The 57,671-nt window shown below is 43.2% G+C and carries 43 protein-coding genes (1 of these 43 only partly in view); 20 read left to right on the top strand and 23 right to left on the bottom strand.

The window, feature by feature from the left end:
* Positions 1-38 precede the first annotated feature (38 nt).
* The 4 genes from JMY02_RS07765 to JMY02_RS07750 form a co-directional block, all read right to left on the bottom strand.
* Positions 39-887, bottom strand: a complete 849-nt coding sequence (locus tag JMY02_RS07765) for a DUF2382 domain-containing protein (protein ID WP_201596900.1) — start codon at positions 885-887, stop codon at positions 39-41.
* A 447-nt stretch (positions 888-1,334) separates the two neighbouring features.
* Complete coding sequence (locus JMY02_RS07760; RefSeq protein WP_201596898.1) at positions 1,335-2,516, bottom strand: thiolase family protein; 1,182 nt, start codon at positions 2,514-2,516, stop codon at positions 1,335-1,337.
* A gap of 145 nt (positions 2,517-2,661) precedes the next feature.
* Positions 2,662-4,005 (bottom strand): homoserine dehydrogenase, encoded by a 1,344-nt coding sequence (locus JMY02_RS07755; protein ID WP_201596896.1) that lies wholly within the window; start codon positions 4,003-4,005, stop codon positions 2,662-2,664.
* A gap of 169 nt (positions 4,006-4,174) precedes the next feature.
* A complete protein-coding gene (locus JMY02_RS07750) occupies positions 4,175-5,014 on the bottom strand; it encodes a DsbC family protein (protein ID WP_201596894.1) in 840 nt (279 codons plus the stop codon).
* A 506-nt stretch (positions 5,015-5,520) separates the two neighbouring features.
* Here JMY02_RS07750 and JMY02_RS07745 point away from each other — a divergent pair.
* Positions 5,521-6,450 carry a DUF808 domain-containing protein gene (locus JMY02_RS07745; protein WP_201596892.1) on the top strand — a complete coding sequence of 310 codons (930 nt, stop codon included), beginning with the start codon at positions 5,521-5,523 and terminating at the stop codon, positions 6,448-6,450.
* Positions 6,451-6,692: 242 nt separating this feature from the next.
* Here the strand turns inward: JMY02_RS07745 and JMY02_RS07740 are convergent, their stop codons facing one another.
* Entirely contained in the window at positions 6,693-10,964 is a 4,272-nt protein-coding gene (locus JMY02_RS07740) for an Rne/Rng family ribonuclease (protein ID WP_201596890.1), read from the bottom strand.
* Between the two features lie 1,231 nt (positions 10,965-12,195).
* Between JMY02_RS07740 and JMY02_RS07735 the strand changes: the two genes are divergently transcribed.
* Both JMY02_RS07735 and JMY02_RS07730 read left to right on the top strand, forming a co-directional pair.
* Positions 12,196-13,206 (top strand): RluA family pseudouridine synthase, encoded by a 1,011-nt coding sequence (locus JMY02_RS07735; RefSeq protein ID WP_201596888.1) that lies wholly within the window; start codon positions 12,196-12,198, stop codon positions 13,204-13,206.
* Positions 13,207-13,331: 125 nt separating this feature from the next.
* Positions 13,332-14,045, top strand: coding sequence for an HAD-IA family hydrolase (locus JMY02_RS07730; protein ID WP_201596886.1), 714 nt, complete (start codon positions 13,332-13,334; stop codon positions 14,043-14,045).
* 145 nt (positions 14,046-14,190) lie between these two features.
* Here the strand turns inward: JMY02_RS07730 and yihA are convergent, their stop codons facing one another.
* Complete coding sequence (gene yihA, locus JMY02_RS07725; RefSeq protein ID WP_201596884.1) at positions 14,191-14,946, bottom strand: ribosome biogenesis GTP-binding protein YihA/YsxC; 756 nt, start codon at positions 14,944-14,946, stop codon at positions 14,191-14,193.
* A gap of 401 nt (positions 14,947-15,347) precedes the next feature.
* Between yihA and JMY02_RS07720 the strand changes: the two genes are divergently transcribed.
* The 4 genes from JMY02_RS07720 (at position 15,348) to JMY02_RS07705 (ending at position 18,520) form a co-directional block, all read left to right on the top strand.
* Complete coding sequence (locus tag JMY02_RS07720) at positions 15,348-15,683, top strand: c-type cytochrome (RefSeq protein ID WP_201596882.1); 336 nt, start codon at positions 15,348-15,350, stop codon at positions 15,681-15,683.
* A 318-nt stretch (positions 15,684-16,001) separates the two neighbouring features.
* Positions 16,002-16,670, top strand: coding sequence for a c-type cytochrome (locus JMY02_RS07715; protein ID WP_201596880.1), 669 nt, complete (start codon positions 16,002-16,004; stop codon positions 16,668-16,670).
* A 336-nt stretch (positions 16,671-17,006) separates the two neighbouring features.
* Complete coding sequence (locus tag JMY02_RS07710) at positions 17,007-18,149, top strand: hypothetical protein (RefSeq protein WP_201596878.1); 1,143 nt, start codon at positions 17,007-17,009, stop codon at positions 18,147-18,149.
* The gene (locus JMY02_RS07705; protein ID WP_201596876.1) at positions 18,068-18,520 is read left to right on the top strand and encodes an RnfH family protein; all 453 of its coding nucleotides are present in this window, start codon (positions 18,068-18,070) and stop codon (positions 18,518-18,520) included. Before JMY02_RS07710 ends, JMY02_RS07705 begins: the two co-directional genes overlap by 82 nt.
* Before the next feature lie 48 nt (positions 18,521-18,568).
* On the opposite strand, the gene JMY02_RS07700 is transcribed toward JMY02_RS07705, so the two are convergent.
* The gene (locus tag JMY02_RS07700; protein ID WP_201596874.1) at positions 18,569-18,988 is read right to left on the bottom strand and encodes an outer membrane protein assembly factor BamE; all 420 of its coding nucleotides are present in this window, start codon (positions 18,986-18,988) and stop codon (positions 18,569-18,571) included.
* 324 nt (positions 18,989-19,312) lie between these two features.
* Here JMY02_RS07700 and fur point away from each other — a divergent pair, with 324 nt between their 5' ends.
* The gene (gene fur / locus JMY02_RS07695) at positions 19,313-19,747 is read left to right on the top strand and encodes a ferric iron uptake transcriptional regulator (RefSeq protein ID WP_201596872.1); all 435 of its coding nucleotides are present in this window, start codon (positions 19,313-19,315) and stop codon (positions 19,745-19,747) included.
* Between the two features lie 197 nt (positions 19,748-19,944).
* Here the strand turns inward: fur and JMY02_RS07690 are convergent, their stop codons facing one another.
* Complete coding sequence (locus JMY02_RS07690) at positions 19,945-21,066, bottom strand: PilT/PilU family type 4a pilus ATPase (protein ID WP_201596870.1); 1,122 nt, start codon at positions 21,064-21,066, stop codon at positions 19,945-19,947.
* A 166-nt stretch (positions 21,067-21,232) separates the two neighbouring features.
* Positions 21,233-22,288 (bottom strand): type IV pilus twitching motility protein PilT, encoded by a 1,056-nt coding sequence (locus JMY02_RS07685; RefSeq protein ID WP_021814384.1) that lies wholly within the window; start codon positions 22,286-22,288, stop codon positions 21,233-21,235.
* Positions 22,289-22,809: 521 nt separating this feature from the next.
* Here JMY02_RS07685 and JMY02_RS07680 point away from each other — a divergent pair.
* Positions 22,810-23,532, top strand: a complete 723-nt coding sequence (locus tag JMY02_RS07680; protein WP_201596868.1) for a YggS family pyridoxal phosphate-dependent enzyme — start codon at positions 22,810-22,812, stop codon at positions 23,530-23,532.
* A 115-nt stretch (positions 23,533-23,647) separates the two neighbouring features.
* On the opposite strand, the gene JMY02_RS07675 is transcribed toward JMY02_RS07680, so the two are convergent.
* The 3 genes from JMY02_RS07675 to JMY02_RS07665 form a co-directional block, all read right to left on the bottom strand.
* On the bottom strand, positions 23,648-24,391 hold the full coding sequence (locus JMY02_RS07675; protein ID WP_201596866.1) for a phosphatase PAP2 family protein: 744 nt from the start codon (positions 24,389-24,391) through the stop codon (positions 23,648-23,650).
* 178 nt (positions 24,392-24,569) lie between these two features.
* Positions 24,570-25,844: a hemolysin family protein gene (locus tag JMY02_RS07670; RefSeq protein ID WP_201596864.1), complete on the bottom strand. Its 1,275-nt coding sequence runs from the start codon at positions 25,842-25,844 to the stop codon at positions 24,570-24,572.
* Positions 25,845-26,089: 245 nt separating this feature from the next.
* Entirely contained in the window at positions 26,090-27,787 is a 1,698-nt protein-coding gene (locus JMY02_RS07665) for an NAD+ synthase (protein ID WP_201596862.1), read from the bottom strand.
* Positions 27,788-28,602: 815 nt separating this feature from the next.
* On the opposite strand from JMY02_RS07665, the gene JMY02_RS07660 reads away from it, so the two are divergent.
* The 3 genes from JMY02_RS07660 to epmA all read left to right on the top strand — a co-directional run bounded on the left by JMY02_RS07660 (position 28,603) and on the right by epmA (position 32,078).
* Positions 28,603-29,739: an AI-2E family transporter gene (locus JMY02_RS07660; protein ID WP_201596860.1), complete on the top strand. Its 1,137-nt coding sequence runs from the start codon at positions 28,603-28,605 to the stop codon at positions 29,737-29,739.
* A gap of 138 nt (positions 29,740-29,877) precedes the next feature.
* Positions 29,878-30,984: a 4-phosphoerythronate dehydrogenase gene (locus JMY02_RS07655; protein WP_201596929.1), complete on the top strand. Its 1,107-nt coding sequence runs from the start codon at positions 29,878-29,880 to the stop codon at positions 30,982-30,984.
* 65 nt (positions 30,985-31,049) lie between these two features.
* Complete coding sequence (gene epmA, locus JMY02_RS07650; RefSeq protein WP_201596858.1) at positions 31,050-32,078, top strand: EF-P lysine aminoacylase EpmA; 1,029 nt, start codon at positions 31,050-31,052, stop codon at positions 32,076-32,078.
* A gap of 298 nt (positions 32,079-32,376) precedes the next feature.
* Here epmA and JMY02_RS07645 read toward each other — a convergent pair whose 3' ends face one another.
* From JMY02_RS07645 to JMY02_RS07620, 6 genes are all read right to left on the bottom strand, one after another.
* Positions 32,377-33,015, bottom strand: coding sequence for an NAD(P)H-binding protein (locus JMY02_RS07645; protein ID WP_201596856.1), 639 nt, complete (start codon positions 33,013-33,015; stop codon positions 32,377-32,379).
* A 224-nt stretch (positions 33,016-33,239) separates the two neighbouring features.
* Positions 33,240-33,689, bottom strand: coding sequence for a YaiI/YqxD family protein (locus tag JMY02_RS07640; protein WP_021814375.1), 450 nt, complete (start codon positions 33,687-33,689; stop codon positions 33,240-33,242).
* Positions 33,689-35,062 carry a 5-(carboxyamino)imidazole ribonucleotide synthase gene (locus JMY02_RS07635; protein WP_227678444.1) on the bottom strand — a complete coding sequence of 458 codons (1,374 nt, stop codon included), beginning with the start codon at positions 35,060-35,062 and terminating at the stop codon, positions 33,689-33,691. Before JMY02_RS07635 ends, JMY02_RS07640 begins: the two co-directional genes overlap by 1 nt.
* 119 nt (positions 35,063-35,181) lie before the next feature.
* Positions 35,182-35,742: a 5-(carboxyamino)imidazole ribonucleotide mutase gene (gene purE, locus JMY02_RS07630; RefSeq protein ID WP_201596854.1), complete on the bottom strand. Its 561-nt coding sequence runs from the start codon at positions 35,740-35,742 to the stop codon at positions 35,182-35,184.
* Between the two features lie 138 nt (positions 35,743-35,880).
* A complete protein-coding gene (locus JMY02_RS07625) occupies positions 35,881-36,840 on the bottom strand; it encodes a metallophosphoesterase (RefSeq protein WP_201596852.1) in 960 nt (319 codons plus the stop codon).
* A gap of 220 nt (positions 36,841-37,060) precedes the next feature.
* Positions 37,061-37,669, bottom strand: coding sequence for a rhomboid family intramembrane serine protease (locus JMY02_RS07620; protein WP_201596850.1), 609 nt, complete (start codon positions 37,667-37,669; stop codon positions 37,061-37,063).
* Between the two features lie 237 nt (positions 37,670-37,906).
* Here JMY02_RS07620 and JMY02_RS07615 point away from each other — a divergent pair, with 237 nt between their 5' ends.
* Both JMY02_RS07615 and JMY02_RS07610 read left to right on the top strand, forming a co-directional pair.
* Positions 37,907-39,526, top strand: a complete 1,620-nt coding sequence (locus tag JMY02_RS07615) for a hypothetical protein (protein WP_201596841.1) — start codon at positions 37,907-37,909, stop codon at positions 39,524-39,526.
* 323 nt (positions 39,527-39,849) lie between these two features.
* Positions 39,850-41,457, top strand: coding sequence for an OmpA family protein (locus tag JMY02_RS07610; RefSeq protein WP_201596839.1), 1,608 nt, complete (start codon positions 39,850-39,852; stop codon positions 41,455-41,457).
* An 89-nt stretch (positions 41,458-41,546) separates the two neighbouring features.
* Here the strand turns inward: JMY02_RS07610 and nagZ are convergent, their stop codons facing one another.
* Entirely contained in the window at positions 41,547-42,632 is a 1,086-nt protein-coding gene (gene nagZ, locus JMY02_RS07605) for a beta-N-acetylhexosaminidase (RefSeq protein ID WP_201596837.1), read from the bottom strand.
* A gap of 510 nt (positions 42,633-43,142) precedes the next feature.
* Between nagZ and JMY02_RS07600 the strand changes: the two genes are divergently transcribed.
* Positions 43,143-45,353: a carboxy terminal-processing peptidase gene (locus JMY02_RS07600; RefSeq protein ID WP_201596927.1), complete on the top strand. Its 2,211-nt coding sequence runs from the start codon at positions 43,143-43,145 to the stop codon at positions 45,351-45,353.
* 626 nt (positions 45,354-45,979) lie between these two features.
* On the opposite strand, the gene JMY02_RS07595 is transcribed toward JMY02_RS07600, so the two are convergent.
* Positions 45,980-46,465, bottom strand: a complete 486-nt coding sequence (locus JMY02_RS07595) for an FKBP-type peptidyl-prolyl cis-trans isomerase (protein WP_021814365.1) — start codon at positions 46,463-46,465, stop codon at positions 45,980-45,982.
* Positions 46,466-46,798: 333 nt separating this feature from the next.
* Here JMY02_RS07595 and JMY02_RS07590 point away from each other — a divergent pair, with 333 nt between their 5' ends.
* Entirely contained in the window at positions 46,799-48,835 is a 2,037-nt protein-coding gene (locus tag JMY02_RS07590) for a M61 family metallopeptidase (protein ID WP_201596835.1), read from the top strand.
* Positions 48,836-48,850: 15 nt separating this feature from the next.
* On the opposite strand, the gene copM is transcribed toward JMY02_RS07590, so the two are convergent.
* Together copM and JMY02_RS07580 are read right to left on the bottom strand one after the other, a co-directional pair.
* Positions 48,851-49,618 (bottom strand): CopM family metallochaperone, encoded by a 768-nt coding sequence (gene copM, locus JMY02_RS07585; protein ID WP_201596833.1) that lies wholly within the window; start codon positions 49,616-49,618, stop codon positions 48,851-48,853.
* Positions 49,619-49,807: 189 nt separating this feature from the next.
* Entirely contained in the window at positions 49,808-50,422 is a 615-nt protein-coding gene (locus JMY02_RS07580; protein WP_201596831.1) for a pseudouridine synthase, read from the bottom strand.
* Between the two features lie 585 nt (positions 50,423-51,007).
* Between JMY02_RS07580 and icd the strand changes: the two genes are divergently transcribed.
* Positions 51,008-52,267: an NADP-dependent isocitrate dehydrogenase gene (icd, locus tag JMY02_RS07575; protein WP_201596829.1), complete on the top strand. Its 1,260-nt coding sequence runs from the start codon at positions 51,008-51,010 to the stop codon at positions 52,265-52,267.
* Positions 52,268-52,535: 268 nt separating this feature from the next.
* Here the strand turns inward: icd and JMY02_RS07570 are convergent, their stop codons facing one another.
* Positions 52,536-54,755, bottom strand: a complete 2,220-nt coding sequence (locus tag JMY02_RS07570) for an NADP-dependent isocitrate dehydrogenase (RefSeq protein WP_201596827.1) — start codon at positions 54,753-54,755, stop codon at positions 52,536-52,538.
* Between the two features lie 824 nt (positions 54,756-55,579).
* Here JMY02_RS07570 and JMY02_RS07565 point away from each other — a divergent pair.
* The 3 genes from JMY02_RS07565 to JMY02_RS07555 form a co-directional block, all read left to right on the top strand.
* Complete coding sequence (locus JMY02_RS07565) at positions 55,580-56,920, top strand: GNAT family N-acetyltransferase (protein WP_201596825.1); 1,341 nt, start codon at positions 55,580-55,582, stop codon at positions 56,918-56,920.
* 60 nt (positions 56,921-56,980) lie between these two features.
* On the top strand, positions 56,981-57,523 hold the full coding sequence (locus JMY02_RS07560; RefSeq protein WP_201596823.1) for a chorismate--pyruvate lyase family protein: 543 nt from the start codon (positions 56,981-56,983) through the stop codon (positions 57,521-57,523).
* A gap of 119 nt (positions 57,524-57,642) precedes the next feature.
* On the top strand, positions 57,643-57,671 hold the 5' end (the start) of the coding sequence (locus JMY02_RS07555; protein WP_201596821.1) for an SH3 domain-containing protein. 439 nt of this gene lie beyond the right edge of the window; only the first 29 of its 468 coding nucleotides appear in the window; it begins with the start codon at positions 57,643-57,645; its stop codon lies beyond the right edge, outside the window.

The raw sequence follows: 57,671 nt of genomic DNA, 5'->3' as shown, positions 1-57,671 counted from the left end.
GTAGATATTTCCTACAAAATATATGACATATTAGCCAATTACATACCACGAGCGCGGCGTACGTCTTCCGCAGTGATACCATCACGATCTACGATGTTACCTTCGCGATCAACCACGTTACCATCACGGTCAATATCTAGCTCTTCGCGTTGAATAGTCTCAACGATCGTTTCAGTGTGACGTTCAGTGGTCTTACCAACATTGACTTCTTCAGAAACATAAGTCTCTTTGCCAACACGAGCGCGTTCCGCTTCTAATTCAACTTCAACTGTTTCGTTGACACCAACATCACCGATACGGCGATCTGTTGGGCGATCCACATTGGTACGCTGAATATTAGCATGTTCTTCTTCTAATTCGACATCAACATTGCGCTCTTCAGTAACCACATGCTTACCAACTTTCACTAGGCCAGCTACTATACGATCTTTATTGACCGTTAAGCGTTCTTCTAATAACTCTAGTGAGTTTGGGGCGTCGTAGGCATGATCTGCAATGTCCATACGTTCAGCTGCTGGGACAGTATCAGCGGTGAATGCTTGACGATCTTTTTCATATTGGTCTTTATAGCTATACTGATAGTCATGATCGTAAACTTCCATTGCTTCAACTTGTGACTTGGTCAAGCTATCAAAGAACACGTCATCACCAACAATACGTGCTAGACCTGCTGGTACCAATACTTCTTTTGAGCTGAACCAGCCGCCCGCATCAACGATTAGGTAGCGAATGCGACCAGTGGTATCTTCTACCAGCGCACCCTCAATCTTACCAATTTTTTCTTCATTGACGCCATAAGCGGTTTTGTGAGTTGGATCATAATAGTCGTCACCAATTAGGTCACGATGTGTGGCTTGGATATCTTTTAAACGAATAAGTTGACTCATTATTGTCTTCCTTTTTTATGAATTAGTAATTAATAGTTATTGTTCGAATATTAAATTTTTTATGATTAAATTCTTTCATCAGATAAATTTAGTTAAAAAACTTTATCTAACACAATGTCAGTAGCAAGCCATAGGTTTATTGCTTTGCCGCTACCTCAACTTGGAACTATCGTAACATCATGATTTTGGATGAGATATATGAGCAAGGTAGCAAAGTGTGGACTTGCAGTAATTGCGTGTAATAGGCTGTAAGTGCGATAACATAGCGATGGGTATAAATTAACGCAATTTAACATAGCGACATGTTTTGCATTATTATAAAGGGGCAAGTAGAAAAAACCGTAGTGCCATGAGCACTACGGTTTATTAAATAAAGAATAAAGAAATTGGTTAAAGGTGAAAAAAACGTTATATCTTTAGAGCATTAAGCTTTAGATGTCTTCATATTCAAGGCAATTCAATGGCTACTGCAACGGCTTCACCGCCACCAATACATAATGTGGCAATGCCTTTTTTGCCACCAGTACGCTTGAGTGAATTAATAAGCGTGATGAGAATACGCGCTCCTGAACATCCTACTGGATGACCAAGTGCACAAGCACCCCCTTCAACGTTGACTTTCGCGTGTTCGATGCTTAGCTCATCCATCGCGGCCATAGTGACCATCGCAAATGCTTCATTGATTTCCCATAGATCAACATCAGCCACTGACCAGCCTGCGCTAGCCAAGACTTTTTCAATCGCACCAATCGGGGCAATGGTAAATTCGCTTGGATGACGTGAGTTTGAGGCAGTCGCAATGATACGAGCTTGATAATCAAGACCTTCAGCTTTTGCTTGTGATTCTTTCATAACCACAACCGCAGCAGCTCCATCAGAGATTGAGCTGGCGTTTGCGGCGGTAATAGTACCGTCTTTCGCAAATGCTGGACGCAAAGTAGGAATCCGCTCAGCATTGGCAAGGGCAGGTTGTTCGTCGGTATCAACCGTTTGCTCGCCTTTACGGGTGGTAAATGTAACTGGCACGATCTCGTCTTTGAAGTGGTTTTCTTTGATAGCTGTCAGCGCACGATTTAGTGATTCGATGGCAAATGCATCCATCTGCTCGCGTGTGTAGCCTTTTTCATCGGCCATTTCTTGGGCGAATTTACCCATCAGCTTACCCGTTTCGGCATCTTCTAGACCATCTAAAAACATGTGGTCTTTGACTTCTTGATGTCCCATACGATAACCGCCACGCGACCCTGGCATGATGTAAGGCGCATTGGTCATAGATTCCATACCACCAGCAACCGCCACATTGAAGCTGCCTGCTTTGATACCGTCATGTGCTTGCATCACCGCTTTTAGACCTGAACCACAAAGCTTATTAATAGTCACGGCACCCGTTGCATCAGACAGACCTGCCTTTCGCATCGCTTGACGCGCAGGACCTTGACCCAAACCAGCAGTCAAGATACAGCCCATGATGACTTCATCAATATTATCAACACTAACACCTGCACGCTCGACAGCGGCTTTAATGGCAGCACCACCAAGCTCTGTAGCACTCATGTCCTTCAATGCGCCTTGAAAGCCGCCCATTGGTGTACGTGCGCCGTTTAAGATTACAATTGCATCATCTGACATCGTTATTATTCCTTATTTACGTATTTTAAATGAAAGTACCTTATATAGAAGGCAAGGGGCTGGTTCGCTGTTCCCCTTTATCGGTAAGCGTTTGCCTAGCTCACCAATAAAGGGGTTGATAAACGTGGCGTACTAAAGTTATGTTTTAAGCCAGCTCATCCAAGCGAATACGTACTACTTTATCAGTAATGGTGTCTAATTTTTCGATTTTTTCGATGGCCAGATTCATCTGACTCTCAACCACAGGCAGCGTCAAGATAATCACGGGTACTTGACCCACTTTATGGGCAGGCTTTTGTAAGATAGCATCGATATTGATACCAGCATCGCTTAGGATACGCGTAATATCAGCCAATACGCCAGGACTGTCGTATGCATGCACACGCAAATAGTAGCCAGTCGTCATTTGCTCGGCACGTAATATGGGTGTGTCTGATAATTGTTCAGGTATAAAGGCCAAATGTGGCACATGATGACCAGTATTGTGTTGATCGTCACGGTCTTTGCTGCCTAATACACGTACCAAATCCATGACATCCGCCATCACCGCAGAAGCCGTCGCGCCAGCACCAGCACCATCACCGCAGTAGAGCGTCTGCCCAAGTGGGTGCGAATTGACCAATACTGCGTTTTTTACACCATTGACATTGGCCAGTAACGCCTCTTGCGGAATCAGCGTTGGGTGTACCCGTAGCTCAATGCCAGCAGCGTCAGCATTACCTTGACCATCACGGCGTACCGCAAAACCTAAGTGCTTGATACGGTAGCCCAACTCTTCTGCATAGTCTACGTCTTGTAAGGTGATACCAGTGATGCCTTCACAGTACACTTTGTCAAATTGTAGCGGGATGCCAAACGCGATAGAAGCAAGCAATGCCAATTTGTGCGCAGCGTCAATGCCTTCAACATCAAAAGTTGGATCCGCTTCTGCGTAACCCAGCTCTTGTGCCTCGGACAACACGTCTGCAAACGGACGACCCTTATCCCGCATTTCGGTCATGATAAAATTGCCAGTACCGTTGATGATACCTGCAAGCCAATCAATCTTATTGGCAGCGAGCGCTTCACGCATCACTTTAATAATGGGAATGCCACCTGCGACTGCAGCTTCATAAGCGACATGAACATTATGTGCTTCGGCAAATGCAAAAATCTCATTGCCGTGTTCTGCCAATAGGGCTTTATTTGCAGTCACCACATGTTTACCGTGTTTGATGGCGTGCATAATGACGTCTTTTGCCAACGTAGTACCGCCAATGACTTCGATTACGATGTCGACATTATCGCTTGCAGCCGTTGCCATCAAATCACTGTTCTGAATGATAGTGGCATCAATATCATCACGCTGACGGCGCGTACCAACTTCGGTAATAATAATGTCGCGGCCACTACGGCGTTTTAGCTCATCTAAGTTGTCATTGATTAGATTGATCACGCCCGTTCCGACGGTGCCCAGACCAAGTATCGCTAGTTTGATGGAGTTGCTCACAGTATCCTCAAAAGGTTGAATATATCGATGAATAAAAAATGCTCAAATAAAAGGGTGCTGCTGATTTTTCATAGCGCTTTATCGTATCATACCGACAAGCAAGTGTGACGTCTATACAGTGTCGACAAGTTCATAAATATCAAAAACTGCTGAGTCATATCACCAATCGTTATTCAGCGCCAACAGCTTGGGCCAGCTCTGCTGCAGGCAGATAGCCGCCCACTTGTTGACCTGCTTCTGTAAAGATCGCTGGCGTACCACGCACACCCAGTCTTGCGCCTAAAGCCATATGCTCTTGTACAGGATTGGCACAGTTAGGTGCTTGTACATTGTCGCCTATTTTTGCCTGATTCATGGCAGCATTACGATCTTGGCTACACCAAACGGCTTCCATTTTTGGCACCGATTCTTGGCTGCGTGGCCATGCCAAATAACGTACCTCGATACCGCGTGCATTGATATCAGCCATCTCTTCATGCAATTTACGGCAATAGCCACAGTCTGCATCCGTAAAGGCATAAACCACAGACTTAGTTGCACCTGTTGCTGGATAGATAATCATGTCTTTTTTATCGACGGCTTTTAGCGCCTCTTGAGCCGTGCTGGCAACCAATGCAGCACTGATATCGATAGGTTCGGCTGCGCCAACTGCGATGATTTGACCTTGAATAATGTGCTTGCCAGACTGGTCAGTAAAAAAAGAAGGCAACCCTTCAGCTGTTACCCAATAAATGCCATCCATATCTGTGGGCACTGCTGAAACGATCTTTTCTTCGATACCAGAGGCGCTTAAATTAGCTTGTAAAGCTTGCACAACGGCAGCATCGCTATCGTTCGATGGTTTAGTGCTGCTAACATTGGACTTCGTACTATTGACCACACTGTTATTACTGATCGCATCTGCTGAATTGTTTGAGCAGCCAGCCGCCATCACAACGAGCAATGCGCCCATCATAAAACGAGACAAACGGTTTCGAGCAAAGATTTTTTCTACAATGGGGGATGACATATGGGTTGTCCTGTAGGCACTGTGCCTAAACATGAATGCGTTTTGAGAAAGGGGAAGATAGGTTTTTATATCGTAATGCGTGAAAATGAGGTTTTAAAGGGTTAATTTTGCAGCGCTTTTTATCATTTAGCAATAATCAACGCTCATCAGTCATGTCGACTATATTAGCATATTTCTAGTAAATAACCGTCAAAGGTGATGGGTCTATAGTCAGGTCAATATAAAAAAACGTCAGTGGGGCTGGGATAAGTTTTGTTAGCGTGCTGTTCGCCAGCATGGTGGAGACTGAAGATAAATTTTAGCCATCTTGTCATGCTTTAGAGCATGTTAATAATAATGGTATATATAAGTATACATCCAAAAAAAGATACATTTGCACTATGTAATATCGACGCTTGCCCTTGTAGGCTACTGCTAATAATACTGTTTTAAAAATTTATATAAAATTCTTTGTATAAGTCATTTCACCATTATTTATTTACATAAATTTGCGTTAAGGAGCATATATGGCAGGTGCCAGTTTATTAACCCTACTTGATGATATCAGTGTCATATTGGATGACGTTTCCGTCATGACCAAGGTTGCTGCCAAAAAAACCGCTGGCGTATTGGGCGATGATTTGGCGTTGAACGCTGAGCAAGTCTCTGGTGTCAAAGCCAATCGTGAGCTTCCAGTTATTTGGGCAGTGGCCAAAGGCTCATTCATTAATAAACTTATTTTAGTACCAGCGGCGCTATTGATTAGTGCCATTTATCCCCCTCTGGTCACTTTTTTGTTGATGTGTGGTGGTCTATATTTGGTTTATGAAGGTGCTGAAAAAGTCATTCATCGATTTTGGCCGCATGCCTTGCCGCATGATGAAGAACAAAACGCCCGCCGCAAAGCCAATGCTGATGAAACAGTAGATTTGGTGGCATTTGAAAAAGAAAAAATCAAAGGTGCGATACGTACCGATTTTATTCTGTCAGCTGAAATTATTGTGATTGCGCTGGGTTCAGCGGCTAGTGCCACATTGCTAGAACAAAGCTTGGTACTGTCGATTTTGGCCATTGGTATTACTATTGGTATTTATGGCTTGGTGGCTGGTATCGTCAAGATAGATGATGCAGGTCTGCATCTGATGGAACAAGAAGGAGCGTTCAAACAAAAGCTTGGTAAATTTATGTTTGCTGCTGCGCCAAAATTGATGAAGTTTTTGTCGATCGCTGGCACATTAGCAATGTTCTTAGTTGGTGGTGGTATCTTGGTACACGGCATTGGCTTTTTACATCACGGAGTAGAAGACATTGCCCATTTAACGGGTATTTTTGAGAGCGTGACTACCGCGATTCTGAATGGTGTTGTTGGCTTTATCATTGGAGCTGCGGTCGTGGCTATTCTGACTGTCATTGGCAAAATACGTGGTAAAGATGACAAAGCGTCTTCTGCACACTAACTGACCGATGGCTTTTGTTTATTCTACAGTTGAAATACTTTAAAGTCGCTATAGTACTGCTGGTGTAGATTTTTTGCAGCCTCTGTCTGCGAAGGCACAGCAAGCAAGAAAAATTTGCACCAGCAGTACGTGTTGTATCGATATTAATTTTAACAGACTATAGTTGATAATTGTTGTACCAAATCCAAAAAAAGCCCCAAAGTTGATGACAACTTTGGGGCTTTTGCTTTTTGGTTTATGGACTAGCTTTCACTATCAGTATCATCAGACTCAGGCTTTTCAGCTTGAGTCAGCTTTTTCTGATCCATTTTAGGCTTACGGCTGCGTGCTTTTGGCACTTTCGGTGTGGTTAAATTAAACATGCTTTTTTGTGGAAGCAATTGCTCAGCCACATTTTCAATCATGTTTTTATAACTGGCTATCGTGGTTTTTGATTTGGCAGCTTGAGTCTCTTCTTTAGTAGGTTGCGCTACTTCAGATTCAGTCGCTTGCGCACTCTCTTGCTCGTTAGTCTCTTGCGAGCCAGTGTTTTCAATGACTTTATTTTCGGTATCCAAATTTTTAATGCCGATATTTACATCATCTGACGACTCATCGGTTGCTTTTTCTAGCGCTTGATCTGCTTCTAGTAGCTGCTCGCTATCAGCGCTGACATGCTCTGTCTGCGCTTGACTGGCCAGTGCATTTGCCTCGATGTCATGGGCGTCCACTTCTTTAGCTGTTGGCGTAGAGTCAGTTGCTGGTGCGTCAGTCTCACCTGATTTTATCTCATCTGATGTTTCGGCAGGAATGCTCAAAACCGCTGATTCTTGATAATCAGGATGCTGACCACGAGGATCATTGCTGGCACGTTTACCAATGGCACGTGGTTCAACGTCCGTCTTACCTTGCTCGGCTGCAAACTGACTAACCGCTTGGGTCATCGTTTCAAAGCGCGCTAAGTAATCCACTGCCAATGGCTGATAACCATAGTTACTAAAATCAAAGCTTTGATTAGCAAGCTTGTTGTTACTATTATTCATAGTATTGTCAACGTCGGCATTTTTATCAGTATGTTGCGCTTGCTCGGTATACAAGGCAATTGTATCGATAAAACAGTGAATAACGCCCTTTTCTGCTAAGCGAGTTTGCGCCTCTGGCAGAGTAGCGCGAATGAATTCACCCACTGTACCGTGAATAACAGGCATACTCACAGTTTGCTCATTGGCTTGTGGTTGTTGAGCTGCCTGAGCTTGCTGATTGCGTACCACACGTGGGTCGTTGCTGGCTTGACCAAACTTTTCAGCAGTCACATAGCGGCTAGCAAACACTGCCTCATGCGTCAGCTGAAGCGCTGAGTCACTTGTTTTACTCGTCTCTGTCTCTATCGTGGTGTCATCGCTCTGAGTGTTTTTGGTATTCTGACTCTCATTGACGTCATCAGCACTATCTGCTTCTCGATTCGCGGCTTGGCTCTTTGACGCAGCTTGGGTACTTTCAACTTCAACCGCAGCAGATTTTGCACTATTGGCTTGACTATTTGTAGCGTCATTGTCGATAGTGTGCTTATCGGTAGCGTCCTTAGAGGTTGACGACTCATCTATGGCTGCTGCGGGCGACTGGTCTTCGGTGTCACTATCAGCTTTTGCTGCAGTATGTTGTCCCTTATCTTCAGTGGCGCTAACCTTAACCTCATCAGCTTTGGCATCATGGTTTTCTACAGCGCTTTTATCCGTTACCTTCTCAGTCGTGCTTTTGTCGTCAGAGTTTTGTACATCATGGCTCTTTTGATTGGCGCTCTGTTGAGTAGCAGGCTCTTTCGTTGCATCCTCTTTAGCTGAGTCGTCTTTCGACGCCTCATTTGCAGCGTTTTGTTTCTTAGCGGGCTGATGTTTTGTCTGTGTAGATTTGCTGTTATCTAACGATAGATGCACGACTTCTGATGATTTAAGCTCAACAGGTGCTTCATTGACCTGTAGCAAAACTTCGTTAGGGTTTTGATTACGACGCGTACCAGACTGATTTTTGTTGCCATTAGACGCATTATTTGCCTGCTGACTGTGTTGTTGAGCATTACTATCAGCTGTTAACGTCTCGCCGCGCTCTAGTTTTCCACGTGAGCCACGTTGACTGTGTGATTTGCGTTTCGCGCGAGTTTGCTCGTCGGTGGTGTTGCTGTTTTTATCCTCAGAATCATTACGCTCGTTCGAATTGCGACTGGTGTCTTGACGATTGTTGCGATTGCGATCACTAGGACGTCTGTTATCTTGCTGGCGTTTATCTTGGATATCAGCCGCTTTGTCATCAGTATTATTGGCGGTAGTATTTGCAGTGTTGTTATCTGTATTACTGTTTACTTCGTTGCTGCTCTCATCCGTCGGCTCTTTTCTCTGACGAGGCTTAGAGGATCTGGATTTGCGTGGTTTACGTCTTCTTCTGTCTTCATTATTGCTGTCATCAGTATCATTATCGGTACTACGACGCGCCTGCTGACGATTGGCATTATTATCTGCTGGTTGATCGTCATTTTTTTGATGATTGGTTTGTGCCGCCGTTTGCGTACTGTTTGCGGTACTGCTTAAAGCACTGCTATCGACTTGTCCAAACGAACCTAAGCTCTGTGCGCCATTATTGACGAGTGCTTCTATGGCTTCTGCTGCATCACTGCTACTGATGCTAGGCGTCGTTTGTGCTTGCGGTGCTTTAGCAAATAGATTAGACAGCCAAGCCACTGCTTGCGGTTGAGCATTTGTCTCGACGCTAGGCGTCACTGCTACTGGTGCAGCAGGTGCGGCAACACTTTGACTGTGGCTGGCTTGCGGTGCACGCGCCGATGCAACATCGTTGGTGTTTTTATGAGTGCGCTGGTCGTTGCTGGTATTGCCACTGCCACTGGTATCCACGGTGCTGCTTGGTTTATTGGCAGCTTTACTGTCCAATTCTTGGCGTGGCTGGCGGGTTGGTTGCTGTTCTGGGCGCTCTTTTTCAGCGGTTTGCCAATCAACATTGTAGCCAAGATCGCTATGTTCTTGCTGCTGAGTGTCTGTAATACGTTCATAGCTTGATGGGACAAAGCCGTCGCGGTTGAAATGCAATTTGAAGTTTGGTGATTCTAAATGCGCATGCGGCAAAATAGTAATGCGTGTGCCGCTGTCTTGTTCAAGATAGACCAAGCTGTCACGCTTTTCATTCAACAAGAATGCGGCGATGTCAGTGGGTACTTCTGCTTGCACTTCACCTTGACGTTCTTTAAGAGCGATTTGTTCAATTTGACGCATGATAGATAGCGACAATGAACGTAGGTCGCGAATCATACCATTACCATGGCAGCGCGGGCAGATATAACCCGTTGACTCTTCCAGTGATGGACGCAGGCGCTGACGGCTCATTTCCATCAAGCCAAACTTAGAGATATCGCCAAACTGGACACGGGCACGATCATATTTGGTGGCATCAATCAGTCGTTTTTCGACTTCTTTTTGATGCTTATTGTCATTCATATCGATGAAATCAATGACAATCAAACCACCCATATCACGCAGACGTAGCTGGCGTGCGATTTCATCTGCAGCTTCTAGATTGGTATGGTAGGCGGTCTCGGCGACGTCTGAGCCTTTGGTGGATTTGGCTGAGTTGATATCGATAGAGACTAAGGCTTCAGTTTGGTCAATAACGATTGAGCCGCCTGAGGGCAGACGAACTTCACGCTGATAAGCCGTTTCGATTTGTTTTTCGATATTAAAGCGTGAAAACATCGGCTCATAATCGGTATATTTGCGTAGTTTTTCTGCTTGTTTTGGCATCACTGCATCGATAAAGCCTGCCGCTTCAATATAAGCGTTTTCGTTGTCGATCCAAATCTCAGCAATATCATCGCGCAGATAGTCGCGGACAGCACGTGTGACAACGCCCGCTTCTTGGTGAACCAAGCGCGGTGATGGATATTTTTGGTTTTGTTCTTGAATGGCTTGCCAGATATTGAGCAGATGGTTGAGATCGTGCTGTAAGTCTTCTTGCGTTTTACCAATACCAGCGGTACGAATGATGACGCTCATACCTTTTGGCAAATCAAGATTGCCCAGCATACGCTTCATGTCTTCGCGCAGTTTGCCTGAGATTTGACGTGAGATACCACCGCCACGAGGGTTGTTTGGCATTAATACTAGATAGCGCCCTGCCAATGACACATAAGTCGATAGAGCCGCGCCTTTATTACCGCGTTCCTCTTTTTCGACTTGGACGATTAATTCGTCGCCTTCTTTAATCAGTTTTTTGATGTTTTCATCACGTGGATTGCCGCTCAAGTATTCAGCAGAGATTTCACGGATCGGTAAAAAACCTTGGCGCTGTGAGCCATATTCAACAAAAACGGCTTCAAGCGATGGCTCGACGCGGGTCACATGACCTTTATAAATGTTGGATTTTTTTTGCTCGCGAGTACGGTTTTCTAAATCGAAATCGTACAGATGGTTGCCTTTACATAAGGCGACACGAATTTCTTCGTTTTGAGTAGCGTTGATCAAAATGCGTTTCATATTTATATCCTATGAGTACGCATAACAACGATTTGAAGGTCTTTCGGGCGTGATGGCAAGTATCACTAATATATAAATTAGCGTTTGTAGACGTTAGTCAACGGTAGAACATAAATCATGGGTTTTATAAAGCACACGGGCTTTTTCAATGGCTTATTTTTCACCTAAGGTGCATTAGCAATGCTTGTGTAAATATAAGTTATACAGGGTGTAAGGCTATATAGTTATATCCTATTATTGATAGGTTTGGCTTAACTATTAATGTAATGCTTAAGCGTGCTATTTGCTTCTCGTTATCAGTAAGTTGTATTGGTAGCTAAGCGGCACACTTTGTAAGAGCGGGCAGATGATCAGTTACGGGTTTAAAATTACTGATACTAAAGCAGTATCGTGCTGTTGCCATTAATCTATCAAAGTCTAGCAATAATATCGCTGTGATCTGTACTGTTCTATAAAACAGTCGTACTCAGCAGCTATGTATTTAGGTAAAGCAATTGGTCACTTTTATTTATCGTTCTGTCGGATATAACGTCAATCATATTTGGGTGTTTTAAGGTTAGGTATCGCGGCTTTGGTTATCAGCGGGGCGTACTTGGCAAACAGAATAAATGACCAAATTATTGGCGCGGTGTCTATTCACATCTTACTTATCGTTATCTGTTTGACCACCAATACTTAGGCAGCTATCGATATACTTTTCGATCCTAACGTTAAATAACCCATACTTGCTCAACTGCGCTCACTAAAAGACCATCAGATAACCAGTCATTAAATAATGAATAATTATCAAGTAAAGTCGTTGTCATGCAGTGGTGAGTCAATGTCGTGTCATTACCGGTCAATAAACAGGCGCTTTGCCAAAATTATCAACGCTGATGTTATGAACACAAAGGTATTTAGTGTCACTATTTTTTATGTCACTGATTGTTTTATGGTACTGAGTAAAATCAGTACTGTTCTTTCATTTTACAATCTACAATTTATGGGGTCATATCTATCAATATCTATAAGTGATATCTTTAAATAGATAATCTGTCCTAAAATCAGATGAAACAGACAGTATCGGCAAGGTATACAGCTCATACCTTTTTATTAACCAGTAATAAAAATAGTAATGTGCTATTTGAAACAATAATGATTATTGCTGCAGCCTCTGCTTAATTGTCGCTCAACATGGTAAACTATAGCAAATCTTTGTGTAAATACCTAACTAAAAATGACGAACCCAAAAATGACTGACGACGCACCGACCCATGAAGCCCCTGCTATTTTTAATAGTAAAACCCGCCCACAAAGCGCTGACGACGAAATCAGCGACTTTGGCAAGGTAAACTACCTTGAAGTGACTCGTCATCAGCACGACCAGCGCTTGGATAATTTTTTGCTAAACCGCTTAAAAGGTTTACCAAAACCGCATATCTATAAAATGATTCGCTCCGATGAAGTACGCGTCAACAATAAACGCTGCAAAGCGCATGACAGAGTGCAGCGTGAAGACGTTGTACGTATTGCACCGGTACAGCTTGCGACTCGCGAAAAACCCATCATCAGCACAGAATTTGCCAAAAGTTTATTGGCGCGTGTGGTTTATGAAGACGAAGGGATGCTAGTGTTGAATAAGCCCTCAGGTATTGCTGTTCATGGTGGTAGTGGCTTGGACTTTGGCGTCATCGAAGCCATGCGTGAAGTGACGGGTAAAAAATACCTAGAGCTGGTACATCGTATCGATAAAGACACCTCAGGGCTGCTGATGATTTCAAAAAAACGCTCAACGCTAAAAGCCTTGCAGCAGCATCTCGTGGACAAAACCATTCAAAAGCATTATCTATGTCTGGCAAAAGGGCAGCCGGCGCTTAATGAGCAACGGATTGATGCATCATTGCTACGCTATACGCTTGCTAGCGGTGAACGCCGCGTCAAAGTAGATGCACAAGACCCACAAGCTAAAGAAAGCCAAACGGATATCGTGGTGCATGCGCGTTTTATACTCGCAGGTCAGCCAGTGAGTCTGATTGAAGCCAAGCCGCTGACAGGACGTACCCATCAAATCCGCGTACATTTGGCACATATTGGCCATGCTATCTTGGGTGACGATAAATATAATGTGCATGACAAATCAGGTGTTCATCGTTTGTGCCTACATGCGTGGCGCTTAGATATCCCAGGCTATGAGACGATTACTGCACCGCTACCAGAAGATATGGCAGATTGGTTACCAGAACAAACCAAGTTGCCTGAATAAGTAGCCAGATAGAATTTTTAAGTGTTAACTTTAAGCGTCACGATACCTTATTTTGTGAATAAGCGGCCGTGACGTTTTCTTATCCATCTCTACCATTTATTATCGCTATTCGCTAAGGTCTATCTATGAGTGAACAATCTGTCGCCAGTATCTCTACCACTGCCAAAAAAACTCAATTAGCAGCCAAGCACCACTTAGCAGATAAGACGCTGATTATTTTTGATTGGGATGGGACGTTAATGGACTCAATCGGTTTAATCGTTGAGTCGATGCATGTGGCTGGCGAAGCACATGGATTTGGGACGACTGATAAAGCCGTACAAGACATTATCGGGCTTAGTTTGCTAAATGGCATTGATATTTTATATCCTCAGGCAGATGCATTGCAAAAGCTGGCTATTCAGCAAAGCTATGCTGATTACTATATTCCTAACAGTCATCGCACGCCGTTCTTTGCCCCAATAGAAGATATGCTTCAAATTTTACAACATCAGGGTAAAAGTCTGGCGGTCGCCACTGGCAAAAAGAGAAAAGGGCTTGATCGGGTTTTAGATGCTTCTAAAAGTCACGACTATTTTGCCATGACGCGCTGCGCGGATGAATCAGGCTCAAAACCTGATCCACAAATGCTTAGCGATATTTTGATGCACACACAGCAGCAAATCTCCGATGCAGTGTTTATCGGTGATAGTATCTACGATATTCAAATGGCGACGAAACTGGGTATGACTAGCATAGCGGTAAACTATGGAACGGCCTCTAGTGCAGAGCTCGCGGCGCAGTGTCCTACTTATCAAGTGGATACGCCGCAGGCATTGATGGATCTATTATGTGCTTAGGATATGTCATCAACTAGCACATTGATACATTTTAATGCTCATAATCTAATTGATGACACGCCCTAGATAGCAATTTTTTTAAATGATGATAAAAAAAGGGTTTATCGATAATGATAAACCCTTTTTTCAGTTAAGACGATGATATTTATTTGCTTTCTTTTTGAGCGCTCTCTTTTTCAATAGCGTCTTCCAACTCAGCGCCTTCTAGTAACGCAAAAGACGACTCAATAATTTTGTCCGCATCGAGCTGATACTCATACCAGTTGCCCATTACGCCAGCCAACTCATCCAACCCTTCTTTTCTTAAGGCTGAAAACAGCTGAATAGTACAGTTTAAGCCCAGTTTTTTGAGCTTTTTGCGAGTATTCAGTAAGGCGTTTTTAGAAGCGCCATACTTGAGCTTATCTGCTTTGGTCAACAAGATATGTACTGGTAGATCACCATCATTTGCCCAACGTAACATTTGCTCATCAAAGAATTTCAATGGATGACGAATATCCGTCATCAGCACTAGGCCTGCAAGGCTAGAACGTGACACCAAGTATTCTTCTAGCTCAACCTGCCATTCTTTTTTCATCTCAAGCGGTACAGCCGCATAGCCATAACCGGGCAAATCAACCAAACGCCTTTCAGTATTACCAATACTAAAAAAGTTAATCATCTGCGTACGACCAGGCGTCTTAGACGATCGTGCCAGTTGGCGCTGGTTGGTCAAGGCATTGATCGCCGAGGATTTACCCGCGTTTGAGCGTCCAGCAAAGGCGACCTCTAATCCCATATCAGGCGGACAGAGACGAAAGGTAGGCGCTGATGTCATAAATTCAGTTTGCTGGATTTTCTGACGAGATTTGGTATTGAACAATGCATGTTCGGCGGCAACATCGGTAAACGGGGTACTCATAAATGGCTCATTAATCTTAAAAAAATTGGATACGGTCATAAAATTTTAAATAACGGTTTTAAAGCAATCTATTAAATCAAAAGCTGTAGATAAGAGAATGGAAAGCAGCCACTCTAAATTATCCACCATTCTATACTATATAGAGTCTGACTGATTGAAATAACGGTGATTAGCATCATATAAATAACAACACAACAGCAAGGTGAATCTGGTCATTAGCTTGAGTCATTGCTGCTATTAAATGAATTACCAAAGCCAAACGGTATTTATCTACATTTATATGAAATATATTGTTACAATGTTTAGTAAGATATATTCAGCAGAGTCACATTTACGTCTAGTAGAACGATGTTTAATAGAATGATTGATTAAACGACTGATACATCAAAAGGAGGTATTGTATGTTTCCAATCACCACACTTTTTAGCCAAACGTATCGTACGGTCATAGCGACCAGTGCGGCAGTATTATTAAGCGGTGTCATGATGACTGGCGCTAATGCCGCTGATATCGCCACCACCTATAATAACTCATGTGCTGCCTGTCACGATAGTGGCGCGCTCAATGCCATCAAAAAAGGTGACAGTGCTAAGTGGCAGCAGCTTATCAAACAAAAAAGCATGCCAACCCTGATTAAATCAGTCAAAAATGGTATGACGCAAATGCCTGCTGGTGGACTGTGTAGCGGCTGTAGTGATGCTGACTATCGCGAGCTGATTGAATACATGAGTAAATAGTTGGCTAAAGAATGAACGGAACCATGCAAAATCTCAGGCGCTGGGCTTTGTACCCTTTAGCGCCTTTTGTTTTTAGCGGGTATTTTAACGTGTTGTTAGAAAAACTGGTGGATGCGATGATTAAGTAGGCAAATACTACAAAGTCTTGCTATAATAATCGAAAATAAACCCTGATGTTAGTAAGTACTTTCAGACTGCTTGTGTCCAAGACCTTAAAATATATATCTGCTTTGTTAAGAAAAAGGCAGTTTATACGGGTGTCTTATCAGTGCAATCACTCTAAATAATGCTTACGCCGAGCTAGTAGGATTTGTATCAATGAAAAAGTTAATCGCTGCTGCCAGCTTATGCGTTGCAAGTTTCAGCGTACAAGCTGCTATTATTGTTCCTGAATACGACGTCAATGCTGGTAAGCAAATTGCAGAAACTGTTTGTGCTGCTTGTCATGGTGTTAATGGCGTCAGTATGGTTCCTGCACAGCCTAATTTAGGTGGCCAAAACGTAAAGTATCTTTACAAGCAGTTGGTCAATTTTAAAGCCGGCTATCGTAAAAATGGCATCATGCAGTCACAAGTTGCGAACTTGTCTCAGCAGGATTTGGCTGATGTATCAGGTTATTATGCTAGCCAAGCGCCTTGGGGTGTCGGTTTTGGTAATCCTGCAACCAACCAAGAAGCAACTAAGCTATTCTTAGGTGGTGATAAGTCACGCGGCGTCATCGGTTGTGCGGGTTGTCATGGTCCTGATGCTGTTGGTAACACTTGGGCAGCTTTTCCACGTTTAGGTGGTCAACATGCGCAATATATTTCGACCCAGTTAAAGCTATTCCGTGCCGCTGGCCGCGATGATGATATCGACAGTGATGAACAGAAGCGAGTCAATGACGCTGCAAAAGAAGGCGAAATGGGCATGATGCAGACAGTAGCATCGAAACTATCAGATCGTGACATTCGTATCTTGTCAGATTACATAAGCGCCGTACACTAAAACGTAACAGTCTGTTTGACGAGTACACAATGCGTGTTATGTAGCCAATATTACCGAGCGCTCGATTATACGTCTGTTACTGTTTAATGATAAAACCCCGATTTCGGGGTTTTTTTATAACTACTTGTCTCTCATATATAAACAATATAAAACTCACTGACAGATATTTATCATCGCTCTATATGATTATAATACCAATCCCAAAAAATACGATTAGCAGCGTTAAAGGCATTTAGTTTCATAAATGTGCTACTGATACTCGTTTTGCTAGCTATTTAAATTTTTGGCAATGATATAAATTATCGTTATTCACTTTAGATCGTTTGGATTTAGACTATGATGATCCGTTATGCTTCTTATTTTATCGCAGCTTTGCTACCGCTGTTACTGTTTCGCTGGTTTGTACCTGCATCAATTGGTGAGATTGATTTTTGGTTATTATGGTTATTAGCCATGATAGTGGTGTCACTGCCTGTTGTTTATGCTGAGATAGCCTTGGCTTATCGCAGTGTTGATGCGCCATTGGCAGGGATGCAAAAGCTCACTCGCGAAGCAGATGTTAGCCCAATGTGGCGTAGCTTTGGTTGGTTGGCAGCACTGGTTTCTATCATTATTGCCGCATTGGTTATATCGGTTGCCAGCACTGGTCTATTGGCCGGCCTCACTGAACTCAATAGCGACCCGACTGTACCAAGTTTTGCGATCGCAGCTGGCTTGACGGTTATTGCTATTTTGCTGAGTTTGCTTGGCGTTGCACCCTTACCAATTGGCTTAGGGCTGATGGTAATTGGGTTATTATTGGGCGTGGCAAATGGCTTGCCCCATATTGATTTTGCTATGACGGATATTAGCTTAACGGAGTGGGCACGTGCAGTGGCACTAGCGCTGGTCAGTGTTGGTGCAGGGACAGGCTTATACTGGTTCGGTCAAAATTTAGTGACCAAACAAGCAGGTACAGCAGTAGATACCGATAATCACAATGCGCAAAACTCTGCTCGAAGCCCTGTAACAAATGAGTTCCGCGCAACTAAGTTGGTACTACCGATTTGGATATTGCAGTTGTTCGTTGGGGGCGTTGCTCTATTGCTTAGCGGCATGTCATTACCACCGATTGGGCAACTTCTGTATTGGGTAGGGGTATTGTTTGTGGTCAGTTACTTGTTACACTATAGTACTCAGCAATTGGCGCATAAATTCGGACTAGTGGTTAGTCTGGTATCAACGTTTGTATTAACACTCGTGTTGGTCATCGCTATTCCAACCACGTGGCTGGTCGGTATCTTGGTCACTATTAGTAGCGTAGCAGTGTTGTCGCTATCGATTTTTGCAGGTTGGCAGATGAAAATAAGTCATTTGCGAAAGTCATTGAACTTTGGCAATGAAGCATTTTATAACCTATGGCGAATAGCGATACGTTTGGTCGTACCATTGGCGCTGCTGTTGGCTTTGATAGGTTGGGTGATGCAGTGGTTAAGCTAATAGATGATGACGGTAACATTGATCGTAAGAGTGTTACGCTAGAGTCTGAACAGCCTGCGCTAATAACTGTCTATTTAGCGTACGCCCAAGATGCACAGCGTCAACACTATGTAGCGCTACAAGTCAGCGAGGGTGCCATTCTGTACGAGGCGCTCGCGCAAGCAGGCTGGTTAGCAAAATTTTCAGAGTTAGAAAAATGGTGCACTGAGGTGGCAGATATTGCCACGCCAACTGCTAAGCGTTGGTATGTAGGCGTTTATGCCCAAAAGCAACCGCTTAGCTATCAGTTACAGCCTTTTGACCGTATCGAGGTATATCGCAGCTTAAGCGCTGATCCAATGTCTCAGCGCAAGAATAAATCTCGTGGTTAAGCGATCAGCTATTATGATCTTTTATGCGTCTTAATCTATGCGTATCAATTAAGAAGCTGGCAGGCTGTCTATACCTTCGATACGATTGACCAAGCCCTGATCATCAAAATAAATAATCAAATGTTGGCTGGCATTTTTGACATCCGCGATACCTTTGCGGCGGCCTTCTGTACCGGCTTGGTAATCATAGATATAGTCCCAGCGCTTAGGCTCAAGGGTGTCTTTAATGGCTGGACTACCAAGGATATAAAGCACTTGGTTTTGATTCATACCCAATTGCAATTTTTGTGCTTGCGTTTGAGTTATTGGCGTACCTTGTGGCAAATCAATCTTATAAACACTCAGTAATGAGCAGCCAGACATAGCGACAGCAGCGCTAAGCATACTGGTGATGACAATCTTGCGTAAGGCACTGGTACGGCTTAACGGACGAAAAGTTAATGTCTTTATCATGGTAAGATGACTCATAAGAAATGAATTAGGCGCAGCCAGAATGGTTTGGTGCTAGTTTGGCTGACAATCTTGGACAAATGATACGTCATTTACTTGCAATTTCCTACCACTTACGACATTATTTACCAAACACTACCTGAGCTATTGTGTGATTTGTATTTTAAATTCATAGACTTGCATTGATCATATATAAAAATAACAGCCTAGAAATTCACTTGGGTTTAGCCAGCTTACGGTTATTAAAATATTTTTTATGTAATAAGAAATACTCATTATCGATTGTTTCTCTCATATTTTGGTTTTTCATTTGCTAAGACTGTCACAGTCAGAAGGGATATTATGGCTTCTTTTACCAATCAAGATTTACGTAAAGCAGGATTGAAAGTTACGTTACCTCGTATCAAGATTTTAGAGCTACTTGAGAGCGCTAAAATGCATCACATGAGTGCAGAAGAGATTTATAAGGCCTTGATTGAGCAAGGCGAGGATGTGGGCTTGGCGACCGTTTATCGAGTGCTCACGCAGTTTGAGCAAGCAGGAATCGTCGAACGTCATAACTTTGAAAATAATCTGTCAGTGTTTGAGATTACTCAAGAAGGACATCATGATCATTTAGTCTGTGATGTTTGTGGAAAGATTGTAGAGTTTCATAACGAGGTGATCGAAGAAGAGCAACTCAAAGTCGCCGCACAGAACGGCTTTAAGTTATCAGGTCATTCACTGGTACTATACGGTATCTGTGATGATCAAGAATGTAAGGACAGCATCAAGTAAGCGTATTTGAATTTGTCATTCTGAGTTAAGTAGGAATGTTGTTCTTTTATAATACGCGTGTTCAAAAAAAGCCTTCATTATCAATAGTGAGGGCTTTTTTATGGCAATTTTTATAGTCAGGTCAATATAAAAACTAACAGCAGCGCTGAGAAGATAACCGTCTCTAAGTGATGTCCAACTCTAAGTGACATTCAACTCTAAGTGATATCCAATGATAAGCTATCGGCACCTTCATCCAGATTGGTTGCACCGTTTTTGCTGCTTAGCTTGATTTTGAGACGCAAATCGTTAGGAGAGTCAGCATGAAGAATGGCTTCTTTATACGTGATTTCTCCTTGTTCATATAAATCAAAAAGTGCTTGGTCAAAGGTCTGCATACCGCTATCCCGTGAGCGTGTCATGACATCTTTGATTTCATGAACCTCACCTTTACGGATATAATCACTAATCAGCTGAGAGTTTAATAAAATCTCGATAGCAGCACGGCGACCTTTGCCATCGGGAGTTGGGATAAGTTGCTGAGCGATAATGGCTTGTAAGTTAAGAGACAAATCCATGAATAGCTGGCTGTGGCGACTGGTTTCAAAAAAATGAATAATACGGTCAATTGCTTGGTTAGCATTGTTGGCGTGTAGGGTAGCAAAGACCAAATGCCCTGTTTCGGCATATTGAATGGCGTAGCTCATGACCTCGCGATTACGAATCTCACCAATTAAGATAACATCGGGTGCTTGGCGTAAGGTGTTTTTTAGACCGGCTTCAAATGAGTGAGTATCGATACCGACTTCACGCTGGGTAATGATACAACCGTGATGTTTATGAATAAATTCGATGGGGTCTTCGATGGTAATGATATGACCATGAGAGTTTTGATTGCGATGTCCTATCATAGCAGCTAGGGTGGTGGATTTACCTGTGCCTGTTGCGCCAACCAATAAAATAATGCCTCGTTTTTTCATGGCCAGCTCTTTTAGCGCTGGTGGCAGACGTAGCTCCTCAACGGTCGGGATTTTATTTTCGATTTTTCGTAAAATCATCCCTGCCATATCGCGCTGTATAAATGCGCTGACCCGAAAACGTGCTTGCTGTGCTTCATCAGTAATGGCAAATTGACACTCGTTTGTTTCTTCAAACTCTTTTTGCTGGTTGAATGTCATCACCCCTTTAACCAATTTCATGGTTTGCTCAGCACTCAACGGCGTTTTACCCACTGGTAAAATTTTGCCATTTATTTTCATGGAAGGTGCAACATCAGCAGTAATAAAAAGGTCGGAGCCGTTTTTACTGATCATTAATTGCAATAGTTTATCAATGTCCATATCGTACCTATACTCGACGTAAATCAATTAAAAAAGTAACTGAAATCATGTTTTAAAGACCGCTAATAATGACCAATAGAAATAAAACGTATCGTATGTCAACAACTCTTATATCAGTGACTAAGGGTGAGTGATACACGATTGTTAATACTCACGTTTGGTAATACTATAAAAATGCTTCAGGTTGTTTGGCATAAGGACGAGCAACGTCTTTACTGATGGTGCCTTTTGCAACTAGGTTCTTCAGCGTTTGATCAAGGGTAATCATGCCATCACCTGCGCCAGTTTGAATTGCAGAGTACATCTGGGCTATTTTGTTTTCACGTATCAAGTTTCGGATAGCGGGTGTGCCCAGCATAATTTCGTGGGCAGCGACACGTCCTCCTGTTTGCCGACGAAGCAGTGTTTGGGAGATAACGGCTTGTAGCGACTCAGAGAGCATGGCGCGAATCATGTCTTTTTCTGCGGCGGGAAACACATCGATCACACGGTCAATCGTTTTAGCGGCTGAGCTGGTGTGTAGAGTGCCGAATACCAAATGTCCCGTCTCGGCTGCCGTTAGTGCCAAGCGAATGGTCTCAAGATCACGTAGCTCGCCAACCAAGATCACATCAGGATCCTCACGTAATGCAGAACGCAGCGCTGGTTCAAAACCTAAAGTGTCACGGTGAACTTCACGCTGGTTAATGAGGCTTTTTTTGGATTCATGGACAAATTCAATCGGATCTTCAATGGTTAAAATATGCTCTTTACGGGTTTCATTGATATAATCAATCATGGCTGCCAGTGTGGTTGACTTGCCTGAACCTGTTGGGCCTGTGACCAATACCACGCCACGTTTGAAATTTGAGACACGTTTGAATACTTCGCCCATGCCCAAATCTTCCATTGTCAAAACTTTAGAAGGAATGGTACGAAATACAGCACCTGCGCCACGGTTTTGATTAAAAGCGTTGACCCGAAAGCGTGCTAAATTAGGAATCTCGAAAGAAAAATCCGTTTCAAAAAATTCTTCGAAATCGGCACGTTGCCTATCGTTCATAATGTCATAAATGAGCTGATGAACCACTTGATGGGTCATCGAAGGCATATTGATTCGCGTCATTTCGCCATCAGCACGAATCATGGCGGGCATACCAGCTGAAATATGTAAATCTGATGCTTTATGTTTAACGGTAAAGCGTAGCAAGTCTTCGATGCTTAAGATGTTTTTTTCAGCCATAATCGGATATTCCTATCACTCAATAAGGGGAAGGTAAAAAGGCATAAGATTGTATAATTGCCAATCGTTTGCTGTTTGTTTTTAGGCCAATTACTGTAGAAGATAAGCGACGGCTTCACCATTACTATTGGTCTGAGTAGCTTGTGTTAAACTCTGTAACAATATAATAACAAGACTCCCAGTATTTAGCCATCCACTGGGTCAATTAAATGTAGAATTGCTCAATCTAATTATTAATCCATAAAAAATTAAATATATAGTTTTTCTCAAAAAAGGTTTTTGGCTAAATCTTAACTGTTTTTAATAAAAGCCATTTGTATAGTCGATTCTAAATAAAACAGAACCATTGTATTTCAACGGGGAATTGGTATACATTTTTTTGGCTTGCTGTGCCTGCGCAGACAGAGGCTACGAAAAATTTATCCCAGTTCCGCTGTATCGTTATACTGAACTCACTATACAAAGATTATTTACTATAATCGATTGAAAATAAACGATTAAATTTGCATCGAGAGTGATATATGAAAGACATTGAAAATACTATTGATAGTCAGGAGCTTATAAATAATTGGGAGCAAGTCAGCAAACAAGTGACTCAGGCATGTGAGTCTGCCGAGCGACAGGCTGCTGGTGTTACCTTATTGGCAGTCTCTAAAACCAAGCCTGCCGATATGATTGCTACCTTAGCTCAGCAAGGACAGCAACACTTTGGTGAAAATTACCTGCAAGAAGCCATCGAAAAAATTGGTAATTTAAAACAGCGACCTGAAGGCAAAGGCATTATCTGGCATTATATCGGTAGTATTCAGCGCAATAAAACTCGCGATATTGCTGAAAATTTTGATTGGGTACAGACGGTTGAGCGCGATATCATTGCCAAGCGTCTAAATGATCAACGTCCAGCAGAGATGCTACCATTGAACGTACTGATTCAAGTAAATATCGATAATGAAGACAGCAAGTCAGGATGTTTGCCAGAGCAATTGTCTGAGTTGATCACTGACATCAAAGGGTATGAGCGCTTACAATTGCGCGGCTTGATGATTATTCCTGCTAAGGCGGATACCAATGCTTTTGCTCGAACCAAGCAGTTATTTGAAGAGATTCAGCATAGCCATCCGGAGCTGAATGGCTGGGATACATTAAGCATGGGTATGAGTGGCGATATGTCAGAAGCGATAGCCAATGGGTCTACTATGGTGCGTGTTGGCACAGCAATTTTTGGTGCACGTGATGGACATTAAACCTAAATCAGTGACGTCACTGTCAAGTCAAAGCATTACAGAAAACGAGAACATTTCAGTCAGTAAAATGGTTTGTCCGAGTTGATTTTTACTTTGAGCTGACTATAGCAATGGACTACCGGCGTTCGTGTTTTTGTTTGAGCGACTTGTAATTGGATATGAGAAGTTTTCGCAACGCACGGACAGGGGGGACTTGGTTATGGCTTTGCCACTGTATCCACTCAAGTGCCAACAAACACAGAATTAGCCAAACCGTTCCTGCCAAAAAACCAGCAATAACATCGCTTGGGAAATGAGCGCCTAAGTAAATTCGGCTCATGCCAATCAAGAGAATAAGAGTGCCTAAAAAGATGAATGCCATTATTTTCATGGACTTTTTTTGCGCGCTCCGTACTACCAAATAGAAGATAAACCCATAAAACACCAGTGACCCCATCGAATGACCACTTGGAAAACTAAAGCCAATCGCATCGATTGCTTCATTGATGGAAGGCCGCCCTCTCTCGTAAACTTGCTTTAGTATCCAGTTTAATGCTCCATTACCACCCATCGCGATGATAAAGAAAAAAACGCCCCATTTGTCTTTGACCTTAAACCAAAGCCATAAAACCACTAAAACTGACAAACTGGTCAAAAACCAGACAGATCCCATCTCAGTGATTAAGAAGTAAATACCATCAAGGGTAGGTGTTTTTATAGATTCGAAAAAATCAATGATACGGTTATCAAATTTTCTCAATTCATTTTCTAACACTTCTTCTGCCAGCTCAGAAAACAGCCAAATGAAAAGGCCCGCGATGCCCAAGCCGATTGTCAAAATTATGGCCAAAAAGCCCACCTTCTTATTTTCTACTTCCATAATGCACTTGCCTTTTGAATCAACTCATTATCATTAAAATGAGCGCGTAAAAAATCCCGCATTAATATTTTTTAAGTATTGATGCAGGACGGAGTCATTTTAATCGATCGGTATCAATATTTTGCAAAAGATTATCATAACTCTATAGGTTTAGGGGAGTGTTCATAAGTAGGGGTTTTTAGATAATGTCTTCAAACTTGGTCACCAACATCTGCGTGATTTTGAGATTGTCAGTGGCAATAATCTCAAATCGATAATTGGCATACTCGATAGTATCGGTTTTTTTGGGAATTTTGCGTAACATATACATCATAAAGCCGCTGATGGTTTCATAGTTTTGACTGCGTGGCAAGTTTACAATATCTAGAGCACGAACCACATCTTCGATTGGGGTCATGCCATCAATCAGCCAAGAGTTGTCGGTACGCTGGACAATAGGCTGCTCCTCTAATGTCACAAGCTCACCCATGACGATGCTCATCACATCTTTAAGCGTGATGATACCTACGACCATGCCATACTCATTAACGATGACCGCAAAGTCAGAGCCAGTAGACTTAAACATCTCTAGTACTTCAAACAAAGACAAGGTATCAGGAACGAAAAGCGCAGGTTTTAGTAGGGCTTTGTCGGTCAAGCTGACTTCTTGTTGATTCAGAACTAACGCCAAAAAGCTGCGTGACTCGACATAACCAATAATGTGCTCTAAATCATCGTCATGACAAACCAAAAACTTATTATGGGGCTGTTCAATCATGACTTCGACTACTTTTTCGTTACTGGTTTTGGTGTCGAAATAAACGATGTTTTCGCGTGGATTCATCACCGAGGTCACGGTACGCTCTTGCATATCGAAGATGTTTTCTATCAGATGGTGTTCTTGTTTTTTGAGCACGCCCGCTTCGGCACCCGCATCCATGACAGCATAAATATCTTCTGGTGTCATGTCGTCTTGGCGTATGGTTGAGATACCCAAAAATTTAAAGAGAATATTTGCCGCGCCATCAAACACCCAAATCACAGGCTTAAATATAAAAATCAGCAACATCATCGGCCGTACAAGACGCACAGCGATTATTTCAGCATTGGACATCGCAAAACGTCTGGGCATTAAATCGGCAAGTAGAGAAAATAAACTGGTGATCAAAATAAAGGATATGACAGATGCTACGGCTTCATTATTCAATAATTGCTGTAGATAGGGACTGATGGCTGATTCACCCACCGCACCTGCCGAAATAGCGACGGCGTTTAAGACCACTTGGACGACAGTGATAAAGCTGCCAGGGTGTTCTTGCATTTTAAGCACATCAAAGGCACGAACATCACCTTCTTTTGCCATGATTTGTAGTTTAATTTTGCGACCCGCGGCGATTGCAATTTCGGCAGCGGAGACAAAGGCGCTTAGCGCAAGTAATATGAGAAGAAAGACACTAGCGGTTAGCAAACTCATGACAGTCTCGAAAAAAATGTGAGGATAAAAAGTAATAGTAAGGAGATAAAGTGAATGGATTAGGATAAAACTCAAAGCGTTATTTATAATAGCTTGGCGTTAAAACTTGGTTTATAGAAACTAAAAAAGCTGGGAAAGCACCCAGCTAATAATAAAAGACTTTGATTTTTTAAAGAAATTAGGCTATCAGCGTTGCCCAACTTTTAGAGAGTAACAGTTGGGCAAGCCACACTATGTAACTTGGCTTAGCCTTTTATTGACCATTTATTCACCAACGGGTAGCGGCGCTCACGGCCAAAGGCTTTACGGCTAATTTTCGTACCAATGGGTGATTGCAAACGTTTGTATTCGCTGTTGTCGACCATCTGGATAACTTTTGCGACCATATCGGCATCAAAACCTTTATCGATGATGTCTTGATAGCCCATATCTTCATCGATGTATGACATCAAAATACCATCTAACACATCATAGTCAGGCAAGCTGTCCTGATCTTTTTGATCTGGGCGCAGTTCGGCTGACGGTGGACGAGTGATAACGCGCTCAGGGATGACAGGCGTGTCTTCTAAACGATTGCGATAGCTTGCTAATTTATAAACCTGTGATTTATAGACGTCTTTTAGTACATCGAAGCCGCCAGCCATATCACCATATAATGTTGAATAGCCAACCGCTAATTCTGACTTGTTACCAGTAGTGATGACCAAATGTCCAAATTTGTTGGACAGCGCCATCAAGACAACACCGCGAGCTCGCGCTTGGATATTTTCTTCGGTGGTGTCTGCTGGCGACTTGTTAAATAATGGCGCTAGCGTATGGCGGATACCTTCAACGGCATCAAAAATAGGACAAACAGTATAAGAAACATTCAAACGGCGTGCCTGTGCTTGCGCGTCTTCTAAACTGATTTGCGAGGTATATTCATACGGCATCATAACCGCATATACCTTGTCCGCACCCAAAGCATCGACGGCGATACATAAGGTTAATGCCGAATCAATTCCACCTGACAATCCAACGATAATGCCAGAGAATCCTGAATGATTGACATAGTCACGTAGACCGACGACCAATGCCTGATACATCTCTGACTCACGGCTCAGCGTTAATGGGGCTTTAGACTGACGGTCAAATTTGGCTGTCTTGACATCTAAAGTAGCCAATAGCAACTGATTCATAAAACGCGGTGCTTCGTGGGCAATGCTGCCGTCCGCTTGTACCGCCATAGAGCCACCGTCAAACACCAAATCATCTTGACCACCAACGGCGTTGACGTAGACGATAGGTAAATTGTTTTCACGGCTGCGTTTGGTTAGCATCGTTTTACGATTGTCTTGCTTTTCGATTTCGAAAGGTGACGCATTTAAGCTAACAATCAAATCAGCGCCTTGCTTTTTGAGTTCAGCGATAGGGGTTTTTTCCCACAAATCTTCACAGATAAGCAAGCCGATAGTAATGCCTTTGTAATCAAACAAGACTTGATTACGACCTTTGTCGAAGTAACGACGCTCATCAAATACGCCATAATTTGGCAAAACCTGCTTATGATAAAAGCCTTTTTGATGACCGTTATGCAAGATAGCCGCAGAGTTAAAAGTACCGTGATGATCAACATGCGGATAACCGACAATCATGACGATATTGTCGATATCACTCAAGGTAGATAAGGCGCTTTTGACACGGCCTGACAAGCTTGGACGTAGCAATAAATCTTGGGGCGGATAACCCAATAAGGCAAGCTCTGGAAAAACAATGACATCTGCCCCTTTTTCACGGGCTTGAAGGGCAAGGGTGCGCATTTTTTCGACATTGGCTGCGATATCACCCACTAAAAAATGGGACTGCGCCAAAGCAAAAGTAACGGTTTCTTGTTCTTGTGATTTTTGGGTCTTGTTGGTCTCAGGTGAGGTGTTAATATTGGGATTATCAGTGTCTTTTGACATTGTTATTGTTCCTATCGATATAGTATGTAAAATTTGGTGGGTCAGTAGTGATTTAAAATAAAATCAAAGTAAGTCCGAAACTAACGCTCTTTCATATCGGATTCTAATATTGAATCCATAATACGATGAGCCTAAATTTTGCATAAACTTCTATACAACGCTTACGCATAATATCCAAAATTATGGCGTCACTCTAAAGGTTAGATCTTATGATAGTCTAGAGAAGGACGATAAAAGAGGGTTTTGGTTTGTCTTTTGAAAATTCTATGTCTATACAACCATCAAAATAAATGAGGTTAAACGAACGTAACCGTGTTGAAAAACTTAAAATAATTGTCTTAGTATAACATCAATTGACGCTACAAATAGAACGCGCCAGTGAATTACCTTTCAGTATGACAGTTTAGAACGTCAATACAAAAAACGCTTCAGACACTTGTTTTTACATGCAATACCCTCTATGCATTAGGGTAATAGTCTCGTAAGCTTGTATATAGAAAATTGTAAGTAAAAATTACAACATAGCCTTATATAATGCTGGTATTTTATTGCATAATGATAGCCAATAATTGCTTTATTTTTATCTGATTTCGATAACGATAATTAAGAGTAAATTGGCGGCAGTATCAACCAATTTGCCGCGCTCAAAGCACTTGAGAGCGACGTCACTTGAGAGCAATGTATTTACGAGTTACAACATTCGCTAATGGATACAGTTTATGGACGTAGTCTGTAAGTTGAGGTTCATCACACATTTATAAACTTGCCAGCAAACGCTGAATAGGTCTTTGCTATCTGCTTTTGGTTTATACGCTATGATTGAAAACTGGACAAAAGAATTTATTATTCAGCGTTTGCTGGCCATTACCTTGTTGGTGGTATTGTTTGTATTGTGTTTTCAGGTGGTACAATTTTTTATTGTGCCGGCACTGTGGGCCGCGATTTTAGCGTACGTTACTTTTCCTATTTATAAATTTTTTCATGAAAAAGTAAAGCTAAGTCCAAGTTTTAGCGCCGCTATTATGACCATGAGCATATCCTTAATGATAGGTATACCGTTGGTCATTGGGGTTTTTATCTTACAACAAGAAGCCTTGAGTCTTATCAGTAATTTGGTTTATCGTATTAAAGTCGGTTATTTGGATGTGCCTAATTCTGTTAAAGAACTGCCTATCATTGGTCAGCAAGTCAAAGATGTACTGTGGAGAATCAATAAAAACCCTGAAGGGACGCTCGAAGCCTTTCGCCTTTGGGTTCAATCACATTTATATTATGGCAAAATAGCTTTCGACGTGGTGTTTAGTGGTCTTGCCAAGTTGGGTATGGCGCTAATGACGTTGTTTTTCTTTTATCGTGATGGCACCAGTTTGGTTCGCCAAATCCGTCAAGCCTTACGTAATATCATTGGCAATCGCATTGATGGTTATATTGATTCTGTGGGTACGACCACGCGCGCTGTCGTATATGGCATTGGCCTGACCGCATTGGCGCAGGCGCTCCTCGCAGGTATAGGTTATTATTTCTCTGGTGCCCCTAGTCCCATTTTATTGACCATTGTGACTTTTGTTATAGCACTAATTCCATTTGGTACACCATTTGCGTGGGGAGCGGTGTCGATTTGGTTGTTAAGCCAAGGTCATACAGTAGAAGGGGTTGGTTTGGCACTGTGGGGTGTTTTGGTCATCAGCTGGGTGGACAATTTAATTCGTCCTATTGTGATTAGTGGCGCGACCAAAATTCCTTTCATTATCATTTTTATTGGTGTATTAGGTGGTTTGACCGCTTTTGGTTTTGTGGGTTTGTTTATCGGTCCTGTGGTACTGGCTATCGGATTGGCGGTATGGCGCGAATGGATATCGCAGCATAAAAATGAGATATTTGCGCCGCAGGAAGAGATGTTGTCTGATGACCAAGCTTTGCCAATAATTGATAAGCCAGAATCGATAAACTAGAGCTGATTCTAAATAGTAGGTTGCAGATAGGTACTCATGCATATCTCGGTATTTTAAAAATACCAGTCATACACGAAATATTGAAACATGCATATCCATGTGCGATTGGTAAAAATGATGAAGGGCAGGATGGATACTATTAAAAATATTACTATTGTGGCCGATAGCAATATCGCCAGCTTAGACGAGTTTTTTAATCCTTCGATGCTGGGGCAAGCCTCCGAGCAGTCTGTGAATATTGTCAAAGTTGCTGGACGTGATATCAATGCGCAATTACTCGCAGATCTGCAGCCTGATGTGCTACTCATACGCTCTGTGACCCCAGTAGGCGAGGCGTTATTGGCGGATAATCAGAGTGTGCAATTTGTGGGCTCTGCGACCATTGGTACCGATCATGTCGATCAAGATTACCTAGCGATGCGTCATATTACTTTTGCCAATGCGGCGGGCTGTAGCAAGCATTCGGTCGCGCAATATGTCTTGAGTGCTATTTTGACCTTGCGCCCGCAGTATTGGCAGCAATCCATGACGCTTGGGATTATTGGACTGGGTAATATTGGCAGCACGCTTGCTGATTATGCGAGCGATTTGGGCTGGCAATTATTGGGTTATGATCCCTTGTTGCCACCTTCAACGATTAACAATGCTAGCCTTGAGCAAGTCCTTAGCCAAAGTGATGTCATCAGTTTGCATGTGCCGCTCACGGATGAACAAACGGCGAGTGCACAGAATGCCAGTATTAACCATGCAACGCGTCATCTTATTAATACAGAGGCATTGGCAATGATGCCAGTGCAGACGATGTTGATTAATAGTGCGCGTGGGCCTGTCATTCATGCAAGCGATATTGAAGCAGATATGGCGCGTACTGGACGGCAAGTGGTGCTTGATGTGTTTGAGCACGAACCGCAAATTGCTGATGGATTATTATCCAAGCTGGCCATCGCCACACCACATATCGCTGGCTATACGGTAGAAGGTAAGCTGCGTGGCACACAAATCATCTATGATGCGCTATGTGAAAAACTGGCTGTCATACCCACTCAATCTATGCAGGCGCTATTACCACTCAATATGTTTTTATGGTCAGAATTAAAAACCCATCCAGAGAGATTGCTCAAATTTTATGACATCATGCAAGACGATGCAGCACTGAGAAGCAAGGCAATAGACGGTCAAGTAAAGGGCGCTGACTTTGATGGATTAAGAGGCGACTATCATTTACGCCGTGAATGGCAGTTTTGATAGTTTTAATATAATTTAGCAACTCAGTTTAAAAACCTATCATTCGATAATTGCAGTAGATAATCATGAGCCAAGTAACCAATCTTTCTTTTTATCAACCAAATTATGCACCTACCATGTCTCTGGCTATGGCGCAGCAGCGTGCGCAATTTATCAATAGCATTCGCCAGTTTTTTATTGAGCGACAAGTATTAGAAGTGCAGACGCCATTACTATCACAAGCAGGTAATACTGATACTTTTTTGCAGTCAGTCGCCGCCCAAGTTACTTATCAAGACAAACCCCGTACTTACTATCTGCATACTTCGCCCGAGTTTGCCATGAAGCGTTTATTGGCCAGCTGGCACGTGCCTATCTATCAGATTTGTCCTGTGTTTCGAGACAATGAAATAGGCGTAAGACACAATATTGAATTCACTATGCTCGAATGGTATCAACCAAATTATAGCTTGGCTGATATGGCATCTGAGGTGGGAGAATTGTTAGAAGTGCTGTATGGTCATCCCATCGTGATGAATCACTATCGTTATGTCGATGCCTTTATGGATTTTGTTGGCATACATCCACTGACAGCGAGCCTATCTGCATTACAAGCAGTGGCAGAAGACAAGGGCTTGACTGGGTTTAATTTTAACAGCGAGGCCAACTGTGCCAACGATAGCGAAGAAGACCGTCGCCAAAGCTGGTTGGACTTGCTGTTTAGTCACGCGGTAGAGCCAAATTTGGGTCACAATTTGCCAACGTTAATCATAGAATATCCCCCTGCCACGGCAGCATTGGCAAAGACGGCGCTTGATAAAGATGGCAATGAAATTGCGAAGCGGTTTGAGCTATATATCAAAGGTATTGAGATTGCCAATGCCTATGATGAGCTGGCAGATGGACAAGCGTTGAGGAAGCGTTTTGAAAAAGATAACCAATTACGCCAGCGTCACAATTTACCAATAATGCCAGTAGATGAGCATTTGATTGCGGCGTCTGATGATTTAATACCTTGTAGCGGAATCGCTGTGGGGGTAGACAGATTGCTCATGGTAATCACAGGAGCAAGTAGCTTAGAATCGGTCATTCCTTTTCCAAGCGGCTTGGCTTAATCTGCTCTGATTCAAAACTTGATACAACAAAAGGCCACTTACCCCTCAGCTTATTTTAACTGGCTGAGTGATAAGTGGCCTTTTTATAAGCTCTTGTTACCGCTTAATTTTCTATAGTCAATGAAAAGTAAAATCGATACATCAATAGTCCTGTATTACTAGTATAAATTTTCCTCGCTTACTGTGCGCCTTGCACTCCAGAGGCTTCGAAACTTTCCGTTTAAAGATAAGCATCCCAGTAGCACTGTAGCAACTTTAAAGTACTTCCACTATAGCTGTTTATCTGTAATAAGCTGCGCTACACACTAGCGATAGCGTCTTTAATGGTGGTTTCACCGTTGTGCATATTAAACGCTTTTTTAATGGTATTACTGGCATTCAATACAGCAGCCAACGTGGTAGCGACATCTTCGATTGAGTTTTCACCAGAATCACCATCATTGATTACAATCTTACCAGTACCTGCACGCTCTTTTAGCGCACCTGGTTGTACGATTGTATAGTCAAGTGTGCTGTTATTGACTAACCATTGATCGGCATAATGCTTACAGATATAGTAGTCTTTTAGGTCTGCAATGCCAGGCGTGTCCCACTTACTGGTGTCTAATGAAAAAGCGGCACTGAGCATGATATAACGCTTGATGCCCTTGTCTTGTACTGCTTGAATGGTCTTAATCGCGCCATGTAAGTCAACTTCTAAGACATCCTTACCGCCAGAACCAGCAACAAAATACACCGTATCAATATCGTTGTTGATTTGGCTTTGAATGGTGTCTTTTTCAGTGGTGAGATCTAAATCCAGCTGGCTATAATTGTCATTATCAAATAAGGTTTTTGCCTGACGTGTGGTGCCAATAACCTGATGGTCATCTGCTAATAATTGCTTAACCAGTTCAGTACCTACACGACCACTTGCGCCAATCACTAAAATTTTCATAGTCATTCCTATTGTTATATACGTTGTCGATGTTCTAAAAATGTCTTTGTTTTAGAAACTGACCACAGCGTAACAAGAATAGGTGACACGCTTCGTGATGATACGTGCCGATTGCATAGTTTTTGGTTATAGAATGTATACCGTTTGCAAGGAAGCAAAGGGTTGGCTTGGGTAGGAAGGGTGCATTAACACATCACAATGTCAGATTTTAATTATAAAAGACACTAACGAACCAAGCGGTTTAAACCATCGGCAAACGCTTTTTTGTCACGGTCGCCGTAAGGTTTTTGTCCGCTCATTTCTTGTAGCTCTAGGACTCCCGTACCACGCATAGTATCCATAAAGTCGCGCATATTGAGCTTTTGCTTGATGTTGTTTTTATCGTAGACCATACCGCGTGTCGTCAATACCATGCCGCCTTTGTCCAAAATATCATTGGCCAAAGGAATATCGCTGGTGATAGCAAGGTCACCCGGTTGTATCTGCTCTACGATATAATCATCTGCCTTATCAAACCCTGACGGCACCACTGTCATGACGAGCAGCGGTGACTTACGCAGTTTAATCGGCTGATTGGCGACGAATATCGCCATTGTTTGTGTGCGTTCAGCGGTTTTGATAATCAAGTCTTTGGCGATCAATGGCACTGAATCCGCATCCACCCAAATCTGCATTATTTCTTAGCCTTATTGACTTTTGCCTTAGCATTTACCGTCTTATCTTTCAGGTTGTCGTCAGTAGTGATTTTGCTGACCTCAGTAATTTCACTGTTTACCAAAGATTTTTCAGCTTCAGCTTCAGTAGCAGTAGGAATATCTAATGCTTTTGGCTGATTATCAGTAGTTGATTTTTTATCAAGACCAACTTTATTGGGCAGTACGGCGATGAGTTTGGCTAACGCAGGTTCCAAGTCAGCCACATCATTTGGCATCAAGGTAATGTGGGCAATTTTACGGTCGTCACGTTCGGCTTTATGATAGCTATGATAGTGCGCGCCATCGATATTTAGCACGGCGCTGATGTCAGGGTATTGTCCCAAGACATTGAGCATAATGGCTGGATGGACGTTGTCGGTATCACCTAATGGCAGATTGACGACGGCACGAATGTGATTTTCAAATTGGCTAGTAACGGCACCTTCGATACTCCAATGCCCAGAGTTGTGTACACGCGGGGCAATCTCATTAGCCAGTAACGCCTCATGACCGCGCGCATCTTTGGTTACAAATAGCTCTAGCGCCATGACACCGACATAGCCCAAATGATTCATGATCTTGGTGATCGCATCGGTTGCTTGCTGAAATAAGTGACTGGTGCCAACCGCAGGTGCTTGAGTTTTGGCTAAAATACCATGATGATGATGATTTTCTACCAAATCATAGCAACGAACCTGACCGTGTTGTCCTCGAACCGCAATGATAGAAACTTCACGGCTAAAGTTGATAAAGCCTTCGGCAATCAAAGGTGCTGGCGTTGGCGTAAGTGCGCCTTGACCACTGACGGCGTCTTTTAGCTCATGCCAAGCGGCCTTGATATCAGCGGCTTGTTTGATGACAAACTGCCCTTTGCCGTCGTAACCACCGCGGCTGGTCTTTAGGACAATCGGTAGTCCCAATTCCTGACAAGCCTGCTGTAATTCTGCTTCAGAGTTGACGGCCATAAAGGGAACAGTTGCGATATCTAAAGTATTAAACATCTGCTTTTCTTTTAGACGATCTTGTGCGATATCGAGAGCAAGCAGCGGCGGAAACATACCTTGTTTGCTAGCAGATTTTGATAAATCGGTCAGCTGCTCGACCGTCGCGGTTGGCGTGTTTTCAAACTCTAGCGTAAAAACATCTGCTGCTTCAATAAATGCTGCCAATTCTTCACTGCGAAAGACGCGTCCATATAAGCTCGCAGGGCAATCGGCAGTGTCTTCTAAAAACACACATTGATAGCCTAAAGGTATGGCGGCTTCGGCCAGCATCATACCAAGCTGACCACCACCTAAAATACCGATGGTACGAATGGTTTGGGTAATAGGGTAAGCGTTCGCTGTAGTCATGGCAGGCTCTTTGAATAAAAATGAATAAGGTTTTGGTGTATCAAAATCTAAAGATGACGCTATCAAAATAGGAAAAGGTGCACTGTAGGCACCTTATATTTGTGAATATCAAACACGCTCTAACCATTGATGATGCCGGGCGTTGGACTGGCAAGAATGGTTTCGGTTTGTGCCTTGCGCAAATTATCCAGCTTAGCAGCGATTGATTCATCATGCAAAGCGAGGACTTGAATAGCAAGGAGGGCAGCATTGTAAGCGCCTGCCGTACCAATCGCTAACGTCCCAACAGCAACCCCTTTAGGCATTTGCACGATAGACAGTAAGCTATCCCACCCACTGAGCATAGAGGATTTGACTGGTACACCAAAGACCGGTAGCGGCGTTTGGCTGGCACACATGCCGGGCAGATGAGCGGCACCGCCTGCACCAGCGACGATCACTTGTAAGCCATTATCTTTCGCGCTTTTGGCATAATCAAACAATCGGTCAGGGGTTCGATGGGCTGAGACCACTTCACACGCAAAAGCAATATCAAAGTCTGCTAGCAACTGTGCAGCCGCGCTCATGGTTGCCCAATCGGACTGTGAACCCATGATAATGCCGACTTTTGCTTGACCAGCAGGAGAGGTGATAGGTTCGTTTTGCTCAACGGTATCGATGGTGGCCGATGTAGTGCTCATGCTGTGATATCCCCAAAAAGACCATCATACAAAAATTTTGCCGCCTTCGTAAAGTCAAGTTTGATTTTTAATCACAAAGCGTAATGAATAGTGCGGGTTTTCTTTATTTAGCGGCACGTCATAATAGTTGTACGTCTTTTATCTAGAATCAACCATATCATGACGGTATTGCACAAAGTCACTGGGTGTTAATGGCAAAGGTTGCTCAGTATCGAGCTGATAACAAGTCAGATAACCACTGTCTACCGCTGCCGAATAATCGGTACAAACGACTTGCGGGCTAAGTGGTTTAGGCATACCCGTCAGCCAATAATGTCCGACAAACACAGGCTTATCAGTCTTAAGCGCAAAGTCGATGTTTTCAGCCAGCACATCGCTTGGGATTTGTGCCAATGCAGATAAAGGTGCTCGTGCAACCTCATGGAACGTGCGTTTGTTCAGATTCTCAAGCCACCAGCAGACTCTTACTCGCGTACGCTTAGTGCCTTCTTTATCGATCATTACAATCCCATCAGGCAGCGCCGTTTCCACGCCTTTTAGTACCCGCTCTAGCGCGTCAAACGGTACGGTGTTTTCTTGAGAAGTGACTGTCAGGCCATGCGGTGTTAGACGATTATCCTCTGTCAGTAATGGCTTTAGTATCGCCATGCTATCGACATCCCAGCAGGCATGTACAAAGCACGCACAGTCAGTCTCAAGCCATAACGGCAGTTCATAAAGGCGCTGTAGCCAATATTTATGACCGTCTGAACCAAATGGCAATTCGGCCAAAAACGCCTCATGTTGGCGCACGTGTACCTCATTGTGTGAGCGCAAATACTGCTTGGTATTATGGGGATCAAGCGTGGCAAAGGCTAGCGCATTGTACTCGTGATTGCCCATTATGGCATCGGCCACATCAGCATCCAACATGGCAAAGACGATCTCCAAAGTGGCGACCTGCTGCGGGCCACGATCAATCAAATCACCAATAAATAACGCTCGATGACCAGCTGGCGGCACAAAGTGTTGGCCATTGTGACGATAGCCCAACTGCTGTAGCAGACCTGTCAGTTTGTCTGCGTAGCCATGAATATCACCGATAATGTCTATAATCATAATAAACTATCAAATCTCAATGGATAAAAATGCGAAAAAAGTGAGGTAACGTTCTAAAAATATAGTCAATCCAGAATAAAAATATCACAGCTATTAATTGTGTTCTACTGGGGTAAATTTTCCTCGCTGGCTGTTCGCAAGCGTGACAGATGCTTCATAAAATTTACCCCAGCAGAACGTTAACCTTTTTAAAGTGAACCAACTATCATAGAGATATTTTCTAAAAACCAGGCGACAATAGCGCATTGATAAAGTGTGGCAGTACTTTTGGCTCTAGAATAATCGTGGCTATCACGCCAAATCCACCGCCCCACAGGTGAGCCATGTGATTGATGTTTGAGCCGCCACGTTTGTCAGCGTAAATACTATAAGCAACGTAAGCCACGGCGAATAGTATCGCAGGAATAGGAATAATGGCAAACAGGTAGATTTTTTCCCATGGCGCCAATAAAATAAAAGCAAACAGTACAGCCGATACACCGCCTGACGCACCAAGACTTAAGTAGCTAGCATTATTTTTGTTCTTAATATAGCTTGGAATCATCGCAATGATAATGGCCAACACGTAAAAAACCACAAAACCATAACCGAATAAAAATGGCTGATACAAGCCTTCAATAGCACGACCAAAAAAGTATAAGGTGAACATATTGAAAAGCAGATGCATACTATCAGCATGAATAAAACCATGCGTCACAAAACGATCCCACTGGCCGTTGTTTACCGCCGGTGGATAAAAAATAAATCGATTGAATAACGCCTTGTTTTGCCATGCCAATAAGCTGACAATAACCGTAATTATAATGATAAGGGTCGTATGGTTAAACAAAGAAAATCCTTAGGCTGAGCCTGATATATGACAAAATGATGCATTTTTATGCTTTTATGGTGAATAATATAGCAGGGTATCAAGAAATGTGAGTAATGCTTCGTATCTTAATGATAATGATAGGCAGATAATAAAAATATCTTAAAATACAGCAGCTATAAATACAATAAACCATCCATTTTTTTACAGAGTCATTCTTTTATAGATTAAATGGTAGGCCGAAAGAGGCAGTCAGCTATGAGTATTATCGACCAATTAGAAAAAACTGTCACGCCAGCGGTACTGGGTGACAAAAGAAATAATGTGGCCTATGTTAGTCTACTTGAGCAGTTTTATGCCATTTTAGCCGCGCGCTTAGCATTGCCACAGGTTTATTCACAGCTCATTCGTGACGATCAAATGATAGTTACTGATAGCGTTAGAGAAAGCTCATTGTTTGAACAGCTGTGGCTAGACCCAAGTATGCAGCAGGTTATTGTCCAAGAGCTGGCGGCCACCCATCATATTGATGAGCTGACCACGTCACAGTTGCTTATTAACACAGCGCCATTGGCTTATCATGAACTCAAAGTATTGGCCAATGGTCAATTTCTGCCAGCGTTCTTGCAGGTAGAGCAGACCGCACTGCGTCAGTATCTACCAGTCTGGGCAGCACCCGTGATTATCGCTGCCCAAAGCTTCAGTGATAAATTAGCTTCAAATATCGCGTCAGAGATTAATACCATCACAAGAAATGAGACGTCTTTAGACGGCACTTATGAGGCTGCCGTAGATAAAAGAGAAATATATACTACAGACATAGCCGAATCGACAGCGCCTTATGTAGGAGGTGTTGATCTAGAAAAACCCAATACCTCTCTACCTGATAGCTCTCTACCTCATACCCATCTAAATACCGATGCGATTCATGCCAACCCATCAGCACATCATTGGGCGGAAAATAACAGCATGAAGCACGAAAAAATTCGCACCCGCAATCAACGCAATGATCTACTGGTGCGAGTATTTTTATTAATAGTAGCTTTGGCTGCTATGGCACTTGCTGCTTGGGCAATATTTATCCGACCCAATAACGTTCCACCTGTAGAGCCTGTAGTGGTAGCGCCTGCACCAGAACCGCCAGCAACAGTAATGATGCCAGTCGAGCTGATCGTTGGCGTAGACAACAGTGGCAATCTATCTAGCTGTAGCGCCACTGTCGGGGATGAAGCACTGCAAGGCACCTTGCAACAGGCGCTGAATGCAAGCTTCGGTGAGCAAGCAAGCCGTTGTGAATTGACCGTACAGGCAGAGGTCGCCAATACCATCGCTAACTTGCCAGCAGAGGTGTTGCCCAATGTCTTCACTATGCTCAGATCGATGCCATTTGCACGTCTGCATTTGCAAAACGACCGCCTCACGTTGGCAGCGCCAGATAACTCGCTACTGCAACGACTGGTCACAGACATACGCGCTTTGGTGCCAGCTATGACAATCGATAGCGCTGCGCCACTACCATTGCCTAATAGTGGCGATACAATAAATGATATGGCCAGTATGAATGGCATGAACCCGCAGTTTGAGAACGGTGGTATACCCCCGAATAATGAGTATGGCAATAACTACAATGGCGGCGAGTCTGCAGAGTACCAAGCGCCAGATGATAATACGGGTGATCGTGTTATACCTGCGCCCAATAACAGTGGTTTTAACAACAACGCTAGCAATGCTCCCACTAATCTTTCTAGCAATATCCCGACAAATAATACATCTATAAATAATGCACCGACCAGACCTTCAGGTCCTATTTCACAATCGGAAGTAGACGAGATGGCTAGTAGCGTGTTTGTTGCAGAACCAGCGCAAGTGAGACAATAGTTGTTTTCGCGCATCTAAATGACTATCGCTGTAGGGTATGTCTGTCATCGCCAGTTGTTGATATGTTAGTGACTTGTACTTAAGCTCTCTTTTGGTTACGTGTCATTACTGAAACATTACCTAACATATCATTTGCACAACAACGTGTAAATTGTGAATCCGCGCTTAATAATTTTATAATAATAACGGTTAAATATAGCTTTTGACGGCTTTGACTGTCATGGCTCTATCTTATTTTGGCGTTTTTATATCAGAATTGTGTATTGTGATGCATTTCTTGGTACTCAAATTATATTAATAAATATGAATGGAGAAATTATATTATGGATATTATCCAGCATTTGACACGGACCGTCAGTCCAGCCGTATTAGGGGACGATCATAACCCAGCTAAGCAAAATCTACTTGAGCAATTTTATGCTATTTTTGCGGCACGCCTTGCTGACAAAGAGACTTACGGACGTTTTGCCAATGAAAATATTGCTCGTGATGATCAAGGGTTTTATGACCGCGTTTGGACAGATGGTTCGCACCGCGACCAGATCTCTCGTGAATTGGCGAGTGAACACAATGTCGATACCACGGCAGCACGTGGTCTAACGGCTATGGCAGCGCCACTTGCTTTTCATGAAATTAAGAGTCTGGCAGGTAGCACGCCAGTGCCGCAGTTTCTAAACGAAAATCGTACTAACTACGAAAACCATATACCTGCATGGGCAAGTACTGTATTGCCAGTAGGCGCAGGTGCATTGGCAGGTGAGCGCATTTCTGACACCGTTAGTACCACGCCACTCGTACGTGAAGAAGAAGAAAAAGGTAGCTTTATGAAAGCGCTGCTACCTATTATTGGTTTAATTATTTTAGGTGCGTTGGCTTGGGCACTGCTGCGAGGTTGCCAAGATAATCCCGAACCTGTTGCCACCCCAGCAGTCGTCGAGGAGCAAGTCGTTGAAGACACTGAAACTGACATGGCCATCGCTTCTGATATCGAGCCTGCGTCGTTACGTATCGCAATGGGTGAAGACAATACTCTATACGCTTGCCGTATGAATGTGGGGGATGAAGTGTTACAGACCAACGTCATGAATGCCCTAAGCAGTGCATTTGGTGAAGAAGCCAATAAATGTCGCGCAGATGTAGATGATAGCTTTGCGGTAGATATGCCAGCAGCAGCGCAACTCGCAACCATATTACCTATTGTTAAAAATGTACCAAACGCTAGTATGATTATTAAAGGCGATAACATTACCGTTAACGCGCCAGATGCGGCCGTCTTGGATCAGTTAGTGACTGATTTACAGGCAGCAGCACCATCGATGACAGTACAAGCAGAAGGTCCACTAGATTTACAGGGTGAAATCGACGACAGTGTAGCGGCAGCCGATGTCGCTATCGCAAACCTTGGAGAGAACCCTGATCCACGTGATGTTGCTCGTGCCTTAAGCATCCAAGTGATTAATTTTGAGCTGGACGAAGCTGAAATTCCTGAAGTGAACAAAGCTTTTCTTGACCGAGCTGCTAAAATAATGGCTGAAGTACCAGATTTAAATCTGATGATTATCGGTCATACGGATAAGCAAGCATCCAATGCTTACAACATGGAGCTGTCTCGTGAACGTGCTGAAGCTGTCAAACAGTATTTAGTGTCTCAAGGTATAGACGCAAGTAAATTGTCTACAAAAGGCATGGGTGAAACAGATCCTATCGCTGATAACTCAACAGAACAAGGCCGTTTCCTTAACCGCCGTATTGAGTTTATGGTCAATGATGGCACGGTCAATGCTGCTGATGATATGACCATCGGTAATAATACCTCAGGCAATGACAATACATTTGATCCCGATCTCAATCCGCTCGATGGTAATAATGATGACGTGTTACCAGATGGTGATGATCCGACGCAAGGTACTGCATTAGACCCAGCGAACTAATTTATTATCGTTTATTTGAAAATCTCAGATACTCGTCAGTTAATAAAAAACCGCCTCCTTAATAGGAAGCGGTTTTTTTTGGCAAATAACTATTGATAGTTGGTGGGGTCTACTGACTTAGTAGGTTCAGTGACAGTCTCAGTTGAAGATTGAGTATCAAAGAAAGTCTGAGTGATGTTTTGTTTTGCTTGTTGCCAATAATCAAACTGCTGGCAAGTAGACTCAAGAGTGCCTTGCCATACAGGAATATTACCGCACATGGTCTTGATGCGATTTTGATTGGGATAAGGCAGCTCCTGTGCTGCTTCTGCCGCTTCGTGAGCCGCGACGCGATCATTACATACCAGTGCAATATCACAACCTGCCTCAATCGCAGCTTTTACGCGAGCGCTGACATCACCTGCCATTTTTGCTCCTGCCATCGATAAGTCATCAGAGAAAAGCACACCGTCGAATTTAAGATGCTTACGAATGATGTCTTTTAGCCAGATTTTAGAAAACCCTGCGGGCTTATTATCTACTTGCGAAAAAATCACATGCGCTGGCATGAGGGCATCTAGCCATGGCAAGGTTTGGGCAAATGGCTGCATGTCACTATTGATGATTTCATCTAAGCTGCGTGTATCGATGGCTTCTGACACATGCGAATCAGGCGCAATAGCGCCATGACCGGGGAAATGTTTGCCAGTAGTCGCCATCCCTGCGGCTTTCATACCGCGCATAAACTGAGTTGCTAGCGCAGTAATGGCTTGTGGCTCATGATGAAAGCTGCGATCGCCGATGACTTGGCTAACACCGTCTCTATCAAGCACAGGCGCAAAGCTTAGATCAATACCGACCGCCAGTACTTCGGTTGCCATCAAATAGCCACAGTCATAAGCGCAGTTCAATGCTCGGTTTGGATCTTGGTTGAATAAGTTGCCAAGTCTACCCATAGCGGGTAAGGGAGTAAAGCCCTCGCGCAAGCGTGCAACGCGGCCGCCCTCTTGATCAACCCCAATCAATATATCAGGATTGTGATAACGTATGTCATCGCACAATGCTCGCACTTGCGCGGCATTGGCGACGTTACGCGCAAACAATATCACGCCACCGACTTGGGCTTGTTTGATCAAGCTCACATCTTCAGCAGTCAGTGCGGTACTATCGATATCAATCATTAAAACGCCGTACATAGCGTAATCCTTATAGTGTTATGCTGTGTTGTATTATAAATTGAATGAACAAGAGCGCATAAAAGTAATCTTTTTGTCTCGTATCATGATTGCTTTATTATGACATTTATTATTAATGTCGCATAATCTGATGGCGGCATCGATTAAAATTTGGCTGTTATTGGCTGTTAATAGAAGAAAAACAGTGACAATAAATATGACAGAAAGTTTGGTATGCGCCAGCGTAGCGTGTAATATTGCTTATACAGATTGAGACATTTTTGTATTTATCCCCATGCTACTATTGACTGATTTTTAATAATATATTGACCGCCAGTAAAGACAATTAAAAACCATGATTGAATCAAAACGACTTAAATAAAGACGAACGATAACTAAGACCACATAGACAATACTAAATATAGAATGATTTGAATGAAAAATAGTATTTACGAGCAATAAGTGATTCGATGATTTTTAACTTTGATCAAACCCCTAATACTATTAACTTAAAATAACTAGGTATATATGATGAAAAAACAACCAGCTCAGTGGTTACTCAGTGCAGCGTCAGTGGGTATCGCTGGTATTATTCTTACCCAAAGCTATGGTACAGCAGTGGCTGACACCAATACAGAGGGTTTTGTCCAGACTCCTGAACAAAAAGTCACCACTCGCCAAGTTGCGGCTTTATTGGATCGTAGTCACTATCTCAATCAGCCATTAGACAGTGAGACGGGTAGTGAGATCTTGTCGATGTATATTGATAGCCTTGATCCCAACCATACGCTGTTTTTGCAGTCCGATGTCGATGAATTTAAGAAAAAATACGCCGCTGATTTCGGTGCTAGGCTCAAACGTGGCGATTTATCGGCGGGGGTAGAGGTGTTTGAACGCTACCGCAAACGCTCAAACGAGTACTTTGCCATTGCAAGTAAAATGCTAAAAACGGATATCGATTTGACTGGTAATGACACTATCGTGCTTGACCGTGAAAAGCTCAGTCATTTTAAGACCAAAAAAGAGCAGCGTGATTATTGGGCGCGGCAACTGAAATTTCAGTTAATGAGCATCACGTTGGGTCAAGAAGATGAAAAGGCCAAAGAAAAAGTATTTTTAAGCAATCCAGACATCACTCGCGGGCAGGACTTGGTTCGTAACGATCAGCGTACTCCCAGTGAGATTTTACAAAATCGTCTGTCGCGGCAGCAAGAACAGTTTGCTCGTCTCACCAATGATGAGATTATGGAAACCGTATTAAATACAGCGATGCTGACGTATGACCCGCACAGTAATTACTATGCGCCAGTTCAAGCAAATGAATTGCAAATCCAATCCAGTCTACAATTAGAAGGAATCGGAGTTTCTATTCGTCCTGACCGCAAAAACCCTGACTATACTCGTATTGTGACCTTGGTAGAAGGTGGGCCAGCGGCTAAGTCTGGTCAGATTAAGCCCAATGATCTGATTATTGGTATCGCCAAAGACGGTGAGAACATGACCGATGTGGTTGGCTGGTCAACGCGTGAGATCGTCAGTCTGATTCGTGGTAAACGTGGCACATCAGTGACAATAAAAGTACGTCAGCCCAATGCTCCAGATGCCAGCGCTCGTAATGTTACAGTGGTACGCGATATTATTCAGCAAGAAGAGTCTGGTGTGACCCATCGCGTCGTAGAAGTACAGCGTCCTAATATCGACCAAACGCCAAAACGCATTGGCGTCCTTGAAATACCAAGCTTTTATTTGAATTATCAAGCACGTCGTAATGGGGAAGAGTACCGTAGCGTCAGCATCGATACCGAAAAAGCATTAAAAGAATTGAACAAAGAAAATATTGATGGACTGGTGGTGGATCTGCGTAACAATCCTGGTGGTTCACTGGATGAAGTTGCTAAAATGCTTGGTTTCTTTATTAAGAGCGGACCAATGGTGCAAATCCGTGACAATCGCGGCAATATTCAAGTTTACCGTGATAATGACGGCGGCGCGCAGCTTTATGACGGCAAAATGACTGTTATTACCAACTTAGCCTCTGCGTCAGCCAGTGAGATCTTTGCCGCTGCGATTCAAGATTATGGTCGTGGATTGGTCGTCGGTAGCACGACAACGGGGAAAGGCTCTGCGCAAATTCAGCTGGATAATTTGGCTTTGGGTTCGGCTACATTGACTCAGCGTAAGTTCTACCGTGTCACTGGCGGTAGTACACAGAACAAAGGGGTTGTACCTGACGTTGAATTGGTCAATATTTACGATGATGCCACCTTTGGTGAGCGTGCGCAGAAAAAAGCCCTGCCTTGGGACACTATCAGAACTTCGCCTTACAAGCCTGAAGGCAAGTTCACTGACGATACACTAGCGACCCTTAATCAGCAGTCCAAAATTCGCCAAGAGCAAAACCCACAGTTTGTATATTTATCGGCACTCAATGACATCCGTGACATGGACGATGAGAAAAAATCCATCAATCTAGATATCAATAGCCGCCGAGCCAAGATGCAGCTGATCGAAAAGCGTTCATTAGAAGCAGAAAACAAACGTCTCATCGCCATGGGTGAGCGCCCATATTCGAATTGGAATGTGTATCAAGCAGCAATGGATGCAAAATTTGAAGAACGTAGTCGCATGAAAGCCGCTGAGCGCCCAGAGTTACCAGAAGATGAAGCTTTTATCAATGAAGCGGCTTATCTCATGCTGAGCGCTGAACCCACAGCGTTGCTGAGTCCTGAAGAGAAGCTATAGTCGACTCTAAATAAAACAGAACCATTATTATAGAAAAACTGAACAGTGCAAATTCCAAGAGAATCCATGTAAGCATATGCTTACATGGATTGACGTTCAGACCTCTTACCAACCCTCGCTCAATCTGCGATTATAACTGTACGGCATGATTGAACGAAACGGTTCATTGATACTAGGGATTGGTATCTTAAAGGTCGTATCAGGGATAGATGATTTGTTACTTAGGGATGATAAGGCTGGAAGCCTGTCAGTTATGAGATACTCCGGGATTAAGTATCATGTAACGTTAACATGGATGGTTAGTAATAAAAGCCTTATAACGCTTGTCGTTATAAGGCTTTGTTATGTCTGTGGAACAATTATTAATGGGTAGAACTATCAATCATACCAACCCCAAAAGATGATTGGCTGTTCCAAACTTGCTTAATCTACAACGCGTAGTACTTGCACTCGTCTTTCTTAAAAAGAATCTGCAAGACTGGGATAAGTTTTTTGTAGCCTCTGTCTGTAAAGTCACGCAAGCACAAAAAAAGGTCAGCAGCCAAAGCCACCAACCTTTTTAGCATTGTCAATAAGATCAATAATAATCTATTGCCTAACGCTTTCTCACCATGCTCTAAAAGAGATTAGTGCTCAACGCCACCAGCGCCATGTACATGGCCATGGTTTAGTTCATCTTCAGTTGCCGCACGTACTTCTTGGATTTCAACATCAAACGTTAAACGCTTACCAGCCAAAGGATGGTTGGCATCAACAGTCACTTCTTTGTCATTTACATCAGTAACAGTAACTAGCATTACTTGGCCACCAGCTTCTGACTGAAACTGCATACCAGGTTGGATATCATCAACGCCTTGGAAGTTATCACGTGGTACATGTTGTACCGCTTGCTCTTGGTATTCGCCATAACCGTCAGCAGGTTCAACAACGGCATTGACTTTTTCGCCAGCAGATTTGCCTTCTAACTGTTGCTCAAGGCCTGGAATGATGTTGCTATGGCCATGCAAATAAGCAAGAGGCTGACCTTCTGGTGATTGGTCAAGAATGTTACCTTCGTCATCTTTTAGAGTGTAATTGAATGTGACGGCTGTGTCTTTTGCGATAGTAGTCATAAATTATCCTAAATATATATCTATGTAAAAATTAAATACGGTTGCAATAAACCTAAAAAATCCAATTGGCAAGCCAAATAGGCGCGTCATTAGTCAATTATCATCAGTTTATTCAAGTAACTTTAGCAGTTAGCCTCTTTAATTGCGATGGGTCATATAACTTTCAAGGTAAAAACAATAAAAAATGCCATTTAATACTGATAAATGTCATATTTTACTAAAATAAACGCTATTTTCTGTGTTTTGGTGATGATTATGATGTATTCACGGTTTGTCCGTTGCGTTTTCGAAGCGGGGCTTTTACCATAAAGGTAAAAATAAGGATAAAAAGACATGACTTCAACTTCTAATACCCAGTCAACGAATGCCAATACACTCGATACGAATACCAAAATAGCGGCTGATATCAGCTATCGATTCGATTTTGAGCGTTTTTTTGAGCATTTGGTTGATGTATCGCTTACCTTTATGGCAACGACAGACGCGCCTCAGCTTTGGTTGCCAGCATGGATACCGGGCAGTTATTTGATGCGTGAGTTTGCTCGAAATATTACTGCGGTACATTATCAAATAACGGAGGGCGATAAAAAGTCTGAGACATATCGCGCCCACAAAATAAATAAAAATACGTGGCAGTTACCGCAAGCAAAGCTAGGACAGGCCGTAAACGTGGTGTATGAAGTCTATTGTTATGATTTATCAGTGCGTACCGCTTATGTCGATCAGCAGCGCTTGTATGGGAACTTTACTTCTTTGGCATTGGCAGTCGATGGGCAAGAAAAAAAACCAGTAAAAGTAAACTTGGTTGTGCCAGCAGCGTTTTTGGCAGGCAAGGATGAAAGTCGTGTACTTTTGGCATGTGGCCTACCGTCCACTCATTTGCGTGTTGATGAGCAGCACAGCGATGGTCACGACAACAATGTTCAAGACAACAACGTTGAGTACAATGGCGTTCAAGATAACAATAATAAGCATAGCTATGGGCTACAGGCAGACAGTTATCACGAATTGATTGATTATCCTTTTGAAATGGCAGAACAAGATAGCTTTGATTTTATTGTTCATGATAGTGCGCATCAAACTCTACCGCATAAATTTTACCTCTCAGGTAAGCACAATGCCAATATGGGCAGATTACAGCAAGATGTGACAAAGATTTGCCAGAGCTATTTAGATTGGCTGGGTGACGCGCCATTTCAGGATTATACTTTTATGACGTTTGCCAGTGGTCAGGATTATGGTGGTCTTGAACATATCAACTCCACCAGTTTGATTACGCCGCGTCGTGACTTGCCCAGTATTGATGAACCAAAGCTACCAAGTGCTGACTATCAGCGATTTTTGGGACTGTGTAGCCATGAGTACTTTCATTCATGGTGGGTCAAAACCGTGCGTCCAGATGTCATGTTAGACGTGGATTTGCGCCATGAAGCATACACGCCACTGCTATGGGTGTTTGAGGGATTTACTTCGTATATCGATGACTTTATGTTGCAAGCATCAAATGTGATTGATAAGCCAAGCTATCTTAAGTTGCTGTCTGAACAAATCAACCGTTACTATCAAACCTCAGGTCGCGCGCACCAAAGCGTCGCCGAGTCGAGCTTTGATGCGTGGATTAAACTGTACCGCAGTGATGAAAATACAGGCAACGCGGGTATCAGTTATTATAATAAAGGCGCGCTCGTCGCACTATGTTTGGATTTGACCTTGTTGCAAAAGAGTGCTGGTCGCTACCGTTTGTTTGATGTGGTTAAGGCGTTTTATACTCAAGCCAAACAAAATGACAATAAACGTATCGGTATCAGTAATGCTGATATGGGTGTGGTGATTGGGCAGTTTATGCCACTGGTAGAATGGGAGGACTTTGAGCGTCGTTATGTCAATGGCGTTGAAGAGTTGCCCATCGAAGCATTGCTGGCAGCAAACGGTATTAAGATGCGTAGCAATACCAAAGAGACGGCTGATAAGCACGTGCCTTGGGGGATACGATGTACTGAAACACCAGCGGGACTCAAGGTTAATCGCGTGCAGCGTGCAAGCGTGGCTGCCAAAGCCGGACTCTCGGCGCATGATGTCATTATTGCAATTGACGGTATCAAAGCAGACAATAAACAATTGGCCTTACTGAGTAATGTAGAGCGCGACGTTGAATGTTATTTCTTTCGCCGTGATGAGCTAATGTCTGTCCATGTGCAGCCTCAAGCCGCTATGGAGGCACAGCAAGGCATTACCGGTCTCAATGCTAGTATGGAAACGGTATTCCCTCATAAAGTCAGCCTACATTTAACACAATGCAGCACAACCTCAAAGGATAATGAACATCCACAAGTAAAAGCAAATTGGGAGACTTGGCTGAATGGCTGTTAATGTCATGGAGCGTGACTAGGTTGAGGGCATGTTTTTATTAGTCTCAAGGGCAGCAAGCCAACTCTCCATCAACTCAATCTCAGCCTGCTGCGTGTCGATGATTTTTTGTGCCAATTGGCGCATTTCCTCGTCAGTACCATATTTGAGCTGTATTTTCGCCATCTCTACAGCGCCAATATGATGTGGCAACATACCGCGTGCAAATGCCACGTCAGGCACAGGATTGGCGATACCCAGTACCATGTCACCATGTAAGATATCCATGCTCCTCGCATATGCCTGCTGCATGGCTTCAGTATTGGGTTTAGGTTTGGCGGTATCAGGATGGCTGGCGAGCCACTTATTTAAAGTATCAATTTCGACCTGTTGATTGTCTATAATGTCTTGAGCGAGCTGCCGCATGGCAGCATCGGTGCCATACTTTAACTGAATCTCTGCCATATCTACCGCACCGCGATGGTGTCCCAGCATGCCTTTAGCAAAAGCGGTATCAGGGTGGTTATAACCCATACCGATCATCATCTCATCATGCATTCGAGTCATCGATTTTGTATAGTCTTTGAGCATGTCAGTCATTTTTGTGTCATCGGTGACGCTTTCGCTTTCTATTATCGCATCATCAGTCATGCTTTCATGTTGAGCATGGGACATTTCCGTCACTGGCGGCGTTATTTCTTCTGCAGGAGGAGATTGTTCGTCCTCGGTTGCTGGTTGACAGGCACTCAGTAGAAGTGCAGCAGAGACGCTCGTAGCCAATAAGACAAAACGATGAGAAGCAATCATGACATATTCCTACTATAAAAAATTGAATGAAATGATAAGTGAGTCAGACCTATTTTACATAACCAATGACGTGCTGAATCTTAGCAGATACATCTTACCCATTCGAGACGCTATGTTTAACAGGTCGTAATCTTTATACATAGTCAATCCACCATAAAATAAATACAATACTGCTAGAATAACTTTGTGTTAATCGATAATGCCCAACTGCTGATAGTGTGCGCTATTTAAATGAATGCGCACAAACTCACCAACGGCCAAGTCACCCAATTCAAACCCTGCTACAGACCAGCGTATTAAGCGCAAACAAGGCAGTCCCACATGCGCCGTCATGCGTCTTACTTGGCGGTTTTTACCTTCATAAATAGTGAGCATCAGCCACGAGTCCGGCACACTTTTACGCTCACGTATCGGTGGATTACGCAGCCAAAGTGGCATTGGTAGCTCGTCTTCACTGACGTGTGTGATATCGGCAGGCAGGGTCTTACCGTCTTTAAGAGTCACGCCACGTCTAAGCTGATTGAGTTGCTCAGTAGTAGGAATGCCTTCTATTTGCACTAGGTAAGTCTTACCCTGCTTACGTCCAGCATTGGCTTTTGGTGGATGGGTAATGGCTTTATTGACTCTGCCATCACTCGTCAAAATCAACAAGCCTTCTGAGGTGGCATCAAGTCTACCAGCCACTCGCAACGATTTATCCGTAAAATACTGCGAAAGGGTTGTGTGATCATTGTTGCTATCATCGCGAAACTGACTTTGTACCCCATAAGGTTTATTAAATAAAATGAGACTAGAGGTCGACATAAGATGGCGTTTCCTAAATGTAAATCATAAATGAATGATCTTGATGTGTAATCAATCTACTACAACACCAATAGTATGCTACTGGTATGAACTTAGAGATGTTCAAAATCCATGCTATAATAACGGTATTTATATTGATGATACTTAAATAGTGGCTATTTATAAATAGTGGCTGTGTACCAGAATATTTTTGGTTAACCCTTTATTTTAGTACACTGGTTAAGACAGTGGGTGGCGTTTTTGCGATCATTTGTATTGGGGCACAGCTATTTGGAACACAGCAATATTTGCTAAAGATATATGCGTTGCCTTTGCAGTTCTGCTCATTTTTATCACCATTTTTAAAATAAGAGCACGCCCCAATATAGTTATGATTAGAAACTGTCTTTTAGGTTTCTGATTTTTAAAGCTTTTAGTTAAAAGTTACTTTTCAAGGTTTTTTACCACCATACCGCAAGTGCGGTACTCCTCCTCGTTTGCTTAGCTAACAAGTGTCTAGAACGTCACAATTATAATAGAATGGCTAGCATAACAAAGTAGTAAGTGCGCTTGCGATACCTAACAGACAACCAAGGAGTTTTATCCATGTCTTATGATAAGGTTATCGTACCAAGAGACGGAGAAAAGGTTACCATAAACGCTGATTTGTCGCTGAATGTACCCAATCATCCTATTATCCCATTTATTGAAGGTGATGGTATCGGTGTGGACATCACGCCTGTCATGATAAAAGTGGTCGATGCGGCAGTGGATAAAGCTTATCATGGTAAAAAATCCATCGTTTGGATGGAAGCTTATTTGGGCGAAAAAGCGGCCAAAGTGTATGATGGTGACTACCTGCCAAATGAAACGCTAGAGATTTTAAAAGACTACGTTATCAGCATCAAAGGCCCATTGACCACGCCAGTTGGCGGCGGCTTTCGTTCCCTAAACGTTGCGATACGTCAAGAGCTTGACTTGTATGTCTGTCAGCGTCCAGTACGCTGGTTCGAAGGTGTGCCAAGCCCCGTTCACCATCCTGAATTGACAAACATGGTTATCTTCCGCGAAAACACAGAAGATATTTATTCAGGTATCGAGTGGAAAGCAGGCAGCGATGATGCCAAAAAAATCATTAACTTTTTAAAAGAAGAGATGGGTGTCACCGAGATTCGTTTTTCTGATGACTGCGGTATCGGCATCAAGCCTGTATCAAAGGAAGGGTCACAGCGTTTGGTGCGTAAAGCCATTCAACATGCCATCGATAACGATTTGCCAAATGTGACCCTAGTTCACAAAGGTAATATCATGAAGTTTACTGAAGGGGCATTTAAAGATTGGGGTTATGATATTGCCGCAGAGCGTTTCGGGGCAGCGTTGTTAGATGGAGGCCCTTGGATGACCATGAAGAACCCAAAAACGGGTAATGATATCATAATCAAAGACGTGATCGCTGATGCGTTCTTGCAGCAAATTCTGATGCGTCCTGCCGATTATTCGGTGGTCGCAACCTTGAACTTGAACGGCGACTACATCTCTGATGCGCTAGCAGCGGAAGTGGGCGGTATTGGTATTGCGCCAGGTGCCAACAAAGGTGGCGCGATTGCTGTCTATGAAGCGACGCATGGTACTGCACCAAAGTACGCAGGTCAGAATAAAGTAAACCCCGGCTCGTTGGTTCTATCTGCTGAGATGATGCTGCGTGATATGGGTTGGACGGAAGCAGCTGATCTTATTATCAATGGTATCCAAGGTGCTATTGCCAATAAAACAGTGACTTATGATTTCGAGCGTCTCATGCCAGATGCTATCTTGCTCAGCACTTCTGAGTTTGGTAAAGCGATCATTAAACATATGGATGCTTAATCGCATGAGTGCTTAAAACATTTTATGCTATTAGATTCTATGAAAATCCACTTACTCATGTAGGTGGCTTTTTTATGCGTTTAAAAAATATAGATGAGTGCAAGATAGTTAGTCATGGTAATTTTTAGATAAGCACAAAAAAACACCTCAACGTCCTAAGATCATTGAGGTGTTTCATTCACTGTGATTCAAACTGGCTTAACCATCTTTGGACATAAAGACAAAAGAATATTATGCTCGATTATCTAATCACGACTGCTTAAGCAGACTATAGCGATGCCAATGCCTCATTGAACAAAGTGCTTGGACGCATTGCTTTCTTAGCCAATTCTTGATCGGCATAGTAGTAGCCTTTGATGTCTACCGGCTTGCCTTGAGCTTGGTTAAATTCTTTAACAATGGCTGCTTCATTTTCTTTAAGCTTTTGCGCAAATGGTGTAAATTGCGCTTTTAACTCGCTATCTTTATCTTGCGCGGCCAGTTCTTCAGCCCAGTACATCGCTAGATAGAAGTGGCTGCCACGGTTGTCAAGCTCACCCGTTTTACGTGATGGTGATTTGTCATTAAGCAGCAGTTTTTCTGTCGCTGTATCTAGCGTATCTGCCAAGATTTGAGCTTTAGCATTGTTATCATTACTTGCCAAATGCTCCAAAGATACGTTCAGTGCCAAGAACTCACCGAGTGAATCCCAACGTAGATGGTTTTCTTCTGTTAGCTGCTCAACATGCTTTGGTGCAGAACCACCAGCGCCCGTTTCAAACAAACCACCACCCTTCATTAGTGGTACGACTGACAGCATTTTGGCACTCGTTCCGAGTTCTAGAATTGGGAATAAATCGGTTAGGTAATCTCTTAAAATGTTACCAGTCGCAGAAATAGTATCAAGACCACGAGCAACACGCTCTAGGGTATAACGCATGGCGCGAACCTGAGACATAATCTCGATGTGCAAGCCGTCAGTATCATAATCTTTTAGATACATTTTAACTTTCTTGATGAGCTCGTTCTCGTGTGGACGGTATGGGTCGAGCCAAAAGATAACAGGGGTATTTGATTCGCGTGCACGGCGTACAGCAAGTTTTACCCAGTCTTGGATAGGCTCATCTTTTACCTGACACATGCGCCAGATATCACCTTTTTCAACACGTTTTTCGAGCAATACTTCATCGGTATCAATGTCAATAATACGGGCAATACCAGCATCGCTAGATTCAAAAGTCTTGTCGTGCGAGCCATACTCTTCAGCTTTTTGTGCCATTAGGCCAACGTTAGGAACGGTTCCCATCGTTTTTGGATCAAAGTTACCATGCCATTTACAGAAGTTGATCATTTCTTGGTAAATACGGGCAAAGGTAGACTCAGGCATCACTGCTTTACAGTCATACATTTTGCCATCAGCGCCCCACATTTTACCACCTGAACGAATCATCGCTGGCATAGAAGCATCGACGATCACATCACTTGGTGAATGGAAGTTGGTGATACCTTTTGAAGAGTCAACCATGGCCAGACGTGGGCGATGCTCTTGACACGCATGTAAGTCGCGCTCAATCTCTTCACGCTTTGAAGCTGGTAGTGTTGAAATCTTATCGTATAGATCAGCCATGCCATTGTTGACATTGATGCCTAGCTCGTCAAAGAAAGCACCATGTTTTTCAAAGGCTTCTTTATAGTAAATTCTCACCGCATGTCCAAACACGATAGGATGCGAGACTTTCATCATGGTGGCTTTTACGTGCAGTGAGAACAAAATACCAGCTTCGCGGCAGTCTTCCATTTCTTGCTCATAAAATTCTAGCAAGGCTTGTTTGCTCATAACCATCAGATCGATGACTTCTTTATCAAGCAAGGCAATTTTAGGTTTTAATACCTTTTGAGTGCCATCATCAAGCAGCAAATCCATACGTACCGTACGGGCTTTGTCTAAAGTGATAGATTGCTCGCCATCATAGAAGTCGCCGCCATGCATGTGCGACACGTGCGTGCTTGACCATTGCTTCCATTCACCCATCGAGTGTGGATGTTTGCGTGCGTAGTTTTTCACCGCCTTTGGTGCACGGCGATCTGAGTTGCCTTCACGCAGTACTGGATTAACCGAGCTGCCTAAGCTTTTGCCATAACGCTTACGTAGCTCTTTTTCTTCATCAGTCTGTGGGTCTTCTGGAAAATTAGGTAACGCAAAGCCTTTACTTTGTAGCTCTTTGATAGCGGCTTTTAGCTGCTGGACAGAGGCACTGATGTTAGGCAGTTTTATGATATTGGTGTTTGGGTCTTGAGTCAGGCGACCAAGCTCAGCCAGATTGTCAGGAACACGTTGCTCTTCGGTCAAGTACTCAGGGAATTCGGCCAATATACGGGCAGCAACAGAGATGTCGCTGGTTGTCACTTCAACGCCTGCAGTTTTGGTGAAGGCTTCAACGATTGGTAAAAATGATAAAGTGGCAAGCGCGGGGGCTTCGTCAGTTTTTGTATAAATAATTTTTGACATTATAGTAAGCTCTTCCTTTAGGCTGTCGTGAATAATAGGGCGTGACTGCTGTCACAGCATTACCAAGGCAAAGCTGCAAGCATAAAGTGGGCAGTCAAACCAAGTGCAAATATAGCGCCGCCAAGAGTGTATCAAGACGGCGTAAAACATTGCTTTCGTTATTTTTTACGTTATTGCGCATCATTACGCTATAAATATGGCTAACCTATCAAGTATGACTAGGTTATCCAATACGGTTATCTGATACGAAGTCCATCTTGTATCTAGAGTTTGGTTTATAGCTTGTGCGCGTATGGTACAGACTCAAATAATATTGAGCAGATATCACGGTTATTCTATCAGTCATCGACAACAATATCATCTGCTCTAGCGACATCTATTAATAGAAAATCGTGTAGAAATCCTGCTCTAACCCCGTGCTTACGGGCTTGAAAACATATATATGTATACTATAGAACCAAACGTATAGCCATTATTTAGCCAAATTATACCTACTGGTTACAAAAAGGCTGTATAGAATTTTAGCACTATGTTTTGATTATGATTGATCGAAGTTTCAATACCTAAGCTCATTTTTACTTGAGATATATATCGATCCAAGTTATTAGTAAGGTAATCATGTCAAACGTCGTAAGACACTTGGTACTGGAAAAATTTATCGGTTTGGCCTAGTACTTACAAAATATTTGTGAAGTACCAGTATATAGTAACCTAAAACGCAGCGACCGCTGTCCTGATTTATTTGCAAATTGTGACAGCAAAACCATAAAAGTTTGCTAGGCTAAGTCATCAACCGACAGATTACCTACATGGCGACGATGAGTATGAGTTTAGAGTATGCGCTGATTAATGATACCAGTTGGCAAAGCCGGACAGATTGGCAAACGCCAGACACGCCTTTTATGTCATTTGCCTTTTGGCAAGCGCTTTCCGATACGGGCGCGATTGGGGAGCAGGCAGGATGGCTACCAATATTTATTTTGGTACATCGTGTCGCTGATTATGCTAATAGCACTGATAGCGTAGCAGACAGTGCGGCAGACACAGCAATGCAACCCGTCGCGGTGATGCCAGTATTTATAAAAGGTCATCATCGCGGGGAGTTTGTATTTGATCACGCATGGGCAGAGGCTTACGCGCGCTATGGTATTGATTACTATCCCAGGCTGGTCACCAGTGTGCCATATACGCCGATCACGGGTCAGCGTCTTTGGTTGGCAAAAGGGGAAACCCTAAATGAAGACATCCTCAAAACTGCCATCGCGGGCATCGATGATATTGCTCAGCAAGTCGGGGCCTCAAGCTGGCATGGGTTATTTATTACACCTGAGCTAGCCTCTATTGCCACGACATCCATGCCCACTGAGGTTGATATAGAGCGTGCGATAGCAGTTCAAGAGAGCGGTATAGAGTCCACGCCTATCGAAATGCCGATACTTGAACGGCAAGGCTGTCAATTCTTATGGCAAAACAAAGACTTAGTCAATGACAGCCAGCCGTTTGCGGATTTTGATGCGTTTTTGATGACGCTAAAAGCCAAAAAACGCAAAACCATCCGTGCGGAGCGCCGTAAAGTTGCAGAGCAAGGTATCACCTGTCAACGCAAATGCGGTGATGATATTAGCGATGAAGACTGGAAAGCTTTTTATCACTGTTATGTGATGACGTACGCAGTACGTGGTCAGCAGCCATACTTAACCATGGACTTTTTTATGGCTTTGGCAGCGAGTATGTCTGAGCATATAATGCTCGCGCAAGCACTTGATGTGAGTGGTGAAATTATCGCGAGTAGCCTGTTCTTATATGATAAACCTGATAGCGACAATGTTAGTGATACGGCAACTTTGTATGGTCGCTACTGGGGCGCGCTGGGTGAGTACGACAGCTTGCATTTTGAGCTGTGCTATTATCAAGGCATTGAGTTTGCCATTGAACAAGGGCTAGTATCCTTTGATCCTGGTACGCAAGGGGAGCATAAGTTGGTTCGCGGTTTTATCCCAACGACGACGCACTCTCTTCACCGTATTTACGATCCTCGTTTTGTACCAGCGATTGGGAAATTTTGTGCCGAAGACCGCATGCATATGGCGCAATATCGTCAGCAAGCCCATGAAGCGTTACCGTTTAATGAGGACAATACGCCACCCTTTGATACCCATCGTTAGTGCTCATTATTAATAACCTATAACCATTTATTTTACACACCTCACGATTAGCCGTTAACTATGCTCACAAACCCTGTTGCTAGTATCACCACTTCTTTGCCTCCTACTGAACTGCTATCGTGGCTTAACGCCGAAGGTTCGCTCACAGCCCTGCTGGAAGAAAAAGCAGGCCAGCCAATACGAGTAGAGCGTAGCTTTGAGGGCTATCGGCTTTTGACGCTGCAACAAAAGCGACAACTGGGTCTGCAAGGCTCAGCGCTAAATCGTCCACTACTGGCGTGGATACGTGAAGTGCAGTTATATGGTTGTGATGATGCGCCATGGGTCGGTGCTCAAAGTATCTTTCCTCTATCAAGCTTAAAGGGCAACGTGCGACGTCTACAACAGCTAAAAGGTACGCCCATCGGTTATGTGTTATTCAAACGTCGTCGTACACTGCCAAACCAGCGATCTGTTCGACACACCACTGAAGGTTGGCAACGGCAAACGCGTTATGATTGGTATGGCCGTTCATTGCTCATCAGCGAAACCTTTTTGCCTACGTTTTTGTCTCATGATGCCGATAAGGGTGATATGACTACGGACGCTATAAATAAAGTTTAATATATAAAAACACAGCTAATCATTGATTAATAAATTAACAGTTGTCTGGTAATTTGAGAATATGGTATAAATACAATTTAGTAACATTACTATACTTTTCTTAACATCAGGAACTTCCTATGAGCGTCAAAAACCCATTGTTATCCTT

This window comes from Psychrobacter vallis, assembly GCF_904846715.1.
GTDB classification, from domain to species: Bacteria; Pseudomonadota; Gammaproteobacteria; order Pseudomonadales; family Moraxellaceae; genus Psychrobacter; species Psychrobacter vallis.
The sequence above is the reverse complement of the archived record's forward strand: the minus strand, read 5'-3'. Positions and strand labels throughout refer to the sequence as shown.

Bases quoted from the DNA above. Each gene is read 5' to 3' on its own strand.
- JMY02_RS07765 (WP_201596900.1), bottom strand. From the start codon at position 887: ATGAGTCAACTTATTCGTTTAAAAGATATCCAAGCCACACATCGTGAC.
- JMY02_RS07760 (WP_201596898.1), bottom strand. From the start codon at position 2,516: ATGTCAGATGATGCAATTGTAATCTTAAACGGCGCACGTACACCAATG.
- JMY02_RS07750 (WP_201596894.1), bottom strand. From the start codon at position 5,014: ATGTCATCCCCCATTGTAGAAAAAATCTTTGCTCGAAACCGTTTGTCT.
- JMY02_RS07745 (WP_201596892.1), top strand. From the start codon at position 5,521: ATGGCAGGTGCCAGTTTATTAACCCTACTTGATGATATCAGTGTCATA.
- JMY02_RS07740 (WP_201596890.1), bottom strand. From the start codon at position 10,964: ATGAAACGCATTTTGATCAACGCTACTCAAAACGAAGAAATTCGTGTC.
- JMY02_RS07735 (WP_201596888.1), top strand. From the start codon at position 12,196: ATGACTGACGACGCACCGACCCATGAAGCCCCTGCTATTTTTAATAGT.
- JMY02_RS07730 (WP_201596886.1), top strand. From the start codon at position 13,332: ATGAGTGAACAATCTGTCGCCAGTATCTCTACCACTGCCAAAAAAACT.
- yihA (WP_201596884.1), bottom strand. From the start codon at position 14,946: ATGAGTACCCCGTTTACCGATGTTGCCGCCGAACATGCATTGTTCAAT.
- JMY02_RS07720 (WP_201596882.1), top strand. From the start codon at position 15,348: ATGTTTCCAATCACCACACTTTTTAGCCAAACGTATCGTACGGTCATA.
- JMY02_RS07715 (WP_201596880.1), top strand. From the start codon at position 16,002: ATGAAAAAGTTAATCGCTGCTGCCAGCTTATGCGTTGCAAGTTTCAGC.
- JMY02_RS07710 (WP_201596878.1), top strand. From the start codon at position 17,007: ATGATGATCCGTTATGCTTCTTATTTTATCGCAGCTTTGCTACCGCTG.
- JMY02_RS07705 (WP_201596876.1), top strand. From the start codon at position 18,068: ATGGCGAATAGCGATACGTTTGGTCGTACCATTGGCGCTGCTGTTGGC.
- JMY02_RS07700 (WP_201596874.1), bottom strand. From the start codon at position 18,988: ATGAGTCATCTTACCATGATAAAGACATTAACTTTTCGTCCGTTAAGC.
- fur (WP_201596872.1), top strand. From the start codon at position 19,313: ATGGCTTCTTTTACCAATCAAGATTTACGTAAAGCAGGATTGAAAGTT.
- JMY02_RS07690 (WP_201596870.1), bottom strand. From the start codon at position 21,066: ATGGACATTGATAAACTATTGCAATTAATGATCAGTAAAAACGGCTCC.
- JMY02_RS07685 (WP_021814384.1), bottom strand. From the start codon at position 22,288: ATGGCTGAAAAAAACATCTTAAGCATCGAAGACTTGCTACGCTTTACC.
- JMY02_RS07680 (WP_201596868.1), top strand. From the start codon at position 22,810: ATGAAAGACATTGAAAATACTATTGATAGTCAGGAGCTTATAAATAAT.
- JMY02_RS07675 (WP_201596866.1), bottom strand. From the start codon at position 24,391: ATGGAAGTAGAAAATAAGAAGGTGGGCTTTTTGGCCATAATTTTGACA.
- JMY02_RS07670 (WP_201596864.1), bottom strand. From the start codon at position 25,844: ATGAGTTTGCTAACCGCTAGTGTCTTTCTTCTCATATTACTTGCGCTA.
- JMY02_RS07665 (WP_201596862.1), bottom strand. From the start codon at position 27,787: ATGTCAAAAGACACTGATAATCCCAATATTAACACCTCACCTGAGACC.
- JMY02_RS07660 (WP_201596860.1), top strand. From the start codon at position 28,603: ATGATTGAAAACTGGACAAAAGAATTTATTATTCAGCGTTTGCTGGCC.
- epmA (WP_201596858.1), top strand. From the start codon at position 31,050: ATGAGCCAAGTAACCAATCTTTCTTTTTATCAACCAAATTATGCACCT.
- JMY02_RS07645 (WP_201596856.1), bottom strand. From the start codon at position 33,015: ATGAAAATTTTAGTGATTGGCGCAAGTGGTCGTGTAGGTACTGAACTG.
- JMY02_RS07640 (WP_021814375.1), bottom strand. From the start codon at position 33,689: ATGCAGATTTGGGTGGATGCGGATTCAGTGCCATTGATCGCCAAAGAC.
- JMY02_RS07635 (WP_227678444.1), bottom strand. From the start codon at position 35,062: ATGACTACAGCGAACGCTTACCCTATTACCCAAACCATTCGTACCATC.
- purE (WP_201596854.1), bottom strand. From the start codon at position 35,742: ATGAGCACTACATCGGCCACCATCGATACCGTTGAGCAAAACGAACCT.
- JMY02_RS07625 (WP_201596852.1), bottom strand. From the start codon at position 36,840: ATGATTATAGACATTATCGGTGATATTCATGGCTACGCAGACAAACTG.
- JMY02_RS07615 (WP_201596841.1), top strand. From the start codon at position 37,907: ATGAGTATTATCGACCAATTAGAAAAAACTGTCACGCCAGCGGTACTG.
- JMY02_RS07610 (WP_201596839.1), top strand. From the start codon at position 39,850: ATGGATATTATCCAGCATTTGACACGGACCGTCAGTCCAGCCGTATTA.
- nagZ (WP_201596837.1), bottom strand. From the start codon at position 42,632: ATGTACGGCGTTTTAATGATTGATATCGATAGTACCGCACTGACTGCT.
- JMY02_RS07600 (WP_201596927.1), top strand. From the start codon at position 43,143: ATGAAAAAACAACCAGCTCAGTGGTTACTCAGTGCAGCGTCAGTGGGT.
- JMY02_RS07595 (WP_021814365.1), bottom strand. From the start codon at position 46,465: ATGACTACTATCGCAAAAGACACAGCCGTCACATTCAATTACACTCTA.
- JMY02_RS07590 (WP_201596835.1), top strand. From the start codon at position 46,799: ATGACTTCAACTTCTAATACCCAGTCAACGAATGCCAATACACTCGAT.
- copM (WP_201596833.1), bottom strand. From the start codon at position 49,618: ATGATTGCTTCTCATCGTTTTGTCTTATTGGCTACGAGCGTCTCTGCT.
- JMY02_RS07580 (WP_201596831.1), bottom strand. From the start codon at position 50,422: ATGTCGACCTCTAGTCTCATTTTATTTAATAAACCTTATGGGGTACAA.
- icd (WP_201596829.1), top strand. From the start codon at position 51,008: ATGTCTTATGATAAGGTTATCGTACCAAGAGACGGAGAAAAGGTTACC.
- JMY02_RS07570 (WP_201596827.1), bottom strand. From the start codon at position 54,755: ATGTCAAAAATTATTTATACAAAAACTGACGAAGCCCCCGCGCTTGCC.
- JMY02_RS07565 (WP_201596825.1), top strand. From the start codon at position 55,580: ATGAGTTTAGAGTATGCGCTGATTAATGATACCAGTTGGCAAAGCCGG.
- JMY02_RS07560 (WP_201596823.1), top strand. From the start codon at position 56,981: ATGCTCACAAACCCTGTTGCTAGTATCACCACTTCTTTGCCTCCTACT.